This is a genomic window from Thermus aquaticus (genome assembly GCF_001280255.1).
Lineage (GTDB): Bacteria > Deinococcota > Deinococci > Deinococcales > Thermaceae > Thermus > Thermus aquaticus.
Genome location: NZ_LHCI01000106.1, coordinates 954,599 through 1,009,313, shown reverse-complemented (window position 1 = coordinate 1,009,313; position 54,715 = coordinate 954,599). Strand labels below are relative to the sequence as shown.

Annotated in this window: 53 protein-coding genes, 2 tRNA genes and 2 pseudogenes (1 of these 57 only partly in view); 40 read left to right on the top strand and 17 right to left on the bottom strand. The window is 68.2% G+C overall.

Annotated features, from left to right (window positions below; translation table 11 throughout):
• On the bottom strand, positions 1-171 hold the 5' portion of the coding sequence (locus tag BVI061214_RS06560; protein ID WP_053767730.1) for an MFS transporter. 1,026 nt of this gene lie to the left of the window's left edge; 171 of the gene's 1,197 nt are visible here — the first part of the coding sequence; it begins with the start codon at positions 169-171; the stop codon falls past the left edge of the window.
• Between the two features lie 66 nt (positions 172-237).
• On the opposite strand from BVI061214_RS06560, the gene BVI061214_RS06555 reads away from it, so the two are divergent.
• Genes BVI061214_RS06555 through BVI061214_RS06535 form a run of 5 tightly spaced genes read left to right on the top strand, consistent with a single transcriptional unit; the run spans position 238 to position 6,000 of the window.
• Positions 238-1,350, top strand: a complete 1,113-nt coding sequence (locus tag BVI061214_RS06555; protein WP_053767729.1) for a site-2 protease family protein — start codon at positions 238-240, stop codon at positions 1,348-1,350.
• Between the two features lie 32 nt (positions 1,351-1,382).
• Entirely contained in the window at positions 1,383-2,372 is a 990-nt protein-coding gene (locus tag BVI061214_RS06550; RefSeq protein ID WP_003048032.1) for a TAXI family TRAP transporter solute-binding subunit, read from the top strand.
• A 60-nt stretch (positions 2,373-2,432) separates the two neighbouring features.
• On the top strand, positions 2,433-4,577 hold the full coding sequence (locus BVI061214_RS06545; protein ID WP_053767728.1) for a TRAP transporter permease: 2,145 nt from the start codon (positions 2,433-2,435) through the stop codon (positions 4,575-4,577).
• Positions 4,578-4,602: 25 nt separating this feature from the next.
• The gene (locus BVI061214_RS06540) at positions 4,603-5,580 is read left to right on the top strand and encodes a TAXI family TRAP transporter solute-binding subunit (protein WP_053767727.1); all 978 of its coding nucleotides are present in this window, start codon (positions 4,603-4,605) and stop codon (positions 5,578-5,580) included.
• Complete coding sequence (locus BVI061214_RS06535) at positions 5,581-6,000, top strand: hypothetical protein (protein ID WP_211256780.1); 420 nt, start codon at positions 5,581-5,583, stop codon at positions 5,998-6,000.
• On the opposite strand, the pseudogene BVI061214_RS06530 reads toward BVI061214_RS06535, so the two are convergent.
• A pseudogene (locus BVI061214_RS06530) lies at positions 5,997-7,180 on the bottom strand (S1C family serine protease). The gene BVI061214_RS06535 and the pseudogene BVI061214_RS06530 sit on opposite strands and share 4 nt — an antisense overlap.
• Before the next feature lie 47 nt (positions 7,181-7,227).
• Positions 7,228-8,085, bottom strand: coding sequence for a formyltetrahydrofolate deformylase (purU, locus tag BVI061214_RS06525; RefSeq protein WP_053767726.1), 858 nt, complete (start codon positions 8,083-8,085; stop codon positions 7,228-7,230).
• A gap of 19 nt (positions 8,086-8,104) precedes the next feature.
• Between purU and rraA the strand changes: the two genes are divergently transcribed.
• Entirely contained in the window at positions 8,105-8,599 is a 495-nt protein-coding gene (gene rraA / locus BVI061214_RS06520; RefSeq protein WP_053768604.1) for a ribonuclease E activity regulator RraA, read from the top strand.
• Here rraA and mutL read toward each other — a convergent pair.
• Positions 8,508-10,106 carry a DNA mismatch repair endonuclease MutL gene (gene mutL / locus BVI061214_RS06515; RefSeq protein ID WP_053767725.1) on the bottom strand — a complete coding sequence of 533 codons (1,599 nt, stop codon included), beginning with the start codon at positions 10,104-10,106 and terminating at the stop codon, positions 8,508-8,510. The genes rraA and mutL overlap by 92 nt on opposite strands.
• Complete coding sequence (gene mutS, locus BVI061214_RS06510; protein WP_053767724.1) at positions 10,103-12,538, bottom strand: DNA mismatch repair protein MutS; 2,436 nt, start codon at positions 12,536-12,538, stop codon at positions 10,103-10,105. Before mutS ends, mutL begins: the two co-directional genes overlap by 4 nt.
• A 164-nt stretch (positions 12,539-12,702) precedes the next feature.
• Between mutS and BVI061214_RS06505 the strand changes: the two genes are divergently transcribed.
• The 4 genes from BVI061214_RS06505 (at position 12,703) to BVI061214_RS06495 (ending at position 15,145) form a co-directional block, all read left to right on the top strand.
• On the top strand, positions 12,703-13,926 hold the full coding sequence (locus BVI061214_RS06505; RefSeq protein WP_053767723.1) for a sulfite oxidase: 1,224 nt from the start codon (positions 12,703-12,705) through the stop codon (positions 13,924-13,926).
• A gap of 84 nt (positions 13,927-14,010) precedes the next feature.
• The gene (locus tag BVI061214_RS12545) at positions 14,011-14,526 is read left to right on the top strand and encodes a c-type cytochrome (protein WP_346179654.1); all 516 of its coding nucleotides are present in this window, start codon (positions 14,011-14,013) and stop codon (positions 14,524-14,526) included.
• Positions 14,526-14,705, top strand: a complete 180-nt coding sequence (locus tag BVI061214_RS14100) for a hypothetical protein (RefSeq protein ID WP_346179653.1) — start codon at positions 14,526-14,528, stop codon at positions 14,703-14,705. The genes BVI061214_RS12545 and BVI061214_RS14100 overlap by 1 nt, the downstream gene beginning before the upstream one ends.
• Positions 14,702-15,145 (top strand): MOSC domain-containing protein, encoded by a 444-nt coding sequence (locus BVI061214_RS06495; RefSeq protein WP_003048013.1) that lies wholly within the window; start codon positions 14,702-14,704, stop codon positions 15,143-15,145. Before BVI061214_RS14100 ends, BVI061214_RS06495 begins: the two co-directional genes overlap by 4 nt.
• A gap of 89 nt (positions 15,146-15,234) precedes the next feature.
• On the opposite strand, the gene BVI061214_RS06490 is transcribed toward BVI061214_RS06495, so the two are convergent.
• On the bottom strand, positions 15,235-16,884 hold the full coding sequence (locus tag BVI061214_RS06490; protein WP_053768603.1) for a bifunctional metallophosphatase/5'-nucleotidase: 1,650 nt from the start codon (positions 16,882-16,884) through the stop codon (positions 15,235-15,237).
• Between the two features lie 198 nt (positions 16,885-17,082).
• Here BVI061214_RS06490 and glnA point away from each other — a divergent pair, with 198 nt between their 5' ends.
• The 10 genes from glnA (at position 17,083) to BVI061214_RS06440 (ending at position 28,195) form a co-directional block, all read left to right on the top strand.
• Entirely contained in the window at positions 17,083-18,423 is a 1,341-nt protein-coding gene (gene glnA / locus BVI061214_RS06485; protein WP_003048009.1) for a type I glutamate--ammonia ligase, read from the top strand.
• A gap of 110 nt (positions 18,424-18,533) precedes the next feature.
• Complete coding sequence (locus tag BVI061214_RS06480; protein ID WP_053767722.1) at positions 18,534-19,706, top strand: branched-chain amino acid ABC transporter substrate-binding protein; 1,173 nt, start codon at positions 18,534-18,536, stop codon at positions 19,704-19,706.
• Between the two features lie 67 nt (positions 19,707-19,773).
• Entirely contained in the window at positions 19,774-20,742 is a 969-nt protein-coding gene (locus BVI061214_RS06475) for a branched-chain amino acid ABC transporter permease (protein WP_053767721.1), read from the top strand.
• Complete coding sequence (locus tag BVI061214_RS06470) at positions 20,739-22,070, top strand: branched-chain amino acid ABC transporter permease (protein WP_053767720.1); 1,332 nt, start codon at positions 20,739-20,741, stop codon at positions 22,068-22,070. The genes BVI061214_RS06475 and BVI061214_RS06470 overlap by 4 nt, the downstream gene beginning before the upstream one ends.
• On the top strand, positions 22,067-22,846 hold the full coding sequence (locus BVI061214_RS06465; RefSeq protein WP_053767719.1) for an ABC transporter ATP-binding protein: 780 nt from the start codon (positions 22,067-22,069) through the stop codon (positions 22,844-22,846). The genes BVI061214_RS06470 and BVI061214_RS06465 overlap by 4 nt, the downstream gene beginning before the upstream one ends.
• Entirely contained in the window at positions 22,843-23,556 is a 714-nt protein-coding gene (locus BVI061214_RS06460) for an ABC transporter ATP-binding protein (protein ID WP_053767718.1), read from the top strand. Before BVI061214_RS06465 ends, BVI061214_RS06460 begins: the two co-directional genes overlap by 4 nt.
• Before the next feature lie 62 nt (positions 23,557-23,618).
• Entirely contained in the window at positions 23,619-25,124 is a 1,506-nt protein-coding gene (locus BVI061214_RS06455; protein WP_053767717.1) for a glutathione ABC transporter substrate-binding protein, read from the top strand.
• Positions 25,125-25,178: 54 nt separating this feature from the next.
• Entirely contained in the window at positions 25,179-26,099 is a 921-nt protein-coding gene (nikB, locus tag BVI061214_RS06450; protein ID WP_003044474.1) for a nickel ABC transporter permease, read from the top strand.
• On the top strand, positions 26,092-27,111 hold the full coding sequence (locus BVI061214_RS06445; protein ID WP_053767716.1) for an ABC transporter permease: 1,020 nt from the start codon (positions 26,092-26,094) through the stop codon (positions 27,109-27,111). The genes nikB and BVI061214_RS06445 overlap by 8 nt, the downstream gene beginning before the upstream one ends.
• Positions 27,112-27,151: 40 nt before the next feature.
• Entirely contained in the window at positions 27,152-28,195 is a 1,044-nt protein-coding gene (locus BVI061214_RS06440; RefSeq protein WP_053767715.1) for a protease complex subunit PrcB family protein, read from the top strand.
• Here BVI061214_RS06440 and BVI061214_RS06435 read toward each other — a convergent pair.
• From BVI061214_RS06435 to BVI061214_RS06410, 6 genes and pseudogenes are all read right to left on the bottom strand, one after another.
• Positions 28,152-29,345, bottom strand: a complete 1,194-nt coding sequence (locus BVI061214_RS06435; protein WP_053767714.1) for a bifunctional folylpolyglutamate synthase/dihydrofolate synthase — start codon at positions 29,343-29,345, stop codon at positions 28,152-28,154. The two genes, BVI061214_RS06440 and BVI061214_RS06435, sit on opposite strands and share 44 nt — an antisense overlap.
• A gap of 3 nt (positions 29,346-29,348) precedes the next feature.
• Positions 29,349-31,148, bottom strand: coding sequence for an ABC transporter ATP-binding protein (locus BVI061214_RS06430; protein WP_053767713.1), 1,800 nt, complete (start codon positions 31,146-31,148; stop codon positions 29,349-29,351).
• Positions 31,145-32,883: pseudogene (locus BVI061214_RS06425) on the bottom strand (ABC transporter ATP-binding protein). The gene BVI061214_RS06430 and the pseudogene BVI061214_RS06425 overlap by 4 nt, the downstream one beginning before the upstream one ends.
• Before the next feature lie 334 nt (positions 32,884-33,217).
• The gene (locus tag BVI061214_RS06420) at positions 33,218-34,036 is read right to left on the bottom strand and encodes an acyl-CoA dehydratase activase-related protein (protein ID WP_053767712.1); all 819 of its coding nucleotides are present in this window, start codon (positions 34,034-34,036) and stop codon (positions 33,218-33,220) included.
• Between the two features lie 5 nt (positions 34,037-34,041).
• Positions 34,042-35,031 (bottom strand): M20/M25/M40 family metallo-hydrolase, encoded by a 990-nt coding sequence (locus BVI061214_RS06415; RefSeq protein ID WP_053767711.1) that lies wholly within the window; start codon positions 35,029-35,031, stop codon positions 34,042-34,044.
• Positions 35,031-35,684: a response regulator transcription factor gene (locus BVI061214_RS06410; protein WP_053767710.1), complete on the bottom strand. Its 654-nt coding sequence runs from the start codon at positions 35,682-35,684 to the stop codon at positions 35,031-35,033. The genes BVI061214_RS06415 and BVI061214_RS06410 overlap by 1 nt, the downstream gene beginning before the upstream one ends.
• Positions 35,685-35,726: 42 nt before the next feature.
• On the opposite strand from BVI061214_RS06410, the gene BVI061214_RS06405 reads away from it, so the two are divergent.
• A complete protein-coding gene (locus tag BVI061214_RS06405; protein WP_053767709.1) occupies positions 35,727-36,947 on the top strand; it encodes a class I SAM-dependent RNA methyltransferase in 1,221 nt (406 codons plus the stop codon).
• Here the strand turns inward: BVI061214_RS06405 and BVI061214_RS06400 are convergent.
• Complete coding sequence (locus BVI061214_RS06400) at positions 36,939-37,904, bottom strand: LysM peptidoglycan-binding domain-containing M23 family metallopeptidase (RefSeq protein WP_053767708.1); 966 nt, start codon at positions 37,902-37,904, stop codon at positions 36,939-36,941. The two genes, BVI061214_RS06405 and BVI061214_RS06400, sit on opposite strands and share 9 nt — an antisense overlap.
• 18 nt (positions 37,905-37,922) lie before the next feature.
• Here BVI061214_RS06400 and aroQ point away from each other — a divergent pair, with 18 nt between their 5' ends.
• The 13 genes from aroQ to BVI061214_RS06335 all read left to right on the top strand — a co-directional run bounded on the left by aroQ (position 37,923) and on the right by BVI061214_RS06335 (position 48,233).
• Positions 37,923-38,360, top strand: a complete 438-nt coding sequence (gene aroQ / locus BVI061214_RS06395) for a type II 3-dehydroquinate dehydratase (protein WP_003044442.1) — start codon at positions 37,923-37,925, stop codon at positions 38,358-38,360.
• A 146-nt stretch (positions 38,361-38,506) separates the two neighbouring features.
• A complete protein-coding gene (gyrA, locus tag BVI061214_RS06390) occupies positions 38,507-40,924 on the top strand; it encodes a DNA gyrase subunit A (protein ID WP_053767707.1) in 2,418 nt (805 codons plus the stop codon).
• Complete coding sequence (cutA, locus tag BVI061214_RS06385; RefSeq protein ID WP_053767706.1) at positions 40,925-41,236, top strand: divalent-cation tolerance protein CutA; 312 nt, start codon at positions 40,925-40,927, stop codon at positions 41,234-41,236.
• Positions 41,233-41,445: a hypothetical protein gene (locus BVI061214_RS06380; RefSeq protein ID WP_053767705.1), complete on the top strand. Its 213-nt coding sequence runs from the start codon at positions 41,233-41,235 to the stop codon at positions 41,443-41,445. Before cutA ends, BVI061214_RS06380 begins: the two co-directional genes overlap by 4 nt.
• The gene (locus BVI061214_RS06375; RefSeq protein WP_053767704.1) at positions 41,442-41,666 is read left to right on the top strand and encodes a hypothetical protein; all 225 of its coding nucleotides are present in this window, start codon (positions 41,442-41,444) and stop codon (positions 41,664-41,666) included. Before BVI061214_RS06380 ends, BVI061214_RS06375 begins: the two co-directional genes overlap by 4 nt.
• Before the next feature lie 74 nt (positions 41,667-41,740).
• Entirely contained in the window at positions 41,741-42,349 is a 609-nt protein-coding gene (locus tag BVI061214_RS06370) for a helix-turn-helix domain-containing protein (RefSeq protein WP_053767703.1), read from the top strand.
• 20 nt (positions 42,350-42,369) lie between these two features.
• On the top strand, positions 42,370-43,017 hold the full coding sequence (locus BVI061214_RS06365) for a DUF502 domain-containing protein (protein ID WP_003044425.1): 648 nt from the start codon (positions 42,370-42,372) through the stop codon (positions 43,015-43,017).
• Between the two features lie 11 nt (positions 43,018-43,028).
• Positions 43,029-43,388 carry a hypothetical protein gene (locus tag BVI061214_RS06360; RefSeq protein ID WP_053767702.1) on the top strand — a complete coding sequence of 120 codons (360 nt, stop codon included), beginning with the start codon at positions 43,029-43,031 and terminating at the stop codon, positions 43,386-43,388.
• Positions 43,385-44,062: a response regulator transcription factor gene (locus BVI061214_RS06355; protein ID WP_053767701.1), complete on the top strand. Its 678-nt coding sequence runs from the start codon at positions 43,385-43,387 to the stop codon at positions 44,060-44,062. The genes BVI061214_RS06360 and BVI061214_RS06355 overlap by 4 nt, the downstream gene beginning before the upstream one ends.
• Positions 44,063-45,307 carry a sensor histidine kinase gene (locus BVI061214_RS06350; protein WP_053767700.1) on the top strand — a complete coding sequence of 415 codons (1,245 nt, stop codon included), beginning with the start codon at positions 44,063-44,065 and terminating at the stop codon, positions 45,305-45,307. It begins immediately after the preceding gene.
• A gap of 278 nt (positions 45,308-45,585) precedes the next feature.
• A complete protein-coding gene (locus BVI061214_RS06345; protein ID WP_053767699.1) occupies positions 45,586-46,296 on the top strand; it encodes a (Fe-S)-binding protein in 711 nt (236 codons plus the stop codon).
• On the top strand, positions 46,286-47,686 hold the full coding sequence (locus BVI061214_RS06340) for a LutB/LldF family L-lactate oxidation iron-sulfur protein (protein ID WP_053767698.1): 1,401 nt from the start codon (positions 46,286-46,288) through the stop codon (positions 47,684-47,686). Before BVI061214_RS06345 ends, BVI061214_RS06340 begins: the two co-directional genes overlap by 11 nt.
• The gene (locus BVI061214_RS06335; RefSeq protein WP_053767697.1) at positions 47,670-48,233 is read left to right on the top strand and encodes a LutC/YkgG family protein; all 564 of its coding nucleotides are present in this window, start codon (positions 47,670-47,672) and stop codon (positions 48,231-48,233) included. The genes BVI061214_RS06340 and BVI061214_RS06335 overlap by 17 nt, the downstream gene beginning before the upstream one ends.
• Here the strand turns inward: BVI061214_RS06335 and lepB are convergent.
• The gene (gene lepB / locus BVI061214_RS06330) at positions 48,226-49,032 is read right to left on the bottom strand and encodes a signal peptidase I (protein ID WP_053767696.1); all 807 of its coding nucleotides are present in this window, start codon (positions 49,030-49,032) and stop codon (positions 48,226-48,228) included. The genes BVI061214_RS06335 and lepB overlap by 8 nt on opposite strands.
• Positions 49,029-49,781, bottom strand: a complete 753-nt coding sequence (locus tag BVI061214_RS06325) for a patatin-like phospholipase family protein (RefSeq protein WP_003044401.1) — start codon at positions 49,779-49,781, stop codon at positions 49,029-49,031. The genes lepB and BVI061214_RS06325 overlap by 4 nt, the downstream gene beginning before the upstream one ends.
• 47 nt (positions 49,782-49,828) lie before the next feature.
• Here BVI061214_RS06325 and BVI061214_RS06320 point away from each other — a divergent pair, with 47 nt between their 5' ends.
• Positions 49,829-50,602: a serine/threonine-protein kinase gene (locus BVI061214_RS06320; protein ID WP_053767695.1), complete on the top strand. Its 774-nt coding sequence runs from the start codon at positions 49,829-49,831 to the stop codon at positions 50,600-50,602.
• A gap of 98 nt (positions 50,603-50,700) precedes the next feature.
• On the opposite strand, the gene BVI061214_RS06315 is transcribed toward BVI061214_RS06320, so the two are convergent.
• Positions 50,701-51,792 (bottom strand): N-acetylmuramoyl-L-alanine amidase, encoded by a 1,092-nt coding sequence (locus tag BVI061214_RS06315; protein WP_053767694.1) that lies wholly within the window; start codon positions 51,790-51,792, stop codon positions 50,701-50,703.
• A gap of 48 nt (positions 51,793-51,840) precedes the next feature.
• On the opposite strand from BVI061214_RS06315, the gene BVI061214_RS06310 reads away from it, so the two are divergent.
• On the top strand, positions 51,841-52,257 hold the full coding sequence (locus BVI061214_RS06310) for an OsmC family protein (protein WP_053767693.1): 417 nt from the start codon (positions 51,841-51,843) through the stop codon (positions 52,255-52,257).
• On the top strand, positions 52,257-53,015 hold the full coding sequence (locus BVI061214_RS06305; RefSeq protein WP_053767692.1) for a type III pantothenate kinase: 759 nt from the start codon (positions 52,257-52,259) through the stop codon (positions 53,013-53,015). Before BVI061214_RS06310 ends, BVI061214_RS06305 begins: the two co-directional genes overlap by 1 nt.
• Here the strand turns inward: BVI061214_RS06305 and BVI061214_RS06300 are convergent.
• Positions 52,978-53,343, bottom strand: coding sequence for an SRA domain-containing endonuclease (locus tag BVI061214_RS06300; RefSeq protein WP_053767691.1), 366 nt, complete (start codon positions 53,341-53,343; stop codon positions 52,978-52,980). The two genes, BVI061214_RS06305 and BVI061214_RS06300, sit on opposite strands and share 38 nt — an antisense overlap.
• A gap of 66 nt (positions 53,344-53,409) precedes the next feature.
• Here BVI061214_RS06300 and BVI061214_RS06295 point away from each other — a divergent pair.
• The 3 genes from BVI061214_RS06295 (at position 53,410) to BVI061214_RS06285 (ending at position 54,529) form a co-directional block, all read left to right on the top strand.
• Positions 53,410-53,486 (top strand) — tRNA-Asp (locus tag BVI061214_RS06295).
• Between the two features lies 1 nt (position 53,487).
• Positions 53,488-53,563: transfer RNA gene (locus BVI061214_RS06290), tRNA-Phe, on the top strand.
• 633 nt (positions 53,564-54,196) lie between these two features.
• Positions 54,197-54,529 carry a hypothetical protein gene (locus BVI061214_RS06285; protein WP_053767690.1) on the top strand — a complete coding sequence of 111 codons (333 nt, stop codon included), beginning with the start codon at positions 54,197-54,199 and terminating at the stop codon, positions 54,527-54,529.
• Positions 54,530-54,715: the final 186 nt, after the last annotated feature.

Sequence of the window (54,715 nt, the reverse complement as noted above, 5' to 3'; positions counted from 1 at the left end):
GGGCAGGAACTGGAAGGCCACCACCAGGCCCAGCCGCTCGGCGCTTCCCGTGAGGAGGAGGACCAGCCAGCCCTGGGCGGCGGCCTGCATCCAGGTGCCCATCTGGGAGGTGAAGAGGGCGAGCCAGTAGGCCCGGTACCGGGGGTCCTTTAGGACGGCCAGGGCCAGCACCCCCCTAGCTTACGACTGACCGACCAGTCATTACCAGACCGACCCCGGGTGGACCTATACTGAGGCATGCTCCAACGCGGCCTTCCCCTCTTCCGCCTCCTGGGCATCCCCGTCCACTTGGACCTGACCTTTCTCCTGGTTCTACCCCTTCTCGCCCTCCTCATCGGCGGCAACCTGCCCCTTTACCTGGAACTCTTTGACCTGCCCCAAGACCCTGGCCTCCTCCAGGGCCCCTGGCCCTTCCTCCTGGGCCTTGTGGCCGCCCTAGGCCTCTTCCTCTCCGTGCTCCTCCACGAACTGGGCCATGCCCTGGCCGCCCAGCGCCTAGGAATCCGCACCCAGCGGATCACCCTCTGGCTCTTGGGCGGGGTGGCGCAACTGGAAAGGATCCCCAGGGAGCCCAAAAAGGAGCTCTTCATCGCCCTCGCCGGGCCCTTGGTGAGCTTCGCCCTGGCCCTCCTTTTCCGGCTTCTTCGCCAGGAGGCGGGGGCCTTGGGCTTCCTCACCCACTACCTGGCCCTGGTGAACCTGGTCCTGGGGCTTTTCAACCTCCTCCCCGCCCTGCCCCTGGACGGGGGGCGGGTCTACCGGGCCCTCCTGGCCCTGCGCCACGCCTACACCCGGGCCACGCAAAAGGCCATGGGGATGAGCCAGGCGGTGGCGGTGGCCCTGGGGCTTTTCGGGCTTATGGTCTTCAACCCCTTCCTGGTCCTCATGGCCTTCTTCGTCTACATGGCCTCCCGGGCCGAGGCCGAGGCCACCCTCCTGGCCCAGGCCCTCGAGGGCCTGAAGGTGAGGGACCTCATGAGCCCGAACCCCATCGCCATTCCCAAAGACCTCCCGGTGGAGGAGCTCCTCCGGCTCGCCCTGGCCCACCGGGTCTCCGGCTTTCCCGTGGTGGAGGAGGGGCGGGTTTTGGGGGTGGTGGGCCTCGAGGGCCTGGAGGGGGCGGACCCCAGGGCCCCCGTGGGCCGCTACGTGCAGGAGCCTTTGGCCCTCTCCCCCGAGGACTCGGCCCTGAGGGCCCTGGAGCGCATGGGGGAGCGGGGCTACGCCCGGGCCTTGGTCATGGAGGGGGATACCCTCCTGGGCGTCCTCAGCAAGACCGACCTCCTCCGGGCCTTCCAGGTGCGCCTCCTGGGGCTTACCTCCCTTGACAAGGAAGGAGGGCCAGGGTAGGGTATGGGCGCAAAAGCATGCGGGAGGTGAGCATGAAGCGAGCCCTTATCGTCCTCGGACTTCTGGCCCTGGGCCTGGCGCTGGCCCAGAAGCCCAAGGTGGTCATCGGCACCGGGAGCACCGGCGGGGTCTTCTTCTACTACGGCACCGCCTTGGCCGACATCTGGAACAAGGCGGGGGTCGTGGAGGCCCAGCCCGTCCAGACGGGTGGCTCCTACGACAACCTCCTCCTCCTCCGGGACCGCACGGACCCCAGGGCGGGCACCTACTACTGCGCCCTCACCACCACGGACTCCGCCTACGTGGCCTTCACGGGAGAGGAGCCCCGCTTCAAGGCCAAGCCCGCCAAGGACCAGCGGGTCCTCTTCTACATGTACCCCTCCTTCATCCACTTGGTGACCAGCGAGAAAAGCGGCATCAAGGTGGTCCAGGACCTGAAGGGCAAGCGGGTATCCACGGGCCAACCCGGTTCCAGCACCGAGAACCTGGCCCTCCTCTTGCTCCAGGCGGCGGGCGTGAAGCCGGAGAGCTTCGCCAAGCGGGAGCGCCTGCCCGTGGCCGAGGCGGCCAAGGCCCTTTCCGAGGGCACCCTGGACGCCTTCTTCTGGGTGGGCGGCCTGCCCACGGGCTCCATCGTGGAGCTCTCCCAGAGCCTGGCCCGCAAGGGGGACCGGATCTACCTGGTGCCCATTGACCCCAAGAGCACCACCGCCCAGGTGGCCCTTAAGCGCTTCCCCGGGCTCCTGGACACCACGGTGGTCCCCAAGAGCGTCTACAACACCCGCACCGACGTGCCCGGGCTGAACACGGGGAACGTCCTGGTCTGCCCGGAAAGCCTGCCTAAGGAGGTGGCCTACGGGATGATGAAGGCCACCTTTGAGAACCTGCAGACCCTGAGGAGCGCGGTGGCCGCCGCCAGGGACACCTCCGTAGCCAACACCGCCAAGCTCTTCGGCCGGTTCATCGTCCCCTTCCACCCCGGGGCCGAGGAGTACCTCAAAGAGGTGGGGGCCATCCGCTAAGGATTAGGCCCTCTTGAGGCCCGGGCGGAAGCCCCGGGCCCTTTTTGGAGGAGGTGCGCGATGGCGGAAGTCCACGCTTCCCTTCCCCCAAGCCCCCTGGGACGGCTCGCCCGCCTGGTCCTGATCCTGGGGTCCCTCTACAGCCTCTACCTGGTCCTCCACCCCTTTACCCCCCTGGCCAAGGCTGAGATCCCCCTTCTGGACATCGTCCAGCTACAGCGGAGCACCCACGTCCTCTTCCTCCTCCTCGGGGCTTACCTGGTGAGCTTCTTCGCCCCGCCCAGGAAGGCTACCCTGGGCTCTTGGGTCTTCCTGGCCTTCAGCCTCATCCCCCTCCATAGCTTTCTCTTCCCCAGGCCCCCCGCCATGGAACTGCCCCTCGAGGTCCGCCTCTTCGGCCTCCTGGTCTGGGCGGTGGCGGTCCTGCCGGCGGTGGTCCCCAGGCTCCAGCGCCCCACGGCCCTCCTAGGAGCCCTCCTCGCCGTCCTGCCCACCTGGTACCAGGCCCGCTACTTTGAGGAGTTGGTCTACCGGGCGGTGATCCCCGCGGCCTGGGACGCGGGGATGAGCCTCGCCCTCATCCTCCTCCTCCTGGGGGTGGTCTACCGCCTCCTGGGGCCGGTGATGCCGGTTCTGGTCCTCTTCTTTTTCAGCTACAACCTCCACGCCCAGGTCTTTCCCGGAGCCTTCCGGGGCGCCCCCCAGCCCATAGACCTCCTCCTGGGCAAGAGCTTCAACGAGACGGAGGCGGGGATCTACGGCCTCATCACCGGGGTCTCGGCCAAGTACCTGGTCTACTTCACCCTCCTCTCCGGGATGATCACCGCCTTGGGCCTGGGGCGGGTGGTGGCCAACATGGCCCTGGCCCTGGTGGGGAAAAGCCCCGCCACCCCCGGCCGGGTCACGGGGCTGGCGGGCACCTTCATGGGGATGTTCTCGGGCTCGGGGGCCGCCGACACCCAGTTCGTGGCCGCCCTGACCAAGCCCCTCTACGAGCGAGCGGGCTACGACCGCCTCACCGCCGCCGGCATCGCCGCCACCGCCGGCACCATCGCCCTCATCATGCCCCCCATCATGGGAAGCATCGCCTTCATCATGGTGGAGATCTTGGAAATCCCCTACCTCAAGGTGATGGCCATGGCCATCGGGCCCGCCCTCCTCTACCTCCTCTCCATCATGGCCTTCAACGAGTTCTACGCCCGCAAGGCGGGCCTGCCCGCGGTGGCCCCCGAGTTAGGCATGAGCCGCCGCGCCTACGCCCTCCGCTACAGCCCCATCTTCCTGCCCATCCTCCTCATCGTGGTCCTCCTCTACCTGGGCTACGAGGTGCGCACCGCCGCCAGCCTGGCCCTGTTGGGCTTCATCCTCTTGGCCTACCTGGACCCCACCCTGAGGCCCCAGGGGATCGGGCCCATCTTCCGGGGCCTCGAGGCGGGCTTCCGCTCCCTCCTGCCCATCGGCACCGCGGTGACCTCCGCCAACCTCATCTTCTCCATGATGGTCATCTCCGGCCTGCCCTCCAAGTTCAGCCAGCTTTTGCAGCAGGTCTCCGGAGAAAGCCTCCTTCTCGCCACCCTGATCACCGCCCTCTTCAGCCTGGTCCTGGGCATGGGGGTCCCCCCCACGGCCACCTACGTCCTCACCTCGGCCCTCACCGCCCCCGCCATCATCGCCCTGGCGGCCCAGAACTTCGCCGCCTACGGCCTGGACCCCAAGATGGCCCAGATCGCCGCGGTCTACGCCACCCACATGTTCCTCTTCTACTACGCCGTCCTGGCGGACGTAACCCCTCCTGTGGCCCTCTCCGCCTACGCCGCCGCCAGCGTCTTCGGCACCCACCCCCTGCCCACCGGGGTTTACGCCGCCCGGGTGGCCCTTTCCAAGTACCTGATCGGCTTCTTCTTCCTCCTCACCTACACGGGCACGGGCCTCCTCATCCTGCCGGTTCTGGAGACCCTGCCCCCCGATAAGGCCTGGCCCATCATCCTGGAGCGCTTCCTCTCCGTGGCCGTGGGCATCATCTACCTCTCCGCCTCCACCGCCGGCTACACCCGGAGGCCCCTAAGCCGCCCCGAAAGCTGGGCCCTGGGCCTCATCGCCCTCCTCCTCTTCATCCCCCAGGCCTCCCTAAACCTCCTGGGCTTCCTCCTGGGCCTGCCCTTCTTCCTCAAGAGGGGCTTGACGGGGCTTGGGCGGAGGGCATAAGTTGAGCGGGAAAGGAGGGTAAAGGATGCTGCGAGCCTTGGTGGTCTTCTTGGTCCTCTTTGGTTTCGGCCTAGCCCAAAAACCCCGGGTGGTCATCGCCACGGGGGGGGTGGGCGGGGTCTACTTCTACTACGGCACCACCCTGGCGGAGATCTGGAACAAGGCGGGGGTGGCCGAGGCCCAGGCCATCCAAACCGCCGCCTCCATAGATAACCTCCTCCTCCTGGAAAACCGCACCGGGGGCGGCACCTACTACTGCGCCACCGTCCTCCCCGACTCCGCCTACCTGGCCTACACCGGGGGGCACGAGCGCTTCAAGGAAAAGCCCGCCAGAAGCGTGCGCATCCTCTTCGCCATGTACCCCAACTTCCTGCACGTGGTCACCCGGGAAGGGGCAGGGATCCGGGTCCTCCAGGACCTGAAGGGCAAGCGGGTCTCCACCGGAGCCCCAGGCTCGGGCACGGAGGTGGAGGCCCTTTTGGTCCTCCAGGCGGCGGGGCTTTCCCCCAAGGACTTCGCCAAGCAGGAGCGCCTGGGAGCCCAGGAGAGCGCCAACGCCCTCTCCGAGGGCACCATAGACGCCTTCTTCTGGTCGGGCGGCCTGCCCACGGGGGCCATCACCGAGCTTGCCGCCTCCCTGGCCCGCAAGGGGCAGAGGCTTTACCTGGTGCCCATTGACCCCAAGAGCACCGTGGCCCAGGCCTTCCAGAGGCGCTTCCCCGGCCTGGCGGGGACGGGGGTGATCCCCAAGAGCGTCTACAACACCCGCTCCGACACCCCCACCCTCGCCTTCTGGAACCTTTTCGTCTGCCACGCAAGCCTCCCCGAGGAAGCGGCCTACGCCCTCACCAAGGCCACTTTTGAGAACCTCCCGGGCCTGCGCCAGGCGGTGGCCGCCGCCAGGGACACTACCCTGGAGAACGCTGTGCGCTTCGTAGGCGGCACCATCCCCTACCACGAGGGGGCTTTGCGCTACTTCCGCGAGGCGGGAGTCCTCAAGTAGGTGAAGGTCCTAAGGTGGGAAAGCCCTCTGGCCCGGCTCCTCGGGAGCTGGGCCTTTTGGCTTCTCCTCCTGGCCCTCTCCCTGGTGCGGGTGGTGGAGGTGGAGGGCGGAGGCCAAAGGGCCTACCGGGTCCTCCTCCCCTTTCAGGAGATCCGGGTGGAGTTCTTGAACTCCGTGACGGGGAGGCCCGTCCTCCTGGAGTTCCGCCCCCTCTTCCGCTTCCAGGGCTTCAGGGCCTACACCGACCCCGAGACCGAGGCCTACTACACGGGGGGAACCTACCCCTGGAACCAGGCCCTGGCCAAGGAGCGAAGGCGGGCGCTCCTTTACTGCTCCGAGCTGGGTCTGGCGGTCAGGGTGGGGGGGCAGTGGTTTCGGGCGGAAGGTGGGTGCCTGGGCCTCCGCCTCCTCTACCCCTAGCGGAGCACCTGGGGGACCACCCGGACGGTGAAGGGCCGACCCTGGCGCCAGACCTCGAGGCTCACCGCCTCCCCCGGCTTCTTGGCGTAGAGGACCCGCCGGAGCCCGGCGATGGAGGTAAGGGGCACGCCGTCCGCCTTGAGGAGGACGTCCCCGTCCACCCCCACCTGCAGGGTCTCCCCGGTGGGGAGCTGGATGTAGGCGAAGCGGCTGGGAGGCCGTAGCCCCGCCCGTTGGGCGGGGCTATCCCGCTCCACCTCCTGGACCATGAGGCCGGTCTCGGGAAGGCCGTACTGCCTCCTCAGGCTCTCCGGATAGACCGAGAGGGGGATCAGGGAGACCCCTAGGCGGGGGCGGCTCCGGATGATCTCCGCCGCCGTCAGGGTCTTGCCCGCCTTGAGGTCGGGCAGGTACTGCTTGACCAGGTTGATGGGCAGGGCGAAGCCCACCCCGGCGAACTGGGCCGCCCCGAACTGGCCCGTGGGGGTGAAGATGGCGGTGTTGACGCCGATCACCTCACCCCGGGAGTTGAGGAGAGGCCCGCCGGAGTTCCCGGGGTTGATGGCGGCGTCGGTCTGGATCACCCGGGGCACCAGGCCGGATTCATCCCCGATGGCCCCGGGGTTCTCCCGGATGGCGGAGACGATGCCCTGGGTCACGGTGAACTCCAGCCCAAAGGGGTTCCCCATGGCAATCGCCTTCTGCCCCACCCGGATCCGGTCGGAGTCCCCCAGGACCAAGGGGACCAGCTTCTCCCTGGGGGCGTCCACCTTGAGGAGGGCCACGTCCAGGGGCGGGGCTGCCCCCACCAGCCGAGCCCGGTACTCCTTGGGGTCGTTGTGGAACTTGACGGTGATGCGGCTCGCCCCCTCCACCACGTGGTAGTTGGTGAGGATGTGGCGCCCTGCTGGGGCGGGACCTGGAGGAAGGGAGCGAAGAACTCAAAACCCGGAGGGAGCTGGACGCTTTGCGGCCGGGTGACCACGGAGACGTAGACCACTCCGTCCCCGTAGCGCTCCACGATCTCCACGGTGTTCCGCTCGTACTCCAAAAGCCCCTGGTCCCCCGCGGGCGCCGGGGCGGGGGCCCGGCCCTGCCCGTTGGAAAGCCCCCACCAAAGCACCGCCCCCGCCAGGGCGGAGAGGGCAAGGAAGCCTACAAAGGAACGGCCAAGGTTCATGGCGCACCTCCCAAGCCCCAACCTACCCCCTGCCGGTTAGGGCGGGATTAGACGAAGACCACGGTCTTGTTGCCCTGGACCAGGATCCGGTCCTCCAGGTGCCAGCGCACCGCCCGGGCCAGCACGGTGCGCTCCAGCTCCTGGCCAAGGCGCCTGAGCTCCTCCACCGAATGGCGGTGGGAGACCCGGGCCACGTCCTGCTCAATGATGGGCCCCTGGTCCAGCTCCTCGGTCACGTAGTGGGCCGTGGCCCCAATGAGCTTCACCCCCCGCTCGTAGGCCTGGCGGTAGGGGTTGGCCCCGGCGAAGGCGGGGAGGAAGGAGTGGTGGATGTTGATGATGCGCATGGGAAAGCGGGCCACGAAGGAGGGCGAGAGGATCTGCATGTAGCGGGCCAGGACCAAAAGCTCCACCCCCGCCTCCTCCAATAGGGCCAGAATCCTCCCCTCAGCCTCCTCTTTCCGCTCCCTTTCCACGGGCACGTGATGGTAGGGGATGCCAAAGCGCTCCACCTCCTCCTGGTGGTCGGGGTGGTTGGAGACCACCAGGCGGAGGTCCATGGGAAGCTCCCCCACCCGGTAGCGCCATAGGAGCTCCAAGAGGGCGTGGGCGGGCTTGGAGACCAAAATGGCGGTTCGCTTCCTCTCCGAGGCGAAGGCCAGCCGCCAGGCCATGCCGAAGCGCTCGGCCACCACCTCCTGAAAGGCCCTCTCCAGGGCGGGGCGGGCCAGGTCCAGGTGGGAGGCGGTGAAGGCCACCCGCATGAAGAAGGTGCCCCCTTCGGGATCCGTGGAGTGTTGCTGTAAATCGGTGATGTTGGCCCCGTGGGCGTAGAGGAAGCCCGTCACGGCGGCCACGATCCCGGGCCGGTCCGGGCAGGTGATGAGAAGGCGGGCCTCTTCCATCTTTGGGTACTATACCGCCATGGAGCTTTCCACCGCAGACCTCATGGACCTCTACCCCAAGGCCCTTCTCCTCAGGCCCATCTTCCGGGACTTCGGCGGCAAGAGGCGCTTCTTTGGGCGGGTGCGCACCCTAAGGGTCTTTGAGGACAACGCCCTGGTGCGGAAGGTCCTGGAGGAGGATGGGCGGGGCCAGGTCCTGGTGGTGGACGGGGGCGGCTCTTTGCGCTCCGCCCTTCTGGGGGGCAACCTGGCCCGGCTGGCCCTGGAGCGGGACTGGAGCGGGGTGGTGGTCCACGGGGCGGTGCGGGACGCCGAGGAGCTAAAAGGCCTCCCCCTGGGGGTCAAGGCCCTGGCGGCCGTCCCCAGGAAGAGCGCCAAGGAGGGCCGGGGCCTGGTGGACGTGCCCGTGGCCTTCGCCGGGGCTAGGATCCTTCCCTCGTGGTTTCTCGTGGCGGATGAGGATGGGGTTCTTCTTTTGCCCGAGCCCCCGAGCGGCGGCCAAAGCGGCGGATGAGGTCCTCCTCCTTCAGGTGGAGGAGGACGGGGCGGCCGTGGGGGCAGACCCAGGGGGTCTCGCAAGCGAGGAGGGCGTCCAGGAGGGCCTGCCCCTCCGCCCGGGCCAGGGGGTGCCCCGCCTTGAGGGCGGGCAGGCAGGCCAGGCGGGCGAGAAGCCCCCTAAGGCTCCTCCCCTCCCCCTTAAGGGACTCCCGGAAGATCTCCGGCAGGAGGAGGGGGTAGGGGTGGAGGAAGGGCGGGGCCGAGAGGAGGCGGACCCGGCCCGGCCCAAAGGGCTCAAAGGCGAAGAGGGGGGAGGCCTCGGGAGGCTCTTCATCCAGCTCCACCAAAACGGGGTAAGGGAGGGGCTTTAAGCCCTCCTCCCTCAGGCGGGCCAGAAGTTCCTCAAAGAGGATGCGCTCGTGGGCGGCGTGCTGGTCCACGATGTAGAGGGCGTCCTCCGCCTCGGCCAGGAGGTAGCTCTCCCGGAACTGGCCCAGGTAGCGCAGGGGGGGCAGGCCGGAAGGGGTGGGGGGCCTCAGGGCCGGGAGGGGCCGGGGCTCGGGCAGGGCCCGGGCCAGGTTCTGGCCCCGGAAGGCCTCCTCCAGGGCCTCTTCCAGGAAGGCCTCGGCCTCCTTGCTCAAGGCCACCTCCTCCTTCCTGGCATCCAGGCGCAGGCGGTAGGCGCCGGGGGGGAGGCTCAGGTTCAGGACGCCCACGGGGTAGTGCCCCTCGGGCAGAAGCTCCCGGTAGGCCCGGCGCACCGCCCTCAGGACCCCCTCGGGCAGGGCCACGGGCCTGCCGTTCACCGCGAGGAAAAGGAGGTCGGGCCGGGTGCGGGACACCTGGGGGCCGGAAAGGAGGCCCTCGAGGGCGAAGGCTCCGCCCTTTTCCAAGGGGAAAAGCCTCTCGGCCAGGAGGCCGCCGAAGGCCTGGCGGGCCGCCTCCTTGAGCCCGGCCCCGGGGAAGAGGAGCCGGGCCTCCCCCTCCAGGAAAAGGACCAGGGAGAGATGGGGATGGTGGAGGAGGTAGCGCTTGAGGAGGTCCAGGACCCCCCTGGCCTCGGCCTTGGGATCCCGCCCCTCCCCGGCGAAGAGGCCCAGGACCTCCACCCGGGTCCCCGGGGGGGCGGGGGCGGGCCTCAGCTCCACCCGCTCCCCCCGGGCCAGAAGAAGCCCCCCGCCCACCTGGCCCCGGGGCCGGGAGCGGATCTTAAGCGTGGCCGCCTGCCTCAGGGCGTAAAGCGCCTGGCCGCGGAAGCCCAGGGTGGCGATCCTCTCCAGGTCCTGGAGCTTACTGGTGGCGAAGGGCTCCACGGCCAGGGGAAGCTCCTCCAGGGGAATCCCCTCCCCGTCGTCCTCCACCACGATCCTTTCAAGCCCCCCGCCCCAAAGCTCCACCCGCACCCTCCTGGCCCCGGCGTCCAGGGCGTTTTCCAGAAGCTCCCGGACGGCGTCCTTGACGGAGAGGAGGACCTCTCCCCGGGCGAGAAGCCCCCTTAGCTCGGGGGGAAGGGGGCGGATCACCCCTTCATGGTATCCAAGGGGGCCCCCAGGGCCAAGGCCTTCAGCTCCTGGAGGAGGCGGAGGGCCTCGAGGGGGGTCAGGCGGTCGGGGTCCAGGGCGAGAAGCCGCTCCAAAACCGCGTCCAAAGCCCCTTCCCGCCTGGCGGCCATGGCCTGGAGGAGGGCCCTGGCCCGGGCCACCACCTCCTTGGGCAGGCCCGCCATGGCCGCCACCTCCACGCCGTAGCTCTTGGAGGCGGGGCCGGGGAGGACCTGGTGGTAGAAGACGAGCCCCCCCGCCTCCTCCCTGGCGGCCACGTGGAGGTTTTTCAGGCGGGGAAGGCCCAGGGCGGTCAGCTCAAAGTAGTGGGTGGCGAAGAGGGTGTAGGCCCGCCTTTCGTGGAGGGCCTCGGCCACCGCCGTGGCGATGGCCACCCCGTCCAGGCTGCTGGTGCCCCGGCCCACCTCGTCCAGGAGGACCAGGCTGTTCTCGGTGGCCTCCTTGAGGATCAGGGCCACCTCCTCCATCTCCACCATGAAGGTGCTCTTCCCCCCCGCCAGGTCGTCGGAGGCCCCGATGCGGGTGTAGATGCCGTCAAAGAGGGGAAGATGGGCCTCCTCGGCGGGCACGAAGCTCCCCACCTGGGCCAGGAGGGCGATGAGGGCCGTCTGGCGCAGAAAGGTGGACTTGCCCGCCATGTTGGGCCCGGTGATCAGGACCAGCTCGTGGGCCATCTCCAGGTCGTTGGGGACGAACTCCGTCCGCCTTTCCACCACGGGGTGGCGCCCGGCGCGGATCTGGAGGCGGTCGCCGAAGCGGGGCCTCACGTAGCCGTAGCGCACGGCCACCTCGGCCAAGGCGGCGTAGACGTCCAGCTCGGCCAGAATCCTGGCCGCCTCCCTGAGGGCCTCGGCCTGCCGCTTGGCCCTTTCCCGCACCTCCAGAAAGACCTCCTCCTCCCGGCGGCGGATCAGGGCCTCGAGGCGGTAGACCTCCCGCTCCTTCTCCTTCATCTCCGGCAGGGTGTAGCGCTGCCGGTCCTTGAGGGTCTGGACGGGGCGGTACTCCTTGGGCACCCTCTCGTAGTAGGGCCGGGTCACCTCCAGGTAGTAGCCGAAGACGGCGTTGTAGCCCACCTTGAGGGTGGGGATGCCCGTCCTCTCTCTTTCCCGCTCCTCAAGCTCCAGGAAGTAGGCCACCCCCTCCCGGTGGGCCGCCCTTAGGGCGTCCAGGTCCGGGTCGTACCCTTCCCGGATGAGCCCCCCCTCGGAGACCTTGAGGGGCGGGTCCTCCACCAAAGCGGCCTCCAGCTCCTCCTTGAGGGGGGAAAGGTCGGGAAGCCCTACCTCCTCGCCCAGAAGGGCCCGGAGCTCGGGGAGGATCTGGAGGCTCCGCCTGAGGGCACCCAGGTCCTTGGGGCTCGCCCGCCCTAGCTCCAGCCTGGTGGCCAAGCGCTCCAGGTCGGCGAGGCGGTAAAGGAGCCGCCTCACCCCCTCCCGCAAGGCCCCCTCCCGCACGAAGCCCTCCACCCGGTCAAGCCGCGCCTCCAAAGGGCCCCGGTCCAGAAGGGGGTGGCGGAGCCAGCTCTGGAGGAGCCTCCTGCCAGGGGCGGTCCTGGTCTCGTCCAGCACGGAGAAAAGCGTGTCCTGGCCCCGCAGGGGCTCAAAGACCTCTAGGGCCCTCAAGGTGGCCTCGGGCAGGCGCATGAAGGCCCCGGGGTCGTAGAAGCGGAAAGGCTGGAGGCTCAAGGCCCCTCCTTGGGTCCTTTGGGCGTAGGCCAGAAGGGCCCCCCGGGCCCGCCTTAGGGCCAAGGGGCCTTCCCCTTCCGGCTCAAAGGGGGCCTCGGAGAGCATGACGGGAAAGCGCTTCCTGAACTCATCCAGAAAGGCCCCGTTCTCCAGGAGCTCCGGGGCCAGGAGGACCTCGGCGGGCCGGTGGCGGAAGAGCTCGTCGTAAAGGGCGCTTTTGCTCTTGAGCACCGTCCCCTTGAACTCCCCCGTGGACACGTCCAGAAAGGCCAGGCCCCAACCATCCCCGGTGGCGATGGCCGCCAGGTAGTTGGCCTCCCGAGGGAGGAGGCTTTCCTGGAGGAGGGTTCCCGGGGTGAGGAGCTGGGTCACCTCCCGCCTGACCAGCCCTTCCGCCTCCTCGGCGGGCTCCACCTGGTCGGCCACCGCCAGGCGGAAGCCCATCTTGAGAAGCCTCTCGGCGTAGGCCTCAAAGGCCCTTAAGGGGATCCCCGCCATGGGGGTGGTGAAGTCCTTGCTGGTCTTGTGGGTGAGGACGAGACCCAGGGCGCGGGCCAGCCTCTCGGCGTCCTCCCCGAAGCACTCGTAGAAGTCCCCCACCTGGAAGAGGAGGAGGTAGTCGGGGTACTGGTCGCGAAGCTCCACGTACTGCTGGAGGAGGGGAGGAAGGGGCCCCGGGCCCTCGCCCTTCAGCATGCCTTCCATCTTAACGCGCCTCGAGGAAGGGATACCCCTTCTGCCTTTGGCACAGAGCCCCCCCCAAGGGGAGAATGTTTCCCCCGATACCCCACCCTTTACACGCAAGGGGTATGGATTTATAGTTAGGCCAATCGGACAAAGGGACAAATGTCCCCACCGAGGAGGTAGCTATGGAGAAGCTGGATAGGCGCACCACCTTGAAGCTCATGGGTATGGGGGCGGCCCTCCTGGCCGCCGGGTCCCGGGCCTTCGCTCAGCAGACCCTCACGGCCGACCAGCTGGTGAAGGGCAAGAACCCCAAGCTCATCGTCCTCTCCCAGCGCCCGGTGGTGTTGGAAACCCCCTACGATCTCCTGGTAAGCCAGCCGGAGAGGACCCCCAAGGAGATCCTCTACATCCGCAACAACGTGGACCTCCCCGGCTACAACACGGTGGAAGGGGCCAGCCTGGACGGATGGAAGGTGGAGGTGACGGGCCTCGTGGACAAGCCCTTCACCTTTGAGGCCAAGGAGCTCCTGGCCCTGCCCCAGAGCGAGGTCACCATGGTCCTCCAGTGCTCGGGGAACGGGCGCACCCTCTACAACCCCCGTCCCTCCGGCAACCCCTGGAAGCGGGGCGGGGTGGGCAACGTCACCTTCCGGGGGGTAAAGCTCAAGACCCTCTTGGAGAGGGAGGGGGTGAAGCTTTCGGAGAAGGCCCTCTACATCACAGCCCACGCCAGCCGGCAGGGTGGGGCTCCGGAGTTCGTCAGGAGCGTGCCCATCCACGCCCTGGAGAACGCCCTCCTGGCCCTCTCCATGAACGGGGAGCCCCTGCCCGCCGTCCACGGGGGGCCCGTGCGTCTGGTCTTCCCCGGCTACTTCGGGGTCAACAACGTGAAGTGGGTGGAGAAGATTGAGTTCGCCGAGGCGGAGAACGCCACCGCGGAGCAGATGCCCCGCTACCGGGTCCCCGCCATCCCCAACACCCACCTCCCCTTCCTGCCCCAGGAGCCGGGAAGCCGCTACCCCTACAGCTTCACCAACTCCCGCCCCAACTGGCTGGTCAACGTCAACAGCTTCATCTTCGCCCCCCTCGAGGGCCAGACGGTGGAAGGCCCCTACGTGCGGGTGGAGGGCGTGGCCTTCAACGACGGTATCGTCCCCATCGTGAGCGTGGAGGTCTCCACCAACGGGGGGCGCACCTGGCAGAAGGCGGAGCTGGCCACCCAGGGGAAGACCTTCAGCTGGGTCCGCTGGCGGGCCACCCTCTACCTCCGCCCCGGTAGCCACGAGGTCATGGCCCGGGCCTGGGACGCCGCCGGGCGGAGCCAGCCCCTGGACGGCAACCTGGCCTGGAACGAGCGGGGCTACGAGTGGAACGGGGTGATGGGGGTGAAGTTCACCGTGGCCTAAAGCTCCTCTCCCCTCCCCAGGCCCCGTCCTGGGGAGGGTATTTCAGGCCACACCCCCAATACCCCTTCCAGGTAAGCTGAAACCATGAGAAAAGCCTTCTACCTCTCGGCAACCGCCCTTCTGGGCGTGCTGGGCTATCTGGCCCTGGGGCAGTACACCTTACCCGAAGGGCCAGGCAAGGACCTGGTCCTGGCCAAGTGCCAGTCCTGCCACGAGATCGGCTTTGTGGCCCGGGAAAGGCTCTCCCGGGACCGCTGGGATGGGGTCATAGAGGAAATGGAGCTCAGGGGCCTCAAGCTCACCCAGGAGGAGCGGGCGGCCATCCTGGACTACCTGGCCACCTACCTGGGCCTCACCCCGCCCCCAGAGGCGCCCCCGGCCCCCACCGCCCAGGCCCCCAAGACCGGCGCCCAGGTCTACGCCACCTGCTCGGGGTGCCACGGCCCTCAAGGGGAAGGGAACCCGCCCAACTTTCCCCCGCTTAAGGGGCACGTGGAAACCCTGCTTAAGGCCAAAGGAGGCCGGGAGTACCTGGCCCTCGCCGTCCTCTTCGGAGTGGAGGGAAGATCACCGTCTTTGGGCAGACCTACGAGGGCCTGATGCCGGGCTTCGGCTGGCTTAGCGACGAGGAGATCGCCCTGGTGCTGAACCACCTAGCCTCCTGGGGCGCCCCCCAGGACTTCAAGCCCTACACCCCGGAGGAGGTGAGGGCCCTAAGGGCCAAGGAGCTCACCCCGGAGAAGGTCCTCGAGGCCCGCCAGGCCCTGAAGCTCCCATGACGGGCCGGGTCCTCTCCCTCCACCTGGGCACGGGCTTCGGGCTTCCCAAGCCCCAGGTAGAGGCCTTGGACCTTTTGGCGGGCTTTGGGGCCCTGGGGGACCGGCACGCCGGCAAGGACCCGAACCGGGCCCTCCTGGTGGCGGGGATCGCCGCCTACGAGAAGGCGAAGAGGGCGGGCATCCACCTCCCCTTCGGGGCCCTTGGGGAAAACCTCCTCCTGGACCTGGACCCCCACGGGCTTCCCCCCGGGGCCAGGCTCCGGGTGGGGGAAGCCCTTTTGGAGCTCACCCAGGTCTGCACCGTCTGCAACAGCCTCTCCCAGTTTGACCTGAGGCTCCCCAAGCTCCTCTACGGGGGCCGGGGCCTCTACGCCCGGGTCCTGGAGAGTGGAAGGGTGCGGGTGGGGGACCCGGTCCTGGTCCTGGTGGCAGCGGAATAGGGCCCCGGGGCCCATTCTTTAAGTAGAAACTTCCCCAGGAACCTTTTGCCGGGGCCCCCCATGCTGGCTTGGACCAGCATGGGGTGATATCAGACCCCCACCAGGCTCGGCATCCGGTAGCCAAGGTAAGCGGGCTTTTCCCCCTTGGGCTCGTTCAGGACCTCAATGCGGCCCTCCACCTGGGCCTCCACCACCTTGAGCTCCTTCAGGTAGTCCATGAAGCTCTCGGCGTCGGAGAAGCCGGTGTCCACCCGGTAGCCCTGGGCCTCCTTCAGCACGGTGAAGCCGTCGCCGCCGTTGGCGATGAAGTTGTTCACCACCACCCGGTAGGTGGCCTCGAGGTCCAGAGGCGCGAAGCCCTTCTCCGTCTTCACCTCCACCCGCACCACCCGGCTCCCGGCGGGACGGGCGAGGTCAAAGGCGTAGCGGAGGCCGGAGACCTGCAGGAAGCGCCCAGCCCCCTGCTCCCACTGGGAGACCCCGTTCTCCAAGGCGGCCAGGATCTCCTTCCCCTTCAAGTCCATGACCACCAGGGTGTTGCCGAAGGGCAGGACCTCGTAGACCTTGCCCACGGTGATGGGGCCCTTGGGGATGGAGGCCCGGATGCCCCCGCCGTTTTGCAGGGCGATCTGGACCCCGGCGCCCTTGGTCTTCCACACCATCCCGTCGGCGATGAGGTTGCCCAGGTTGCTCTCCCGCTTGCGCACGATGGCCCTCTCCCCCACCAGGTCCACCTTGGCCTCGGCGATGACCTGCCCCATGAGGGCCATGACCGGCTGGGCGTAGGCCAGGAGGGCCTCCTTGGCGAAGAAGTCCTCGGGGGCGACCTCGGGGGTCATGAGGAGGGCCTCGCCCTTGTAGGCCAGAAGCTCCCCCGTGGGGGCGAAGGTGACCTCCAGAAGGCCCACCACCTTCCCCCACTCCCAGGCCTGGACCACCAGCACGTCCTTGCCCTCCGGGTTCTTGACCACGGTGGGGTAGGGACCGGCGGGGGCAAGCTCCTTGTGGGGGAAGCTCCCCAGAAGGGTGTGGGAGTGGCCCCCCACGATCACCTGGGCCCCCACCAGCCTCCGGGCCAGCTTCAGGTCCTCCCCGTAGCCCAGGTGGGAGAGGACGACGATCTTGTTAACCCCCTTGGCCAAAAGCTCGTAGACGGCCTTCTGGGCGCTCTCGTAGGGGTCCAGGAAGGCCACGGTGGGCCCGGGGTTGGCGATCTCCTTGGTGTCCGGGGTGGTGAGGCCGATGACCCCGACCCTCTCCCCGCCCACCTGCACTATGGCGTAGGGGGCGAAGAGGCCCTTGAGCCTGGGCTCGGCGCTCACGTCCACGTTGGCCGAGACCACCTTGAACCTGGCCCCCTTGAGGAAGTCCGCCAGGGGCCCCGGCCCCAGGTCAAACTCGTGGTTGCCCAGGGCCATGACCCGGTAGAGCATGCGGTGCATGAAGTAGCGGTCCGCCAGGCCCCGGTACTGGTTGAAGTAAAGGGTCCCCTGGAAGACGTCCCCCGCGTCCAGGAAGAGGAGGTTCCTACGCCCGGCCCGGAGGCGGTCAAAAAAGGCCACCCGCTGGGCCACGCCCCCCACCCTCACCTTCTTGCCGGAAAGGGTGAGCTCCATGGGCTCCAGGTGGGCGTGGGTGTCGTTGGTGTGGACCAGGGTGAGGGTGAACCCTCCCTGGGCCCGCACGAACCCGAGACCGCCAAGGGCTAGACCCGCTTTTAAAACCGTCCGCCGCTTCACCATACTGCCCTCCGGCCCCCAGTTTAAAACGCCCCCGGTCAGACCAGTGTCAGACCCCCGCATAGGCCAAACGTACCACCTAAATTTGCCGTTTGACCTCTAGACTCTTGACACATGACCACTTTTTCCGGTACACTCCGCCACAAGTCCGGGGGGAAAACGGCGAAACTCCGGACCCAAATAAAGGAGGCGGTGAGCATGGGATACACCAAGGCCGAGATTTTAAAAGCCCTGAAGGGGGAAAAGGTCAAGTTTTTGCGGCTTCAGATCACGGACATCCTGGGCGTGGTCAAGAACGTGGAGGTACCCGAGTCCCAGTTTGAGAAGGCCCTGGACGGGGAGATCATGTTTGACGGCTCCTCCATTGAGGGCTTCACCCGCATTGAGGAGTCGGACATGCTCCTCAAGCCCGACTACAACACCTTCGTCATCCTCCCGGACGGCGTGGAGGACCCCGCCCGGGGCCGGGTGGCCCGGCTCATCTGCGACGTCACCTACCCCGACGGCCGCCCCTTTGAGGGAGACCCCCGGTATGTGCTGAAGCGCCAGATTGAGCGGCTGCAGAAGCTCGGGTTTGACAACATGTACGCCGGCCCCGAACCCGAGTTCTTCCTCTTCCTCAGGACCCCCGAGGGCCTCCCCACGGTGGAGACCCACGACAAGGCGGGCTACTTTGACCTGGCTCCCATAGACAAGGGCGAGGAGGCCCGGCGGGACATGGTCAACGCCCTGGTGGCCATGGGCTTTGAGATTGAGGCCAGCCACCACGAGGTGGCCCCGGGCCAGCACGAGATTGACTTCAAGTACGCCGACGCCCTCACCACCGCCGACAACATCGCCACCTTCAAGTGGGTGGTGAAGCGCGTCGCCCTCAACCACGGCCTCCACGCCACCTTCCTGCCCAAGCCCATCCGGGGCATCAACGGCAGCGGCATGCACACCCACCTCTCCCTCTTCAAGGACGGGCAGAACGCCTTCTTTGACCCCGAGGCCGAGTACCAGCTCTCCCAGACCGCCCTTCACTTCATCGCCGGGCTTCTGGAGCACGCCGAGGGCATGGTGGCCATCACCAACCCCCTGGTGAACTCCTACAAGCGCCTCACCCCGGGGTACGAGGCCCCCACCAACATCGCCTGGTCCGCCTCCAACCGCTCCGCCATGATCCGCATCCCCGCCCGGAGGGGTGTGGGCACCCGGGCCGAGCTCCGGATGCCCGACCCCTCCTGCAACCCCTACCTGGCCCTGGCGGTCATGGCCGCCGCCGCCATAGACGGCATTGAGCGCAAGCTCCTCCCCCCGCCCCCCATCCAGCGCAACATCTACCAGATGAGCGTGCGGGAGAAGCGCAAGCACAAGATCCGGGAGCTCCCGGGCACCCTGAGGGAGGCTCTCGAGGCCCTCAAGAAGGACCCCGTGATCCGGGAAGCCCTGGGCGAGCACGTCTACACCCACTTCCTCCAGGCCAAGCAGATGGAATGGGACGACTACCGGGTCACGGTCCACCAGTGGGAGCTGGACCAGTACTTGGCCACGTACTGAGGGGCTTTGACCGGTGGGTCAGGCATAAACTTCCAGGAGGGCGTTGACAAGGCCCCACACCCCCCCTATAGAATGGGACCGCAACGCGAACGCGTGCCGAGGAGGTGCCTATGAGGAAAGTCGGGTTTCTGGTAGCAGGTGTAGCCGCCCTGGGCATGGCCCTGGGCCAGGCCAACGTCATCAAGATCGCTAGCCAGTCTCCTCTGTCGGGCCCCCAGGCGGCCCTGGGGGAGCAGATCAAGCTGGGGGCGGAGCTGGCCATAGAAGACGCCAAGGCCCGCTTCCGGGCGTTGGGCTTTGACCTCCAGCTGGTCCCCTACGACGACCAGGCCAACCCCGACGTGGGCGTGGCCAACGCCAACCGCATCATCAACGACCCCGACATCCTGGGCGTGGTGGGCCACCTGAACTCCGGCGTGGCCATCCCCGCCAGCGAGGTCTACGCCCGGGTGGGCCTGGTCATGGTCTCCCCCGCCAACACCGCTCCCCGGGTCACGGACCGCAGGCTTCCCAACGTGAACCGCATCTGCGGCCGCGACGACGTGCAGGGGCCCGTGGGCGCCGAGTACGCCGTCAACAACCTGAAGGTGAGGAACGTCTTCATCATCCACGACAAGACCACCTACGGCCAGGGCCTGGCGGAGGAGTTCAGGAAGCGCCTCGAGGCCCTGGGCGGAAGGACGGTGGCCTTCGTGGGCACCGAGGAGCAGGCCAACTTCGTGCCCATCATCAACCAGATCCGCGGGGCCCGGCCCGTCCCCGAGCTCATCTACTTCGGCGGGATTTACAGCCAGATCGGTCCCTTCGTGAAGCAGCTTAGGGAGCGGGGCGTCAAGACCCGCCTCATGGGCGGCGACGGCCTGGACGCCAGCGAGTTCGTGCGCCTGGCGGGCAAGGAGAATGCCGCCGGCACCTTCTACACCACGGTGGCCGGCCCCGTCTCCGCCTTCCCCAAGGCCAAGGCCGTGGCCCAGAAGTTCAAGCAGAAGTACGGCAAGGAGATTGAGGGCTTCGGCATCTACGCCTACGACGCCGCCAACGTCATCCTCATGGCCCTGGAGAACGCCATCAAGGCCTCTGGCGGCAGGAAGCCCACCCGGGAGCAGGTGAGCCAGGAGGTTCGCAAGGTCAAGATGGAGGGGCTCACCGGCACCATTGAGTTTGACGACAAGGGCGACAACAAGAGGGCCCGCTACTTCGTCATGCAGGTGGCCGCCACCGGCAACTGGGCCGACAACAAGCTGATCCGCATCATTGAGTTGGCGCCCCCCGGCTCCCAGTAAACCCCAAGGGCTAAACTTTAGGGGGTGGCCTTAGGGCCACCCCCTTGGCCCGGAGAAAGGAGGGACCTTGCTAGAGCAAATCCTGGTTCTCTTGCCCCAGGTGATCTTTGACGGCTTCGTCCTGGGCTTCGTTTACGCCATGGTGGCCCTGGGGTACACCATGGTCTACGGGGTTTTGGAGCTCATCAACTTCGCCCACGCCGAGGTCTTCATGATCGGGGCGGTGGTGGGGGTGGAGGTCTTCCGCTACCTGGGTCCCCATATTGGAAACGGCTTCCTCCTCCTCCTGGTGGCCCTGCTCCTGGCAGGAGCCATCTCGGGGATGACCGCCATCCTTGTGGAGCGCTTCGCCTACCGCCCCTTGAGGAAGCGGGGCACCACCAACCGCCTCGTCCCCCTGGTCACCGCCATTGGGGTCTCCTTCATCCTCCAGGACCTGGTGCGCCTCATAGAGGGCCTCTGGCACAACGAGTTCTTCCTGCGCATGCGCACGATGGAGGACCTGGAGGGCTTCTTTGACCTCTTCGGCGGGGCGATTTTCGTCCAGGCCAAGTCCCTCATCCTCATCGGGGTGTCCATCCTCATGCTCCTGGGCCTCACCTACCTGGTGAACCGCACCAAGCTGGGGGTGGCCATCCGGGCCGTGGCCCAGGACCTCCACACCGCCAGCCTCATGGGCATTGACCCCGACCGGATCATCTCCCGCACCTTCCTCATCGGGGGCTCCCTGGGCGGGGTGGCCGGGGTCCTCTTCGCTTTGCAGTACACCGTCATCACCCCCTACGTAGGCTTCCTACCCGGAGTCAAAGCCTTCACCGCCGCCGTCCTTGGGGGCATCGGCAACATCCCCGGGGCCATGCTGGGCGGCCTGGTCCTGGGGCAGCTGGAGAACTTCTTCGGCACCTACCTGCCCATCCTGACCAACGGCAACTTCGGCACCGAGTACAAGGACGTGGTGGCTTTCCTCCTCCTCGTCTTCATTCTGCTGGTGCGGCCCCAGGGCCTCCTGGGGCAGGTGGTGAGGGAGAAAGTATGACCGGCCTTGCCCTCCTCCTCAGCCTGGCCTACCTGGGGCTGGCCTTCTGGGCCCCAGGGGCCCTCAGCAACCTCTTCGGCCTCGTGGCCTTGGGAGCGGCCGCCTTCCTGCGCCTCTCCCCCCAGGCGCGCACCCTGAGCCTCGCCCTCCTCACCCTGGCCTTCACCCTGGGGCTTTGGCGCTCCGGCAACACCCTGGGCCTCATCGGCCTGGTGGGCATCCTGGTGGCCCTCACCACCCTGCCCCGCATCCCCAACTGGATCCGGGCGCTTCTGGGCCTCGCCATCCTCCTGGTCTCCGTGCCCCTGGCGGGCTTCGCCAACACGTTCATCTTTGAACTGGGGATCCAGATCGGCATCTACGCCGCCATGGCCCTGGGCCTCAACGTGGTGGTGGGCATGGCGGGGCTTCTGGACCTGGGCTACGCCGCCTTCTTCGCCGTGGGCGCCTACACCTGGGCCATCTTCGGTAGCCCCCAGGCCCAGAACTTTATGCAGGGGAACTTCCCCCTCCCCGGGGAGTACATGTACCTTTTTATGGGGATCGCCATCGTCACCACCGCCATCACCGGCCTCCTCATCGGCCTGCCCGCCGTGCGCCTTCGGGGGGACTACCTGGCCATCGTCACCCTGGGCCTGGGGGAGGTGGTGCGGATCCTGGCCAACAACCTGGACCACCCCATCAACATCACCAACGGCCCCCAGGGGATCACCCCGGTAGGGCGCCCTCCCATAGACTGGTTCCGCGACCTCACCAGCGCCCTGGGCATCCCCCTGGACCGGACCACGGACTACCAACTCTTCTTCTACCTTCTGGTCCTTCTCATGATCGGGCTCGTGGTCCTCGTCAACCTCAACCTGGCCAACTCCCGCTTCGGCCGGGCCTGGACGGCCATTCGGGAGGACGAGGTGGCCGCCCGCTCCATGGGCATCCCCCTCCTGCCCACCAAGCTCATCGCCTTCATGACCGGGGCCGCCTTCTCCGGGGCCATGGGGGTCATCTACGCCGCCCAGCGCACCTTTGTCTCCCCCGAGTCCTTCACCCTCCTCGCCTCCATCACCATCCTGGCCATGGTGATCCTGGGAGGGATGGGCTCCATCCCCGGGGCCATCCTGGGGGCGGCGGCCCTCTCCATCCTTAACCTGGACGTCCTCAAGACCTTCAGCGAGTTCGTGCGCACCAGCCTGCCCCAGATCCCGAGCCAGGTGGACCCCGCCAAGTACGAGAGGCTGGTCCTGGGGATTATCCTGGTGCTCATGATGATCTACCGGCCCACGGGCCTCATCCCGGAAAGGCGCCACCGGGCGGAGATGGAGGAGGAAGCATGAAGGCCCTCGAGGTCCAGCAGGTCACCAAGCGATTCGGCGGCCTGGTGGCGGTGAACGAGGTGAGCCTCGAGGTGAACCAGGGGGAGATCTTCTCCGTCATCGGGCCCAACGGCGCCGGCAAGACCACCTTCTTCAACCTCCTCACCGGCATCTACGCCCCCGACGGGGGCCGCATCCGCCTCTTCGGCAAGGACGTGACCGGCTTCTCCCCCGACCGCATCGCCAAGGAGGGGGTGGGGCGCACCTTCCAGAACATCCGCCTCTTCGGGGCCATGACCGTCCTGGAGAACATCCTGGTGGGCATGCACATCCACATCCGCGTGCCCTACTTCCACGCCCTCCTCCGCACGCCCCTGGCCCGGCGGGAGGAGAGGCGGGCCAAGGAGGAGGCGGAAAGGCTTTTGGACTACGTGGGCCTCCTCCACCGGAAGGACGAGCTGGCCAGAAACCTCCCCTACGGGGAGCAAAGGAGGCTGGAGATCGCCCGGGCCCTGGCCCTAAAGCCCAGGCTCCTCCTCCTGGACGAGCCGGCGGCGGGCATGAACCCCAGGGAGACCGAGGAGCTCCAGGCCTTCATCGGGCGGCTAAGGGAGGAGCTCGGCATCACCATCGTCCTCATTGAGCACGACATGCGCCTCGTGATGCGCATCTCCGACCGCATCGCCGTCTTGGACTATGGGGCCAAGATCGCCGAGGGGACCCCGGAGGAGGTGCGCAAAAACCCCCGGGTCATTGAGGCCTACCTGGGCAAGGGGGCCGCAGGAGGTGCCGCATGAGCCTCCTGGAGCTCAAGGAGGTCCACACCTACTACGGCCACATCCACGCCCTAAAGGGCATCTCCCTCCGGGTGGAGGAGGGGGAGATCGTGACCCTGATCGGCTCCAACGGGGCCGGCAAGAGCACCACCCTAAGGACCATATCCGGCCTGGTAAAGCCAAAACGGGGAGAGGTCCTCTACCAGGGCAAGCCCATCCACCGCCTCCCCGCCCACCAGATCGTGGCCCTGGGGGTGGGGCACGTGCCCGAGGGGCGGAAGATCTTCCCCCGCCTCACCGTGGAGGAGAACCTAGAGATCGGGGCCTATCTGGAAAAGGACCGCAGGGTGGTTCAGGAAAGGAAGGAGCAGGTCTTCTCCCTCTTCCCCCGCCTCTACGAGCGGCGGAACCAGAAGGGGGGCACGCTTTCCGGAGGCGAGCAGCAAATGCTGGCCATCGGCCGGGCCCTGATGCAAAACCCCCGCATCCTCCTCATGGACGAGCCCTCCATGGGCCTGGCCCCGGTCCTGGTGGACTTCATCTTTGAGACCATAAAGAAGCTCAACCGGGAGGGGAAGACCATCCTCCTGGTGGAGCAGAACGCCCGCCTGGCCCTGCAGATCGCCCATCGGGGTTACGTGCTGGCCACCGGGGAGATCACCCTAACGGGCCCCGCCCGGGAGCTTTTGGAAAACCCCGAGGTGCAGAAGGCCTATCTGGGGGAGGACTAGGGTCTTGCCCAATCGGGGGAAGCCCGGTATAGTGGCAGGCGAAAAGAAAGGAGGAGGAAAACATGCTGAGGCTTTTGGCGATCTTAGGCCTTCTGATCCTGCCCTGGGCCCTGGCCCAACGGCTGGTGGTGGCCCAGGGTACCGACCCCACCACCCTGGATGCCCCCCTGGCCACGGACTCCCCCTCGGCCACCGTGGTCACCCACATCAGCGAGACCCTCTTTGAGCTGACCCCGGAGGGCAAGATCGTCCCCCATCTGGCCGAGGGGTACAGCTTCGCCGATGGGGGCCGGACCCTCACCATAAGGCTCCGCCGAGGCATCACCTTCCACGACGGCACCCCCTTCAATGCCGAGGCGGTCAAGTTCAACCTGGAGCGCCTGGTCAGCCGGGAGCTGGCGAGCCCCTTCGCCTTCCTCCTCTCCGAGCTGGAGCGGGTGGAGGTGGTGGACAGCCACACCGTGCGCCTGCGCCTCAAGAACCCCTTCGCCCCCCTTCTGGCCCACCTGACCCACAGCTCCACCGCCATGCAAAGCCCCACGGCCATAGCGCGCCTCGGAGCCCAGTACCGGGACAACCCCGTGGGCACCGGGCCCTACCGGTTCCAGGCGTGGCAGAAGGGGCAGTTCGTGGACCTGGTGCGCAACGAGAACTACTGGGGTCCCAAACCCGCCATCCCCCAGGTGCGCTTCATCCCCGTGCCCGAGGGCACCACCCGGGTGGCCCTGGTAGAGACGGGGCAGGCCCACGTGGCCGTGCGCATCCCGCCCCAGGATATCGCCCGCCTCCAGGCCAACCGGGCGGTTCAGGTGGTGCGCACCCCGAGCCTCAGGACCATCTACATCTACTTCAACACCCAGCGCCCCCCCTTCAACGACGTGCGGGTGCGGCAGGCCCTGAACTACGCGGTGAACCGGGAGGAGATCCTCCAGTTCATCCTGGGCGGCATCGGCCGGATCTCCGACGCCCCCATCGCCCCCGGCATCTTCGGCTACACCCCCGTGGGCCGGTACGAGTACAACCCGCAAAGGGCCCAGGAACTCCTGCGCCAGGCGGGGGTGAGCACCCCCTTGCGGGTTACGCTCCACTGCCCCACAGGCCGGTACTTCCAGGACATCCAGGTGTGCGAGGCCATCCAAGGCCAGCTCCGCCGCGTTGGCGTGGAGGCCAGCATCCAGACCATGGAGTGGGGGGCCTACCTCCAGGAAACCCAGCGCCCCCTCAAGGAAAACCGCATCCAGATGGCCATGCTGGGCTGGGGCACGGTGACCGGGGATGCGGACTACGGCCTCTACCCCCTCTTCCACTCTAGCCAGTGGGCCCCGGGCTTCAACCGGGCCTTCTACAAGAACCCGGAGGTGGACAAGCTCCTGGCCCAGGCCCGCATCTCCACCCTGCCCCAGGGCCGCCTAAGCCTCTACAAGGAGGCCATGACCCGCATCTGGCAGGATGCCCCTTGGATCTTCCTCCACTCCGAGGTGCAGGTCACGGCCATCAGGCAGGAGGTCCAGGGCTTCCTCGTCCACCCCACGGAGCGCTACCTGGCCTATCGGGCCAGCTTCCGCTAAGGCCCTTCCCCCCGCGGGCAGCGGGAAACCGCCCCGCGGGGCCCTTTCCTGCCCATGACCGCCTACCTCCTCCGGCGAATCCTCATCGCCCTGCCCACCCTCCTCGGCGTGGTGGTCCTGGTCTTCCTCATGGTGCGCCTGGCCCCGGGGGACCCCGCCGTCCTCCTGGCCGGGGAGTTCGCCACCCCGGAGACCCTCGAGGCCATCCGGGCCCGCTACGGCCTGGACCGGAGCCTGCCCGAGCAGTTCCTCATCTACCTGGAAGCCCTCCTCCGGGGCGACCTGGGGGAGTCGGCCCGAAGCCGAAGGCCCGTCCTGGAGGAGCTCAAGACCTACTTCCCCAACACCCTGGAGCTGGCCTCGGCCGCCATTTTGGTGGCCGTGCTCACCGGGATTCCCCTGGGCGTCCTGGCCGCCCTGCGCCCGGGGAGCGGCCTGGACCTTTCGGTGATGGTGCTCGCCCTCCTCGGGGTCTCCATGCCCGTCTTCTGGTTTGGCCTTCTCGCCATCCTCATCTTCTCCGTGGGGCTGGGCTGGTTTCCCGTGGCGGGCAAAGGGACCCTGGCCCACCTGGTCCTCCCCGCCATCACCCTGGGGATCAACGCCACCGCCCTTCTCGCCCGCATGACCCGGGGCACCCTCCTGGAAGTCCTCTCCCAGGACTATATCCGCACCGCCCGGGCCAAGGGGCTCGCCGAGCGGGTGGTCATCTTCAAGCACGCCCTAAGAAACGCCCTGATCCCCGTGGTCACCGTGGTGGGCCTGGAGTTCGGCACCCTCCTCTCGGGAGCAGTGATCACCGAGACCATCTTCGCCTGGCCGGGGCTGGGGCAGCTCCTCGTGGGCTCCATCCTGGCCCGAGACTACCCGGTGGTCCAGGGAGCCGTCCTGCTGGTGGCCATCTCTTTTGTCCTCATCAACCTCCTGGTGGACCTCCTTTACGCCGCCATCGATCCGCGGGTGCGCTATGACTAGACCCTGGCGCCGCTTCCTCCGCAACCGCCTGGCCCAAGCGGGCCTTCTCCTCCTTTTCCTCTATCTCCTCGGGGCCCTCTTTGCCCCCTTCCTGGCCCCCTACAGCCCCTACAGCCAGGACCTGCGCTCCACCTACATCCCCCCCTTGGCGGGCCTCTCCCTGAGGGGACCAGAAGGGGAGTGGGGGCTTTGGGTGAGCCCCGCCTTCCGCCACCCCCTCGAGGGGGTCCAGGTGCGCTGGGAGGAGAAGTACCCCGTGCGGTTTTTCGTCCGGGGGGAGGCCTGGTCCTGGCTCGGGGTGAAGGGGGATCTCCACCTCTTCGGGGTAGAAGGCCCCGTGCGCCTCTACCTCCTGGGCACGGACGAGCAGGGGCGGGACCTCTTCTCCCGCATCCTTTACGGGATTCCCATCTCCCTCAGCATCGGCCTGGTGGCCGTGGGCATCGGCCTCCTCCTGGGCACCCCCCTGGGGGCCCTCCCCGCCTACCTGGGGGGGAGGTGGGACCTCCTGGCTCAGAGGCTGGTGGACATCCTCCTGGCCTTCCCGGGCATCCTCCTGGCCATCGTCCTGGTGGCCATCCTGGGCCCGGGGCTTTTGAACGGGATGATCGCCGTGGGCATCGCCGCCGTCCCCATCTACGCCCGCCTGGTGCGGGGGGTGGTCCTGAGCCTCAAGAGCCTGGACTACGTGGAGGCGGCCCGGGCCCTGGGGGCCTCTCACGCCCGCATCCTCCTCAGACACATCCTCCCCAACGCCCTCACCCCCCTCCTCATCCAGACCAGCCTGCAGATGGCCATCGCCATCCTCTTCGCCGCGGGGCTGGGCTTTCTCGGCCTAGGGGCCAGGCCCCCGGAGCCGGAGTGGGGGCTCATGCTGGCCCGGGGACGGGAGTACCTGGCGGTGGCCCCCCACGTGGCCACCTTCCCCGGCCTGGCCATCGTGGGCCTGGTCCTGGCCTTCAACCTCCTGGGCGATGCCCTAAGGGACGCCCTAGACCCCCGCTCAAGATAGGCTAAAGGGCGGGTCCCGGGGCAGGGGGTATCATGGAACCATGAGGAAAGCCTTCCTTCTCCTTCTCCCCCTCCTCGCCGCCTGCGAGGTCCTGGAGGGCACGGGCTACCGGGTGGCCGAGGCCCAGCTCCTCTTCCCCGAGGCCACCGAGCGCTGGACCTATTTCTACGGGGAGCCCCGGGAGGTGCGCCTGGGAGGCCGGGTCCTGAAGCTGGAAAAGGCCTCGGGCCAGAGCCTCTGGGCCGTCCCCGGGGCCCTTTGGGTGGACGGGAACCCCCTCCTAAGGGAGGTGGGCCCCGCCCTTAGGCCCCAGGCGGAGGCCGTGCGGGGGGTCTCCGGGAGCCTCCTCGAGGTCCGGACCCAGGTCCCCTTGCGCTCCAGCTGGCTCTACGACGGGGCGGGCTGGGTCCGCCTCACGGGAAGCCTCAAGGAGGGAGAGAAGCGCACCCTGGTCCAGCCCATGGACTACACCACCCCGGACCTCTACGCCTTCACGGGCGCCGAGACCCAGGTCCTCCTGCGGGAGGTCCTGGCCCGGAGGGGCGGGCGGCAGGTGGTGGTCTTTGAGCTTTCCGAGCCCGTCCTGAAGCCCCTCTCCCTGGACCCTTCCCCGGACGCCTACCGGTCAGGGGCCCTTCTGGTCCAGTATGGGCTTAACGTGGAGCTGGTGACCCCGCCCACCCCGCCCTACCGCATCCTGGACCGAGGGGCCAACGCCGCCTACCAGGAGAGCGAGCCCCGGGCCTTCCTGGCCAACACCCCCACCCGCCTGGCCGAGGTCTGGAACCTGGTGGTGGCAAACCGCCTCCCCCGCCCCCCCGCTCCCAGCGTGGACTTCCGCACCCGGAGCGTGGCCGCCTTCTTCTGGGGCCTAAAGCCCACAGGGGGGTACGGGATTGAGGTGCTGGGGGTCACCTACCTGGGGGACACCGCCCGGGTGGTCCTGAACCTCATCTCCCCCAGGCCCGGGGCCATCGTCACCCAGGCCCTCACCAGCCCCTACGTCCTCCTGGAGCTGAATCGGGTGAAGCGGGTGGTCTTCACGGATCCGGCGGGGAGGACCCTGGCCGAGGCCCGGGAGTGAGCCCCTTAAGAAGGGCCCCCACCAGGTAGAGGGAACCCGTGGCCAGCACGGGAAGCCCGTCCTCCTTGGCCCTTTCCACGGCGTGGAGGAGGGCCTCCCAGGGCTCGGGGAAGAAGGGCTCCCCAAGCTCCCTCCCCAAGGCCCCCTCCCCCGCCAGGGTATAGCGGACGCTTCTGGCCTTAGGGAGGAGGTGGGCCAGGACCCCTTTCACGTCCTTGCGGGGGAAGGCCCCGAAGACCAGGTGGTAGGCGGAAAACTCCCAGGCGAGGGCGGAAGCGGCGGGGGGGTTGTGGGCCCCATCCAGGTAGATCTCCACCCCCTTAAGGAGGAAGCGCTCCAGCCGCCCCGGGTTTTGGGCGGTGGCGATCCCCTTAGCGATGACCTCTTCGGCAAAGCCCAGAAGGCGGAGGGCGGCCGCCGCCAGCCTGGCGTTCCCCTCCTGGAAGCGCCCCCTCAAGGCGGGGGCGGCGGGGAGGGCGAAGAGGGGGTCCTGGGGGTCCTGGGGGTCCAGGAGGTAGAGGGGGGCTCCCCGGGCCCGGGCCACCTCCCGGATGACCCTTAGGCCCACCCCCTCCGCCCCGGTGACCACGGGCACCCCCTCGCGGATGGCCCCCGCCTTGTCCCGGGCCACGGCCTCGAGGGTCCCCCCAAGGGCCTCCAGGTGGTCCTCCCCCACGTTGGTGATCACGGTGAGGGCCACCCGGGAAAGGGCGCCCGTGGCGTCCTTCTCCCCCCCTACCCCGGCCTCCACCGCCGCCAGGGCCACCCCCGCCACCTTAAAGTGCTGGAAGGCCAAGGCGGTGGCCAGGTCAAAGAAGCCGGGAGGCTCCTCCCAGGCCTCCTCCTTGGCCCACTCCACGAAGGCCACCACCTCCCTCTCGGGGATCTGGCCCAGGTGGGTGCGGATCCTCTCCCGGAAGTCCAGGAGGTGGGGGCTGGTGTAGGCCCCGTAGGGGAGGCCCCGGGCGCGGAAGGCGGCCTCCAGGTAGGCCACCACGCTCCCCTTGCCGTTGGTGCCCAGGACGTGGACGGCGGGGAAAGCCTCCTCGGGGTTCCCCAAACGGGCGAGAAGGGCCCGCGCCCGCTCCGTGCCCCTCGGGCCTTGCCGCCTCCTCCCGTAAAGCCAGTCCAGAGCCTCTTTGTAGGTCATGGCCTAGTCCGCGTACTGCAGGCGGTAAAGGGTGGCGTAGTACCCCCCCTTGGCCAGCAGGGCCTCGTGGGTCCCCTCCTCCAAAAGCCTCCCCTTGCGGAAGACCAGGATCCGGTCCACCCGGCGGATGGTGGAAAGGCGGTGGGCGATGAGGATGGAGGTCCGCCCCTCCATGGCCCTGTAGAGGGCCTCCTGGAGCCGCTTCTCCGTCTCCGAGTCCACGTTGGCCGTGGCCTCGTCCAGGATGAGGAGGATGTCGGGGCTCATGAGGAGGGCCCGCACCAGGGCCAAAAGCTGCTTCTCCCCGGTGGAAAGCCCCGCCCCCCTTTCCCCCAGGAGGGTGTGGTAGCCCTGGGGCAGGCGGAGGATGGCCTCGTGGACCCCCAGGAACCGGGCCACCTCCACCACCTTCTCCTCGGGGATGGAGGGGTCAAAGAGGCGCAGGTTGTCCAGAACCGTGCCGGAGAAGAGGAAGGGGTCCTGGAGGACGATGCCCACGTGCCGCCTCAGCTCCTCCTGGCGGTAGTCCCGCACGTCCACCCCGTCTATGAGGACCTGGCCCCTCTGGGGGTCGTAAAAGCGGGCGATGAGGCTCACCACGCTGGTCTTCCCCGCCCCGGTAGCCCCCACCAGGGCCACCTTCTCCCCCGGGCGGATGTGGAAGGAGACCCCCTTCAGCACCCAGTCCCCTTCCTTGGGCTCCACCCCCTTGGGGGTGTAGGCCAGCCACACGTCCCGGAACGCCACCTCGCCCCGGAAGCGGGTGATGGGCTTGGGGTTCTCGGGGTCTTTCAGCTCTTCCTCGGTGTCCAGGATGCCGAAGATGCGCTCGGCGCTGGCCATGGCCCCCTGGAAGAGGTTGAACTTGTCGGAGAGGTCCTGCAGGGGCTGGAAGAGCTGGCGGGTGTAGTCCACGAAGGCCACCAGAAGGCCCAGGGTCACCGCCCCCCGCCCCCCCCCCCCCCCGCCGTAGTAGAGGAGGCCCGCCACCGCCAAGTCCCCCAGAAAGCCCACCACGGGGAAGAAGAGGGCGAACCAACGCACGATCTCCACCCAGGCCTTCAGGAGGTCCCGGCTCAGGCGGTCAAACTTCTCCTCCCTTTCCCTCTCCTTGACGAAAAGCTGGATGGTCTCCACCCCGGAGAGGTTCTCCTGCAAGGCGGCGTTGACCCGGGCGAGCCTCAGGCGCATCTCCCGGTAGGCGGTGCGCATGCCCTTTCGCACCCAGGCGGTGACCCAGAGGAGGATGGGGACCACCAGGAGGACCACCAGGGTCAGCTTGGGGCTTAAGACCAGCATGAAGGCCAGAAGCCCCAGGATGGTGAAGAGGTCGGCGATGACCCCCACCAGCCCCCCGGTGATGAACTGGTTGATGGCGTCCACGTCGGAGGTGATGCGGGTCATGAGGCGGCCCACGGGGTTTTTGTCGTAGAAGCTGGGGTGGAGGCGCATGAACTTGGCGAAGAGGGCGCTTCTTAGGTCAAAGAGGACCCTCTGGCCCACCCACTGGATCAGGTAGGTCTCCCCGTAGGTGGCGGCGAAGTTCACCCCCCGCACCAAAAGAAACCCCAGGCTCACCAAGAGAAGGAGGGCGAAGCGCTCGGCGAGGGGCTTCTCCTCCTTGGGCACCAGGGCCCCGTCAATGGCCCACTTGAAGAAGAGGGGGGTGGCGGCGGCGGTCAGGGTGACCAGGAGGAGGAAAAGGAGGGCCAGGGCCACCTGGAGGCGGTAGGGCCTGACGTAGGCCAGGATGCGGGCGAAGAGGACCCGGTCAAAGGCCTTGCTGTAGGCGTCCTCGTTCACTCCTCCACCTCCTTCTCCATGCGCTGGATGCGGTCCAGCTCGGCGTAGAGGCCCCCGGCCTCGAGGAGGCTCTCGTGGGTCCCTTCCTCGGCGATCCTGCCCCCGTCCAGGACGATAATCCAGTCGGCGTGGCGCAGGGTGGCCGTGCGGTGGGAGATGAGGAAGGTGGTCTGGCGGCCGAGGACCGTCTTCAGGCCCTCGAGGATCCTGGCCTCGGTCTCGGTGTCCACGGCGCTTAGGGCGTCGTCCAGGATCAGGATCCTGGGCGCCTGGCCAGGGCCCGGGCCAGGGCCACCCGCTGCCGCTGCCCGCCGGAGAGGGTGATGCCCCTCTCGCCCAAGACCGTCTCGTAGCCCTTGGGGAAGGAGAGGATCTCCTCGTGGATGCCGGCAAGCCTGGCCGCCCACTCCACCTTCTCCCTATCCGGCTTCTCCAGGCCGAAGGCGATGTTTTCCAGGATGGTCTCGCTGAAGAGGAAGGGCTCCTGGGGGGCCATGCCCACGGCCTGGCGCAGGACCTCGAGGGGGATCCGCTTCACGGGGTAGCCCCCCACGTGGACCTCGCCCTCCGTGGGGTCCAGGAGCCTGGGCACCAAAGCGGCCAGGAGGCTCTTCCCCGCTCCGGTGCGCCCGGTGATCCCCAGGGTCATCCCCTCGGGGACGGTGAGGGTGATGTCCTTGAGGACCCAGCGCTCCCCAAGCCTCAGGCCCACCCCAAGGAAGCGCACCTCGCCGGAGAGGTCCTTAAGGGCTAGGGGGAGGGGGTCTTGGTCCTTGATCCTGGGCTCCTCGTCCAGGATCTCCAAAAGGCGCTTCAGGCTGGTGAGGCCCCGCTGGTACATGGCCATCACCCAGCCCAGGCCCAGGATGGGCCAGGTGAGCTGGGCCAGGTAGGCGTTGAACTGGACCAGCTGGCCCACGGTGAGCTCCCCCCGCACCACCATCCCGCCCCCGGCCCAGAGCACGGTGAGGAAGGCGAAGCCCATGAGGAAGCCCAAGAGGGCCTGCATGGGCCCCTCTACCCGGGCCAGGGCCAGGCTCCGCTCCACGTAGGCCCGGTTCAGCTCCTGGAAGCGGGTGAGCATCCGGCCCTCGAGGGCGTACCCCTTCACCACCCGGATGCCGCTGAAGGCCTCCTGGGCCAGGGTGCTGATGCGGTCAAAGGCCTCCTGGGCCTCCCGGTAGCGGCGGTCAATGAGCCTCAGGATGTAGGCCATGAAGAGGCCGATGGCGGGCAGGATCAAGGTGAGGTAGAAGGCCAGGCGGGGATGGACGGCGTACATGGAGAAGAAGGCCAGGAGCACCAAAAAGGAGAGGCGGCTTCCCATCATGATCCCCGGGCCCACCATCTCCCGCACGGCGGAGAGGTCGGTGTTGAGGCGGTTCATCAGGTCCCCCACCCGAACCCGCCCGTAGAAGCCCCGGTCCAGGCGGAGGAGGTGGTGGAAGAGGTCCTTGCGGAGGTCGTACTCCACCCGGCGGCTCGCCACCACGGCCAGGCGCCGCATGAAGTAGGAAAGGAGGGCCGAAGCCCCGCCGGAAAGCAGAAGAAAGAGGGCGTACTGCCCGTAAGGCCTCCCTTCCCCCACGGCGTCCACCGCGAGCCTTAAGAAGTAGGGGCTCAAGACAAAGAAGGCGATGGAGAGGAGGCCCGCCCCCACCGCCAGGAGGTAGCGGCCCCGGTAGGGGGCCAGGTAGGGGAGGAGGCGGGCCAGGAGGGCTGACCGACCGGTCATGGTCCCCAGTCTACCCCAGAAAGCCCCTTTCCCTGTGGCCCAACGCCCATAGCCTTTTCCCCACGGGATACGCCTCTTTGGGGCCCCTGCCACGGCGGTGCTTGCGTGCCCGCGCTTTGGCTTCGCCCCATGGGGCGCCCAAGCCGGGGCTAAAGGCTTTTTGGGGCCCCCACCGCGGCTTTCGCCGCGGTGCCCTTGTTTCCTGTTTCCTTCGGCCTACCATGCCTGGTAACTTCCCCAGGAACCTTTTGCCGGGGCCCCCATGCTGGCGCAAGCCAGCATGGGGTGGTATTAGAGGCTGTCGTAAAAGGGTGGTATCCTTGAAGGGTGCCTCTTAGACGATGTTACCCCAGCGACCTAACCGCCACTCCTCCCCCAGGGTGAGGAGGCGGTGGGGCTTGGAAAGCCTCCTGGTGGCCCGCTTCAGGAGCCCGGGGATAGGCGGGCAGGCGTAGGAGACCACCAGGATCAGGCCCTTCACCCGCCCCAGGCGGTGGAGGTAGTGGACCATGCCGAGGAGCTCCCGGTCCGTGGGCAGGTCCATGGGAAGGAGCCTGTCCCCCTCCTCCCGGAGGCGCTCCGGGGGCAGGTCGGGGAAGTAGGGGAGGAGGTCCACCTGGGCTAAAGCCTCCTCCACCCGCTTGCGGAAGCCTTCGTCCTCCAGAAGGTAGGGCTGGGCCGCCACGCCCACGCTCCCCGGAGGGGTCTTTAGGGGAGGAGGGGGCTTGAGGAGGCTTTTGGTCTGGTCCAGGGCCCGGCCCACCCGCATGGGGTTTTGCGTCAGGATCTGCCCCACCTCCCCCGCCCGGCCCAGGACCCTCTCGGAAAGCTCCGCCGGCACCTTCAAGGTGGGGGGAAGCCCCGGGTAGTAGCGGCGGAGGGTGGCCTCCAGGTCCAGAAGCCAGGGGCACTGCCCCCCGCCCTTGGAGGACTCCACCCCGCCCTGGAGGTCGGGGAGGAGGAGGTAGTCCACCCCCTTGGCCTTCAGGGCCTCCACCTGGGCCAAGAGGGCCTGGACCGGGAGACAGTAGGGCTTATGGAGATCCGAAGGGGCGCCCGCCCGGACCACCTCCACCCCCAGGGCCTTCAGGTAGGCCTCCCAGAAGCCCAGGTACCGCCGGGAAAGAAAGCCCTCTATGAGCCCCACGCGCATACGCCCTATCCTACGCCAAGGGCCTTGAGGAAGGCCAGGAGGGCCTTGCGCCCCTCCAGGAGGCTTCTGGGCAGGACCCACTCCTCCTCGGTGTGGGCCCCGCCTCCCCGGTAGACCCCAAGGGCCAAGGCGGGGATCCCCCGCTCCACCGCCGCGCTGGCATCGGTGGAGCCCGCCTGGAAGGCCGCCCTTTCCCCAATGGCCTTAAGGGCCTCCGCCGCCGCCCGCCTCAGGGCCTCGGTGGCCGTGGAGCCGGCGGGCCGGCGGCCCAGGACCTCGAGGGCCACCTCCACCCGGTTCCGCCTGGCCGCCTCCTGGAAGAGGTCCCTGGCCTCCTGGAACAGGGCCAAGAGCTTCTCCTCCTCCAGGGCCCGGATCTCCAGGAGGGCCGAGGCCTCCTTGGGGATGGCGTTCACCGCCTCGCCCCCCTTCAGGGCGCTGGCGTTGAGGCTCACCTCCTTCTCCTCCCCAAAGCGGGCCCGCAGGGCGGTGAGGGCCTCCGCCAGGGCGAAGACCGGGTTGGGACTCCCCCGGTCCCCCCAGGCGTGCCCCCCACGGCCCAAGAAGCGGACGGCGAAGCGCACCGAGCCCAGGGCCCGGTCCACGACCCCGGGGATATAGCCGTCCACGGCCACCACCACCTTGGGCCCCAGGCCCGCCACCAAGGCCCTCGCCCCCCTCAGGTTCCCCAGGCCCTCCTCCCCCACGGTGAAGCCCCGCACCACCCCGGGGATCTCCGGCAGGGAGAGGAGGACGGCCACCCCGGCCGAGTTGTCCCCCACCCCGGGGCCGTAAAGCCTCTCCCCCACGGCCCTTAGGGGGCGCGGGGGGAGGACGGTGTCCAGGTGGGCCAAAAGGAGGACCTCCCCTTCCCCGGCGAAGACGTTGCCGAGCCCGTCCCGCCTGGCCCCAGGGAGGCGCTCGGCCACGAAGGCCCCCCGGGCCTCCTCCCCCTTAAGGGGCGCCAGCTCCAGGAGGAGGCCGACCGGGTCCACTACGCTTCCGGCCCGGGCTCGGCCAGCCCCTCCCGGATGGCGTAGAGGGCGGCCTGGGTGCGGTTATTGAGGTGGAGCTTCTGGAAGATCTCGGAGAGGCGGTTCCGCACCGTCTTTTCCGAGAGCTGGAGCTCGGCGGCGATCTCCAGGTTGGTGTACCCCTGGGCCACCAGCTTGAGGATCTGGATCTCCCGCTCGGAGAGCTCCGCGTGGAGGGGAAGGCTCTGCTCCTTGCGGGTGCGGAAGTCCTGGATGATGCGCCCCGCCAGCTCGGCATCCAGAAGCACCTCCCCGGCGTGGACCCGGCGGATGGCCTCAATGAGCTCCTTGGCGTCGGTGTCCTTGAGGAGGTACCCCCTGGCCCCCGCCTTCACCGCCTCAAAGACGTAGGCATCCTGGCGGTACATGGTGAGGATGATGACACGGGCCCCGGGCCACTCCTGGAGGATGGCCTTGGTGGCCTGCACCCCGTCCAGGCCCGGCATCTGGATGTCCATGAGGATCACGTCGGGCTTGGCCTCGAGGGCGTGCCGCAACGCCTCCCAGCCGTCCTTGGCCTCCCCCACCACACGGAAGTCCCCCTCCGCCTCCAGGAGGCTCTTTAGCCCTTGGCGGAAGAGGGCGTGGTCGTCTGCCAGCAGAATGCGGATCACCCCTTCATCTTAGCGCCCTCGGCCTTCGGGTAAGGTGAAGGGGTGAGGGTGGTTGTGGAGAAGCTGGTCCCGGGCGGCTACGGCCTGGCCCGCACGGCGGAAGGGGCGGTCCTGGTCCGAGGAGGGCTTCCCGGCGAGGAGGTGGAGGGGAGGCCCGCGCGCCGCAAGGGGGCCCTCTTCCTGGAGGAGGTGCGCCTCCTGAAGCCCCGCCCCGACCGCTACCCCCACCCCCTCCCCCCCTCCGCCGACCTCCCCCTGGTCTACGAGGCCCAGCTCCCCCTCAAGGAGGGCCTGGTGGCGGAGGCCCTGGAGCGCATCGCCAAGCTCTCCTTCCCCCTAAGCCCCATCCGGCCTTCCCCCAGGGCCCTGGGCTACCGCACCGCCGCCCAGTACGCCCGCCACCCCCTAGGGGGGCTCGCCTACCGCCTGCCGGAAAGCCAGGCCCTCGTCCGGGTGGAGGAGGACCCCCTCTTGGCCGAGCCCTTGGCCTGGGCTTTCGCCCTTCTCAAGGCCTGGCCCCTCCCGGTGGAGGAGATCGCCCTGAGGGGAAGCCTCCTGGAGGGGAAGGTCCTCCTGGGCCTCATCGGGGGCTCGCCCGAGGCCCTAAAGAGGCCCGCCAAGGCCCTGGTCCAGGAGGGCTTCGCCGGGGTGGTCTGGGCCGAGCCTTCCCCCAAGGGGCGCTTCCGGGGTCGGGTCCGCCCCCTTCAGGGGGAGACCACGCTCCTCGAGGCCTTCGGCCCCATCACGGCCACGGTGAGCCTGGAGAGCTTCGCCCAGGTGAACCCCCTGGCGGCGGGGCGCCTTCTGGAGGAGGCCCGGGACCTGGTCCAGGGGGGCGAGAGGGCGCTGGAGCTTTACGCTGGCTCGGGCCTCCTCTCCCTCCTCCTGGCCCCCAGGTTCCAGGAGGTGGTGGCGGTGGAGATCAGCAAGGAGGCGGTGCGGCGGGGGGAGCGGGACAAGGCCCGGCTTGGGGTGGAAAACGTCCGCTTCCACCGGGAGGACGCCCGGGAGGCCCGGCGCTTCGGCCGGTTTGACCTGGTGGTCCTGGACCCGCCCCGGGCAGGGCTTTCGGAGGAGGTGCGGGCCTACCTCCTCCAAAGCCGCCCCAAGGAGGTCCTCTACATCGCCTGCGACCCCGCCACCTGGGCCCGGGACGTGGGGGAGCTGGTGAGGGGAGGGTATGAACTCGCCTTCGCCCGGCCCTACGACTTCTTCCCCTTCACCCACCACGTGGAGGTCCTCTCCCTCTTACGCCTAGGGTAGGGGCAGGCCGGCGAAGAAGGGGGCCGGGTCCACGGGCACCCCAAAGAGGCGCACCTCCAGGTGCAGGTGGGGCCCGGTGGAAAGCCCCGTGCTCCCCAGAAGGCCGATGCCCCTCCCCGCCTGGACCTCCTCCCCCACCCGCACCCTTCTTTCGGCGAGGTGCCAGTACCCGGTGCAAAGCCCAGGCCCGTGGGCCAGGATCACCGCCTCCCCCCGCACCCTAAGCCTCTCGGAGAGGACCACCCGGCCTTTGGCCACGGCCCGCACCGGGGTCTTAAGGGGCGCGGCGAAGTCCAGGCCCTCGTGGTAGGAGGTGAAGAGGGTGCCGTACTGCCTCCGGGTGCCGAAGGCGCTGGTGATGCGCCCCTCCAGGGGCTTCACGAAAGGCCCCTGAAGGCGTAAAGGGCCCTCCTTGGGGCAGGCGGCCACCACCTTCTCCCGCTCCGCCTTGAGGCCCGGGTCCTTGAGGAGGGCCTCGAGGTCCTGGGAGAGGGCAAGGACCTCCTTGGCGTACCCGCCCGGGGCCACCTGGAGGGTGAGGTTCACCTCCGCCCCGTCCAGAAGAAGCCTAAGGGGGTAGGCCCCGGGCTCCACCAGGGCCCCCACCGGAACCAGGCCCCAAAGCCTCTCCCCCTCGCGGAAGAGGGGGTAGCGCCCCTCCAGGAAGAAGGCCTCGCCCCCGCCATACCCCTCCACCCTGAGGCCGAAGGCCCGCCCCTGGACGGGGTGGGTGTACCAGAGCCGCCCCTTGGGCAGGCTCATCTCGGCCACCGGGCGCACCCGGAGGACCTGCCCGGCCCGGATGCGGCTTGGGTCCTTCAGGCCGTTCAGGCGGGCCAGCTCCTCCACCGTGGTGCCGTAACGCTTGGCGATGGCGAAGAGGGTCTCTCCGGGGGCCACCACGTGGGTCTGGGCCAGGGCAAAGGAGAGGAGAAGGACCAGGGCGAAAAGGCGCATGGGTTTATGCTAAGGCCAATGGTCCTGATCCTGAACGGCCCCAACCTGAACCTCCTGGGAAGGCGGGAGCCCGAGCTTTACGGAAGGACCACCCTGGAGGAGCTGGAGGCCCTCTGCGAGGCCTGGGGGGCGGAGCTGGGCCTGGGCGTGGTCTTCCGCCAGAGCAACTACGAGGGCCAGCTCATAGACTGGGTCCAGCAGGCCCACGAGGAGGGCTTTTTGGCCATCGTCCTGAACCCCGGGGCCCTCACCCACTACTCCTACGCCCTCTTGGACGCCATCAAGGCCCAGCCCCTTCCCGTGGTGGAGGTCCACCTCACCAACCTCCACGCCCGGGAGCCCTTCCGCCAGCACTCGGTGACCGCCGCCGCCTGCCGGGGCATCGTCTCCGGCTTCGGCCCCCTCTCCTATAAGCTGGCCCTGGCCTACCTGGCCGAGGTCCTGGAGGTGGGGTAGAAACGTCTTCCCCGGAAGCCATCCCCTCCGGGCGTATCCCGGGGTAGCCACTATTTGGGATTAAACCAAACCGGGAGGCCATGGCCCCTGGCCCACCCCGATGAGGTATACTGAAAGGTGGCGTCTAAACGCCATCCAGGAGCGCTATGGCCCAGGTTCTGCCTGTAGAAATCACCGAGGAGCTCAAGCAAAGCTTCATCAACTACGCCATGTCCGTCATCGTGGACCGGGCCCTGCCCGACGTTCGCGACGGGCTCAAGCCGGTCCAGAGGCGCATCCTCTTCGCCGCCTACCAGGAGGGGGTCCTCCCGGGGCGCAAGCACGTGAAGAGCGCCAAGATCGTGGGCGAGGTCATGGGCAAGTACCACCCCCACGGGGACGCCGCCATCTACGACGCCCTGGCCCGCCTGGCCCAGCCCTGGAACCTCCGCTACCCCCTCATTGACGGCCAGGGCAACTTCGGCTCCATAGACGGGGACCCCCCGGCGGCCCAGCGCTACACCGAGGCCAGGCTGTCGCCCATCGGGGCGGAGATGCTCCAGGACATGGACAAGGAGACGGTGGACTTCCGCCCCAACTACGATGGCTCCCTTAAGGAGCCCGAGGTCCTGCCCGCCGCCATCCCCAACCTTCTGGTGAACGGCTCAAGCGGCATCGCCGTGGGCATGGCCACCAGCCTCCCGCCCCACAACCTCGCCGAGGTGGTGGACGCCCTGGTGGCCATGATTGACAATCCCGGGATCACCCTCGAGGAGGTCATGGCCCACCTGCCGGGCCCCGACTTCCCCACAGGGGGCAGGCTCTCGCGAAAGGGCATCAAGGAGGCCTACGCCACGGGCCGGGGAAGCCTCAAGGTCCGGGCCAAGGTCCGGGTGGAGGAGAAGGGCTCTAGGCCCATGCTGGTGGTCACCGAGATTCCCTACCAGGTCAACAAGGCGGGCCTCATCGCCCAGATCGCCGCCCTGGTCAAGGCCAAGAAGATTGAGGACATCGTGGCCCTCCGGGACGAGTCCGACCGCCAGGGCCTCCGCATCGCCATTGAGCTCAAGCGGGGGGCCAACCCCCAGGTGGTCCTCAACCAGCTCTACAAGCACACCGCCCTCCAGTCCTCCTTCACCGTGAACCTCCTGGCCATCGTGGAGGGCGAGCCCCGGGTCCTCTCCCTCCTAGACCTCATGCGCCACTACCTGGACCACCGCAAGGAGGTGGTCCGGCGCCGGAGCCTCTTTGACCTCAAGAAGGCCGAGGAGAGGGCCCACATCCTGGAGGGCCTCCTCATCGCCCTGGACCACATTGACGAGGTCATCGCCCTGATCCGGGCCTCCGAGGACGCCCCCGCCGCCAGGCGGGGCCTCATGGAGCGCTTCGGCCTCTCCGAGGCCCAGGCCCAGGCCATCCTGGACATGCGCCTCCAGCGCCTGGTGGCCCTGGAGCGGGAGAAGCTTTTGGAAGAATACCGGGGGCTCATGGAGGAGATCGCCCGCCTCAAGGCCATCCTGGAGGACGAAGGCCGCCTCTGGGGCGAGGTCAAGCGGGAGCTCCTCAGAGTCAAGGAAAAGTACGGGGACGCAAGGCGCACCCTCCTCACCGAGTTTGAGGAGAGCTTCAACCCCGAGGACCTCATTGAGGACGAGCCCATGGTCATCACCCTCACCGCCCAGGGCTTCCTGAAGCGCCTTCCCCTGGAGGCCTATAGGGCCCAGGGGCGGGGCGGCAAGGGCCTCATGGCGGGCAAGACCAAGGAGGAGGACGAGGCCACCCACGTCTTCGTGGCCGACGCCCACGATGACCTCCTCGTCTTCAGCAACCGGGGCCGGGTCTACCGCCTCAAGGTCTACGACCTGCCGGAGATGGGCCGCCAGGCCCGGGGAGTCCACGTGAAGACCCTCCTGCCCCTCGCCGAGGAGGAGGAGGTGGCGGCTCTTTTGGCCGTGCGGGGCCTCGAGGGGGAGGGCTACCTGGTCTTCGCCACCGAGCGGGGCCTGGTCAAGCGCACCGCCCTCAAGGAGTACGCCAACCTGGGAGCGGGCGGCCTCATCGCCATCCGGCTTCTGGAGGGGGACCGCCTGGTGGGCGTGGCCCTCTCCGACCCCGAGGACGAGGCCATCCTGGCCACGGCCGAGGGCCAGGCCATCCGCTTCCCCCTGGAGGAGGTGCGGGCCACGGGCCGGGACACCCAAGGCGTGGTGGGCATTCGCTTTAAGAAGCCCCAGGACCGGGTGGTCTCCCTGGTCACGGTGAAACCCGGGGAGATGGTGGACCTCCTTTCGGTGAGCACCCGGGGCTACGGCAAGCGCACCCCCCTCAGCGAGTACCCCCCGCAGGGCCGGGGAGGGATGGGGGTCATCACCTACGCCGTCTCCGCCAGGGTGGGCCGCCTGGCCGCCCTCCTCAAGGTGCGGGGCACGGAGGACCTTCTGGTCCTCTCCAAAAAGGGCCTCACCCTCCGCACCCCTGTGGCCGAGATCCGCCAGTACTCCCGGGCCACGGCGGGGGTCAAGGTCATGAACCTTCCCGAGGAGGACGAGATCGCCAGCGCCTTCGTGGTGGAGGAGGAGAAGTAGATGGAAGAGGTGGTCCTGATCACCGCCCCCAACCAGGAGGTGGCCAAGACCATCGCCCGGGCCCTGGTGGAGGAGCGCCTGGCGGCCTGCGTGAACCTGGTCCCCGGCCTCACCTCCGTCTACCGCTGGCAGGGGGAGGTGGTGGAGGACCAGGAGGTGCTCCTCATCGTCAAGACCACCACCTTCGCCTTCCCCAGGCTTAAAGAGCGGGTCCTCGCCCTCCACCCCTACACCATGCCCGAGATCATCGCCCTCCCCATCGCCGAGGGGCACGGGGCCTATCTCTCCTGGCTCCGGGAGAACGTGGGATGACCGAGGACATGCTGGACTTCCTCCGGGCCCTCCACCGGGCGGGGGCCAGGTTTCTCCTGGAATCCCCCTCCTTTGACGGGGCCTTCGCCCGCAGGCTCACCCACCGGGTGGAAGGGGTGGAGGTCTTTGTGGTGCATCCGGAGGACTTCAAGGCCCTGAAGCGGGCCTTCGGCCGGCCCGTGGACCTGAGGGACCTGGAGGAACTATGAGGGCGATTAAACCGGTGGCCCGGAGGTTCTCCCTGGAAGAGAGGCCGGACGACCTTTCCGAGTGGCGGGCTCTCCCCGTGGAGGAAAGGCTAAAGGCGGTGTGGGAGATGGCCCTCTTCTGGGCTAGGCTGGAGCTGGAAGAGGCCAGGAAGCGGGGCGAGGCCCCGGAGATCGCCCTGGACCGCCTACTCCCCGTGGCCCGGAAGCGCCCCCTTCGGTAGCCCGGGCTTCATTTTTTCAACCTCTCCGTTTACAAAATCCCTGGGGCGTGCTAGCCTGGGGACAGGAGGCAGCCATGACCCAGGCCCGCGAAACGGTGAGCTTCAAGCCCGGCGAGGTCATCCTCTACCCCGGCCGCCCCGGTCCCCGGGACCGGGCCTACAGGGTGCTTTCAGGCCTGGTCCGCCTCGAGGCCGTGGACGAGGAGGGCAACGCCCTGACCCTGCGCCTGGTGCCCCCGGGAGGCTACTTCGGGGAGGAGGCCCTTTTCGGCCTGGAGCGGGGCTACTTCGCCGAGGCGGTGACGGGGGTGGTCCTGGAGGCCCTGCCCAAGGAGCCCTCCCCCGAGGAGATGCGGGCCTTGGCCCAGCACCTGGCGGAGGCCCTGGCCCGCGCCTACCGCCGCATTGAGAGCCTGGCCACCCAGCGCCTCAAGAACCGCATGGCGGCGGCCATTCTGGAGCTGGCCGCCACGCCGCTAGCCCGGGAGGAGGAAGGGGTCATCGTCCTCCACGCCACCCACGACGAGCTGGCCGCCGCCGTGGGCAGCGTGCGGGAGACGGTCACCAAGGTGATCGGGGAGCTCGCCCGGGAGGGGTACATCCGCTCCGGCTACGGCAAGATCGTCCTCAAGGACCCGGAGGGCCTGAAGACCCTGGCCCAAAGCAAAGGCGACGGCCGCTAGAGGCTGGTAGACTGGGGCTCATGCGGCTCCGGCAACGCCTCCTCACCGGCCTGGTCACCCTTCTCCCCCTCCTGGTCACCCTCTACTTCCTGGGCTGGGTCTACGCCTACTCCGGCAGCTACATCCAGGCCTTCCTGCGCTTTTTGGGCCTCGAGGTGCCCCAGGCCTATAGGCCCGCCCTCCCCTTCGTGGGCCTCCTTCTGGCGGCGGCCCTCATCTACCTGGTGGGGGCGCTGGCGGAGCACTACCTGGGCAGGCGCCTCATCGTCTCCCTAGAGCGCTCCCTCCTCCTCCTACCCATCGTGCGGGACATCTACAAGGCGGTCCAGCAGATCGCCCACACCCTCTTCGGCCAAAAAGAGGTCAAGTTCAGCCGGGCGGCGGTCATTGAGTACCCCAGGCGGGGCCTTTACACCCTCTGCTTCGTGGTCCAGCCGGTGGAAGGCCGCCTTCCCCCTCTGCCCGAGGGGTACACCGCCGTTTTGGTCCCCACGAGCCCCGTCCCCGCCAGCGGCGTGGTGATCCTGGTGCCCTCCGAGGAGGTCATCCCCCTGGAGATCAGCGTGGAGGACGCCCTTAAGTACGTGGTCTCCGCCGGCTTCCTCCTGCCCGAAAAACCTTCAAAGGCCTTTAGCGCCCTCCAACAAAACCCCACGCCCCCCGCCTAGAATGGGGATAGATGCGGCGGCTTCTTCCCCTCTTCCTGCTTCTTTCCCTGGCCCTGGCGGCCCTCCCTCCGCTCCTGGGGCCCGCCCTGCCCCCGGGGACGGAGCTCAGGCTCCTCTCCCAGGACCTCCGCACCCTCCACGGGGCCTGGCGGGTGGAGGGGAAGACCCTGAAGCCCCTCTCCCCGCCCCTTCCCCCCAAGCCCGGGCAGGAGGTCCAGCTCCTCCTCTTCCTGCCCGGCGAAAAGCCCCGGGCCTTCCCCGCCCTGGCGGACCGGGGGGATGTGCTCCTTCTGGAAAAGGAGCGGGTGAGCCTCCTAAAACTCCTCAAGGAGGTCTACGGCCTCACCCCTCCGGAAAGGCTCTGGCCATGAAGCGCATCCTCCTCATAGAGGACGACCCCGAGGTGGCGAGGCTTCTGGAGCTGGAACTGAAGGAAGCGGGCTTCGCCGTGGAATGGGCCAAAAGCGGCGTGGAGGGCCTCATCCGCCACCGGGAGAAGCGGCCCGACCTGGTGGTCCTGGACCTGGGCCTCCCCGACCTGGACGGCGGCGAGGTGGCCCGGAGGATCCGCGCCACCGACGATACCCCCATCCTGGTCCTCACCGCCCAGGACGCCGTGGAGCGCAAGGTCTCCCTCCTCTCCGAAGGGGCCGACGACTACCTGGTCAAGCCCTTCCACCCCGCCGAGCTTCTGGCCCGCATCCAGGTCCAGCTTCGGCACCGGGAGGGGAGCGAGGTCCTCTCGGTGGGGGAGCTTACCCTTTACCCCAAGCGGCGGCAGGTCTTCTTCCGGGAGCAGGAGGTGCGGCTTTCCCCCAAGGAGTTTGACCTTCTGGCCCTCCTCATGAGCCGCCCCGGGCGGGTCTTCTCCCGCCAGGAGATAGAGGAGAAGGTCTGGGGCCGCCCCCTGGGCCGGGACTCCAACGTCCTGGACGTCCACGTGGCCAACCTGCGGGCCAAGCTCCGCGAGGCCGGGGCCTACGGGTATCTGCGCACGGTGCGGGGCCTGGGCTACGCCCTCCGCCCCCGGGGCGAAGGGGAGTAGGTGCTTTCCTTCCGGGCCAGGCTCTTCCTCGCCTTCAGCCTCCTCTGGCTCCTCTTTCTGGTGGGGGCCTTGTACCTGGCGGGCCGGGGGGTAGAGGGCGCCCTCCGGGGCCACCTGGAGGCCACCCTCCTCCAGGACGCCAGGCAGGCGGCGGAGGCCTACCAGAGGGGCCAGGCGGGAAGCCTTCTCACCACCGGCGGGGTCTACCTCCACCTCTACACCCAGGACGGCGAGCCCCTGGTCCTCTCCCGGGAAGACCATCGCCTCCCCAAAGAGGCCCTGAAGGGCGCGGGGGATGGGGTCCGGTGGGCCAAAGGCTTCGCCTGGACGGCGGTCCCCACCCCTTTGGGCCTTTTGGTCCTCACCGCCGAGGCCGAGCCCATAGAAAGGGCCCTTCTGGCCCTGCGCCGGGCCCTTCTGGAAGCCTTCTTCCTCCTCTTCCCCTTAGGGACCCTCCTGGTCTACCTGACCGCCCGCCTGGCCACCAGGCCCCTGGAAGGGGCGGCCCGGGAGATCGCCCTCCGCAGCCCCGAGCGCCTCACCCCCATCGCCCTGGCCCTGCCCAAGGACGAGCTGGGCCGCATGGTGGAGGCGGTGAACGCCCTCCTTTTGGCCCTCAAGGAGGCCAAGGAGCGGGAACGCACCTTTTTGGCCGAGGTGGGCCACGAGCTCCGCACCCCCCTCACCGTCCTCCTGGGCCACCTGGACCGGCTGGAGCGGAACCCCTTGGACCTCGAGGGCCTCAAGACCGCCCGGGCCACGGCCGAGCGGATGCGCCGCCTGGTGGAGGACCTCCTGGACCTGGCCCGGGGCGAGGTGGGCCTCTCCCTGAACCCCCACATCCTGGACCTGAAGGCCCTGGCCGAGGAGGCCGCCCGGGAGCAGGGGGTGGCCTGCGAGGGGGAGACGGCCGAGGTCCTGGGAGACCCGGACCGCCTGCTGCAGATGCTCCGCAACCTCATCGCCAACGCCGTCCGGGCCGCCGGAAAGGAGAAGGTCCGGGTGCGGGTGAAGAAAAGCCCTCCCTTCGGCCTGGTGGAGGTGGAGGACGAGGGGCCGGGCATCCCGGAAGACCTCCTCCCCCACGTCTTTGAGCGCTTCCGCAAGGGCCCTGGCGGGGGCACCGGCTTAGGCCTCGCCGTGGCCCAGGCCATCGCCCGGGCCCACGGGGGGCAGATAGAGGTGGAAAGCACCCCGGGAAGGACCCTTTTCCGGGTGCGGCTTCCTCTTCTAGAGGAAGACTAACCCACCCAGGCGTTCCCTAAAGGGCCTTCTCCGGTGTCTCTCCCAGGCCGGAATCCAGCCAAGGGTCGGAGAGAAAGGCCTCGTCCTGGGCCAACCCCTGTGGCTCGCCCACACCTGCCCCGCCCCTCACCCCGTCTGCCTCACCCCGGGGGCCCTGGCCGAGGCCCAGGGCACGGGGGACCAGCTCACCCACACGGGCCCCTTCCGGGTGGACCTAAGGAGGGGCCAGGCCTCGCCATGGGCCTTCCCCTCGGGGTGGAAGCCATAGAATGGGGGGAATGCGGGTAGCCCTCTTCATCACCTGCCTAGCGGACCAGTTCTACGCCGAGGCCGGGGTGGCGGCGGTGCGCCTCCTAAGGGCCCTGGGGGTGGAGGTGGACTTCCCCGAGGGGCAGACCTGTTGCGGCCAGCCCGCCTTCAACGCCGGGCACTGGGAGGAGGCCAGGGCCCTGGCCAGGCGCACCCTGCGGGTCTTCCAGGAGGCGGAGTACGTGGTCCTGCCCTCGGGAAGCTGCGCCAGCATGCTGAGGAACCACTACCCCGAGCTCCTGCCCGGGAGCCGGGAGGCCCTGGCCTTTTCGGAAAGGGTCTATGAACTTTCCCAGTTCCTGGTGCGGGTCCTGGGGGTGGAGAGGCTGGGGGAGGGCCTGAAGGGGGTAAGGGTAGCCTACCACCACGGCTGCCACGCCCTAAGGGAGCTCGGGGTGCGGGAGGAACCCCTCACCCTCCTCACGAACGCCGGGGCCGAGGTCCTCCCCTGGGAGGCCGCCGAGGAGTGCTGCGGCTTCGGGGGGCTTTTCAGCGTCAAGCTCCCCGAGGTCTCCTTAGCTATGGCGGACCGGAAGCTCTCCACCCTGCCCGCGGCCCAGGTCCTCACCTCCACCGACGCCGGCTGCCTTCTCCACCTCTCGGGCCGGATGGCCAAAAGTGGCGTGAACCTGAGGGTGGCCCCCCTGGCCACCCTCCTCTGGGAGGCGTATGCGGGCTAAGGCCAGGTTCTACCCCAAGGAGGCGGCGAGGCTTCTCAAGGAGAGGCCCGGGGTGCGGGAAGCGGTCACCGGGGCCACGCTGCACTTTGAGCGGAACCGCCTCCGGGCCTATGCCGAGGTGCCCATAGAGGAGTGGCGGGAGCGGGCCAAGGCGATCAAGGACCACGTCTTAAGCCACCTGGACCGCTACCTGGAGGAGGCGGAAAGGCGCCTTTTAGAAAAGGGGGCGCGGGTCCACTGGGCGGAAGGGCCGGAGGAGGCCCATCAGGTGCTCCTGGAGATCGTAAGGAGGCGAGGGGTCCGGCGGGCGGTTAAGGCCAAGAGCATGCTGACGGAGGAGCTCGGGGTGAACCCCTTCCTGGAGTCCTTGGGGGTGGAGGTCTTTGAGACCGACTTAGGAGAGTACCTGATCCAGCTCCTAAAGGAGCCCCCGAGCCACATCGTGGGCCCCGCCATCCACCTCTCCCTCGAGGAGATCCGGAGGCTCTTCCACGAGCGCTTCGGCACCCCCCTGGAGGCGAGCCCCGAGGCGCTGGCGGGCGTGGCCCGGAAGGTCCTGAGGGAGGCCTTCCTCACCGCCGACCTGGGCATCAGCGGGGCCAACTTCCTGGTGGCGGAGACGGGCACCCTGGCCCTCATGGAAAACGAGGGGAACATCCGGCTCTCCACCAGCCTCCCCAGGGTCCACGTGGCCTTCGTGGGGCTGGAGAAGCTCCTCCCCCGCCTTTCTGACCTCGCCCTCTTCCTTCCCCTCACCGCCCGGGCGGCCACGGGGCAGAGGCTTTCCACCTATGTCTCCCTCCTAGGGGGCCCGGCGAAGGAAGGGGAGGAGGGCCCCGAGGAGGTCCACGTGGTTCTGGTGGACCACGGCCGCACCGCCCTCCTGGCCGATCCCGAGGCCTGGGAGACCCTGAGGTGCCTCCGGTGCGGGGCCTGCCTCAACGCCTGCCCCGTCTACCGCCAGACCGGGGGGCACCCCTACGGCTACGTCTACTCGGGGCCCATCGGGGCGGTCCTGGACCCGGGCCTCCTCTCCCTGGAGGAGGCCTACCCCCTCCCCTACGCCTCCACCCTGTGCGGGGCCTGCCTCGAGGCCTGCCCGGTCAAGATCCCCATCCCCAGGCTCCTCCTCACCTGGCGGCACCGGGCCGTAGCCGAGGGCCTCACCCCCGGCTGGGAGAAGACAGCCATGGCGGCCTTCCGCAAGGTCATGGAAAGCCCCGCCCTCTACCGCCTCTTCTCCAAGGCCCTGAGGGGGCTTCCCCTCCCCCAGGACCTCCTCCCCCTCCTAAGGGCCTGGACGGAAGGCCGCGGGGCCTTAAGGCCAAGCCCCAAGCCCTTCCACGAACTCTGGCGGGAAATGGAGGAAGACCGTGGACGCCAGAACTAGGATCCTCTCCCGGGTGAAGCGGGCCCTGAAGGATCGCCCCAAGGCGGAGCTCCCGGGCCCTCCCCACCCTGCGCCTCTTCCCGACCCCCTGGAGCTTTTCCTCAGGCGGCTTGAGGAAAACGGCGGGGAAGGCCGCCTCATGCGGCGGGAGGAGGTGAGAAGCTTCCTGGAAGCCCTGGCCCAGGGCTTCTCCGGGGCCGCCTTGGGCAGGACCCTGCCCCTGGACCTCCGGCCCCCCCTCCCCGAGCTTCCCCCGGAGGAGGCCCCTCTGGGCGTATCCTACGCCCTCTTCGCCGTGGCGGAGACGGGGAGCGTGGCCCTCTCCTCCGAGGAGGGACGGAAGGTCCACCTCCTCCCCCCCACCCACCTGGTCTTCGTGGAGGCGGAGAGGGTCTACGGGACCTTGGCGGAAGCCCTGGCCTCCCTGGAGGCCCTCCCCACCGCCCTAGGCCTCCACTCCGGCCCCTCCAAGAGCGCCGACATCGGCCAGGTGATGGTGAAGGGGGTCCACGGACCGGGGAGGCTTTTGGTGGCCGTCCTCACCTGAGCCTGTAGACCGCCGGGGGCTCAAGCCGCCTCAGGTTCAGGCGGAGGCCCCTTTCGTCCCGCACGAAGACGGGCCACCAGACGAAGCTGGCCCGCCCGGCGATGGCCTCCACGGGCACGGGCCCGAAGGTGCGGGAGTCCTCGGAGCCCCCTAAGGTGCGGTTATCCCCCATGACGAAGTAGTACCCCTTCTTGAGGCGGATCCGCCCCACCTCACAAGCCTCCTCCAGCCGGCTCCGGGCCAGGACCCCTTCCGAAGGGGGCAGGAGCATCTCCTTGAGGGGCTTAAGGTAGGCGGGGAGAAGGTCCACGGGGAAGTCCCCCTGCTGGGTGATGATGCGGGTCATGCGCCCGTCCTTGTAGCAAACCCCGGGGAAGGAGTCGGGCCAGGGGGAGAGGTGGTCGGTGATGTGGGTCTCCAGAAGGGGCACACCGTTCACGTGGACCACCCCCCGCTCCACGTACACCTCGTCCCCGGGCACGGCCACGATGCGCTTGATGAAGAAGGCCCTGAAGGAAAAGCCCAGCACGGGAAAGCGGGCGGTGGCGTAAGGGGTGCCCTCGGGGGGCTTGAGGATGGCGATCTCCCCCCGACGCCACTCCTTGAGGCCGAAGCGCACCAGCCAGGTCTCCCACTTGGGCACCAGGACCCGCTCGCCGTTCCTTAGGGTGGGAAACATGCTCTGCCCCACCACCCCCACGGTGGTGAAGACGAAGGTGGTGACCAGAAAGGCCACCAGCAGGGCCTCCCCCACCTGCCGAAACCACTCCTTGAAAAGATACTCCCAGAACGCCTTCATACCCCTCCCACCTTGTCCAAAACCTTCCTTGCGGCCTCCCTTCCGGCCTCCACGATCTCCTCCAGGCGCCGGAAGTCCTCTATACCCACCCCCTGGAGGGCCGGGCGCACGTAGACCTCGGGGGCGTAAAGGGCGAGGCGCACCGAGGTCAGGTGGAGCTGCATGAGGTCCACCGCCCGCCGGGCCAGGGCGAGGAGGTTTTTGGGAACCTCCGCCACCGCCCGCTCCGGGGTCACGTCCACGGCGTAGACCTCCAAAGCCCCCAGGAGCCTGGCCCCGTCCACGGGCAGGTTGTCCAGAACTCCCCCGTCAAAGAGGAGCCTGCCCTCCCGCTCCACCGGGGCCAGGAGGCCCGGGTAGGCGGCGGAGGCCAGGACGGCGCTGGGAAGCTCCCCCTGGGTGAGGAAGACGAGCCTACCCGTGGCCACGTCCACCGCCGTCACCACCAGGGGCCGCTTCAGGTCCTCAAACCGGGGGGGCAGGTGCTCTGCCAGGAAGTCCTTGAGCTTCCTGCGGGAGAAGAGGCCCTCCCTGGGGGAGAGGCCCAGCAGGGCCAGCCAAGGGGTCTTCCGGGCCATCTCCAGCATCTCCCCTGGGGTCCGCCCGGCGGCGAAGAGGGCCCCCACGATGGCCCCCATGCTGGTGCCCGCCACCACCTGGAAGTCCAGCCCCGCCTCCAGGAAGACCTCCAGAACCCCGATGTGGGCCAGCCCCCTGGCCCCGCCTCCGGAAAGCGCCAAGCCCCGCACGGGAAAATCCTACCGGCTTTCAGGTGAAAGGCGTGAGGAAGGGTATAGTGGGGGCGGTGAGCCTGGCGGGGAAGACCCTTCTAGGGCGCTACCGGGTGGTGCGCCCCCTGGGCCAGGGAGCCCTGGCCACGGTCTACCTGGCCTTTGACCCCTTCGGCACCCCCTACGCCCTCAAGCTCTTCCCCAAAGGGGCCGAGGCCCGGCGGAACCGGGAGTTCTGGGTGGGTAAGCGCCTGGACCACCCCAACCTGAACCCCGTCCTGGAGAAGCTGGACCTGGAGGAAGGCCCGGCCCTCCTCCTGGCCTACGCCCCGGGGGAGGAGATGGAGCGGTGGATGGGGCGGAGGCCGGGGAAGCCCCGGGCCCTTCAGGTCTTCCGCCAGCTCCTTCTGGCCCTGGCCCACATGCACGCCAAAGGCCTGGTCCACCGGGACGTGAAGCCGGAAAACATCATCGTGGCGGGCACCGACGAGGCCCGCCTGGTGGACTTTGACCTCTCCGGCCCGGTGGCCGAGGCCTTCAAAAAGCCCCTGAGGGTGGGCACCCTCCCCTACCTGGCCCCGGAGCAGGTCCTGGGGCAAAGCCCCGGCCCCGAGGCCGACGTGTACGCCGCCGGGGTCATCCTCTACTGGATCCTCTCCGGGGAACATCCCTTTGTGGGAGCCCCGGAAGAGGTCCTCCTGGGCCACCTGAAGGCGCCCGTCCCCCCCCTTCCCGGGCTTGGGGAGAGGGAGCGGGCCTACTTGGAGCGCCTCCTGGCCAAGCGCCCGAAAGAGCGGTTCAAGGACGCCGGGGAAGCCCTGGAGGCTTTCCCCTTCTAAGTACCCCACCGCCGCTTTCGCCGCGGTGGGGGCCCCAGAAAAGCCCTCTCACAGCCCCGACCTGAGCATCCCATGCTGCGAAACCAAAGTACGGGCACTTAGCGGGCGAAGGCCCCGTTCCCCAGGAAGGTGAGGATGCCGGCGAGGAGCCCCTGGGCCACCTTCTCCCGGTAGTCGGGGTCCGCCAGGTTCCGCCCCTCCACCGGGTGGTCCCCGAAGCCGATCTCCACCAAGACGGCGGGCACCTTGGCGTAGCGGAGGACGAAGAAGTCGCCGGGAAAGCTCCCCCTGTAGGGGCTCCCCGTGGCCTGGGAAAGGTGCCGCCCCAGGGTCTCTGCCAGGCGCTGGCTGAAGCGCTGGTTGGCCTGGGCCACGATGTCGTAAAGGATCCGCTCGGCGGCGGTCTTGGCCTCCTCGGTGAGGCGCTTGCCCACCTCCCCCCCGCCGTTTTCCCGGATCACCTGGGCCAAAACCCTGGGGTCCTGGGCCCGGCCGAAGTAGAAGACCTCCACCCCTCGTGCGGTGCGGGTGGGGGAGGCGTTCACGTGGATGGAGATGAAGAGGTTCACCCGGGAGCTGTCGGCCATGCTGGCCCGCATGGAGAGGTCCGTGCGCTTGTCCGGGGAGAGGTGCGTGTCCTTTTCCCGGGTCAGGCGGACCTCTATCCCCTCCCGCAAGAGGAGGCGCCTGAGGCGGAGGGCCACGTCCAGGACCGCCTCCTTCTCCACCACGTACCCCACCATCCCCGGGTCAATCCCCCCGTGGCCGGGGTCCAGGAGGACCACGGGCCTGGGAGGCTTGGGGGCCTGGGCCTTGGGGGGGTCCGGGGCCTGGGGCTTGAGGGGGGTCTCCCCCTTCTTCAGGGCGATGTCCAGCACCAGGCGCTCGGGGTCCCGGTAGCGGCTCGCCTTCACCTCCACCGGCCCCCTGGTGCGCACCAGGACCCTCACCTCCCCCTTGCCCGGCACCACCTGGACCGAGGCCACCTCGGGGGAGTTCACCACCAGGTCCGCCGCCGGGGCAGAAAGGCCCGGAAAGATGAGGGTGAGAAGGTTTTCCCTCTCCTCCATTCGGTAGGCCACCTGGGGGGAGGGCAGGTCAAAGACCAGGCGGGTGAAGCCCTCGTGCACGCCCACCCTCGGGAAAGCCAGGGCCCAGCTCCATATCCAGGCCAAGAACAACCAGCGCATCTACGCCCATTCTAGCGGGCACGGTGAGAGCCTGGTAAAATCCGGCCCATGACGAAGAGGGTCGTGGTCTACAACCTGGTGGGGCACCGCTTCCTGGGGGTGAACGAGCAGGGGGACAAGGTCATGATTGACGGGGACCAGCCCGCCACCGGGCCCCGCCCCATGGAGCTCCTCCTCATGGCCCTGGGGGCCTGCACCGCCTACGACGTGGTGGACATCATGAAGAAGAAGAAGCAGCCCCTGGCCCGCTACCGGGTGGAGGTGGAGGGGGTGCGGGCGGAGACCCACCCCAGGCGCTACACCCAGATCACCGTGACCCACATCGCCTCCGGACCGGGGGTGACCCTCGAGGCCCTGGAGCGGGCCGTCCACCTCTCCCACACCAAGTACTGCTCCGTCTCCGCCAACCTCAACGCCGAGATCACCACCCGGGTGATCCTGGAGCCCTGGGAGGAAGAGGCCTGATGCTCCTGGCGGTGGACATCGGCAACACCTCCACGGCCCTGGGCCTTTTTGAGGGGGAGAGGCTCGTCGCCCACTTCCGCATCCACACCGACCGAATGCGGATGGAAAGCGAGTATAGGGTCCTCTTAAAGAACCTCTTCGCCCTGGAGGGCCTCCCCCCGCCCAAAGCCGCCCTCCTTTCCAGCGTGGTGCCCCCGGTGGAGCGGGAGATGGCGCGGGCCATAGAGGGGCTTTTCGGGGTCAAGGCCCGCCTGGTGGACGCCGAGGCCACGGGGCTTGAGGTGGCCATAGACAACCCCAAGGAGGCCGGGGCGGACCGCCTGGTCAACGCCGTGGGGGCCCTGGGCTACCCGAGCCCCACGGGCCGCTACATCGTGGTGGACTTTGGCACGGCCACCACCTTTGACCTGGTGGAGGCCCCAAACCGCTACCTGGGCGGAGCCATCACCATCGGCCCCCAGACGGCGGCGGACGCCCTGGCCCAGCGGACGGCCAAGCTTCCCCGCATTGACCTGGTCCCGCCCCAGAGGGCGGTGGGCAAGAACACCCTCGAGGCCCTCCGCTCGGGCCTGGTTCTGGGCTACGCCGCCCTGGTGGAGGGCATGGTGCGCCGTTTCAAGGAGGAGGCGGGAGAAGCCCTGGTCATCGCCACCGGGGGCTTTGCCGAGACCCTAAGGCCCATCTGCCCCTCCTTTGACCTGGTGGACGAGGACCTGACCCTCAAGGGCCTCCTTCGCATCCACATGGCCCAAGGGTGAACCAGTAGACGTAGCGCCCCTCCTCCTCCAAAAGGGCGTACCGCCACCCCTCCACCCGGTAGCACCCCAGGTCCCGCCAGCGCCCCGGGGCCTCCCGCAGGAAGACCCTTAGAGGGGTCCCTTCCCGGTGGGCCAGGAGGAGGCGGAGGTTCCCCCCAAGGGGCTCCTGGTGACCCCGCAGGCCTTCCCCCATGTAGAGGATTCGCCCGTCCGGCAGAAAGACGTTGCGATAGCCGGACTCCCCCCGGTCCACCAGGAGGCTCTGCCTCCCGATCCCCTTCCGGGTGCGGTGGTAGGCGAAGACCTCGCTCCAGCTCAAGCTTGACACTGGCCCCTCCCCCCGGCTATCATCCTAGATGCCCGGTCGGACGCCCCCGACCCGGCGACAACCCAAGGCCCCGTGGTGTAGTTGGTTAACACACCCGCCTGTCACGTGGGAGATCGCGGGTTCGAGTCCCGTCGGGGCCGCCACGCCGAGGTAGCTCAGTTGGTAGAGCATGCGACTGAAAATCGCAGTGTCGGCGGTTCGATTCCGCCCCTCGGCACCACAGTACCCGCCCCTCTGGGCGGGTTACGTTTTGTTACAATAGCCCCGAAGGGGGTGGGAAGCTGAGGCAACCTTCGCTGTTCCGGGGTGGTATTTGAGGCAGCCATTCTTTAGGCATTGCGGTGGGCATTTTTTCGGTATTGCCGGTGTATTCCAGGGGCGCATTAAAGCTGGATGTTTTTGGGCCCGCGTGGGGCGCTTAACCCCCACGGGCTCGCGTATTTTTTAGGCCATTCCCCCCTCAAAACCCCGAGGCTTCCCCCCGTTGGTCTAGCCCCGCTACCCAGCCGGCACCAGGTGTGCTAAGCTGGGTAGCGTAAGTCTGACCAAATCCAAACTATTGTGACCCTATAGGCATTTTTTGCCGTGCTGATACCTATTCTTCCCCTCTTGACAGTATTGACCCGACCCCCTAAAGTGAAAGACAAGCAAACGGGGCCGACCCCCCGGAAGCGGAGGAAAAGGAGGGATAAAGATGAAGAAGCCGATCGCTCGCGTGTTGGTGCTTCTCGGCAGCTTGATCGCGCTCGGACTTGCGGCTGGGGCTTCTGCGCACTGGGACTAAAGAGGTGTGGCCAGTTCGCTGGCCACCTTTTTCTTTATTCACCCCCAGTTATGGTAAGCTTGGGTCGGAATGACCCGGCAACCCTTCAGGATAGACTGGCCACCTAGAAACCTTTTTCTGCTGATAGCGAGTACCTTTGGGGCTTTTCTTGCCTTAGAGGGTTTTCTGCTTAGGGTATTCGGCGACCTTCCCTTAACCCTGACCCCGTGGGAAGTCCTCTTCTGGACTGCTCTCCTGGTCTGGAGCATCCGTGTAGAGGTTCGCCTCCCGCTGAGCGCCAGCATGAGCCAGCTCTTCCTCTTTGCCTTGGCCTTGGTCGTGCTCACCAGGACTTTACCCACATCTCCGTTTCGTGGTAAATCTCCCCTTGCGGGCGCAGCCCGTATCTGGTACCGGGGGTGATCCATGGACATGCTCAAGGTGGCCGAGGCCAGGCTCCAGGAGTTCACGGGCCGTTTTGCGAGCGTTTTCCCCCGATAAGCGCCTCCACCGACGGTTTGAAGAGGTGGTGCGGGGCGCCTTGGCCGCAGGCTCAGCCCGGGTGAGCGAGATGGTGGCCTCGCTCCCTTCTCCCCTCCAGAACCGCTT

What these genes read in the sequence shown, in the direction of transcription:
- BVI061214_RS06555 (WP_053767729.1), top strand. Translation starts at nt 238, where the DNA reads ATGCTCCAACGCGGCCTTCCCCTCTTCCGCCTCCTGGGCATCCCCGTC.
- BVI061214_RS06550 (WP_003048032.1), top strand. Translation starts at nt 1,383, where the DNA reads ATGAAGCGAGCCCTTATCGTCCTCGGACTTCTGGCCCTGGGCCTGGCG.
- BVI061214_RS06545 (WP_053767728.1), top strand. Translation starts at nt 2,433, where the DNA reads ATGGCGGAAGTCCACGCTTCCCTTCCCCCAAGCCCCCTGGGACGGCTC.
- BVI061214_RS06540 (WP_053767727.1), top strand. Translation starts at nt 4,603, where the DNA reads ATGCTGCGAGCCTTGGTGGTCTTCTTGGTCCTCTTTGGTTTCGGCCTA.
- purU (WP_053767726.1), bottom strand. Translation starts at nt 8,085, where the DNA reads ATGGAAGAGGCCCGCCTTCTCATCACCTGCCCGGACCGGCCCGGGATC.
- rraA (WP_053768604.1), top strand. Translation starts at nt 8,105, where the DNA reads ATGGAGCTTTCCACCGCAGACCTCATGGACCTCTACCCCAAGGCCCTT.
- mutS (WP_053767724.1), bottom strand. Translation starts at nt 12,538, where the DNA reads ATGGAAGGCATGCTGAAGGGCGAGGGCCCGGGGCCCCTTCCTCCCCTC.
- BVI061214_RS06505 (WP_053767723.1), top strand. Translation starts at nt 12,703, where the DNA reads ATGGAGAAGCTGGATAGGCGCACCACCTTGAAGCTCATGGGTATGGGG.
- BVI061214_RS12545 (WP_346179654.1), top strand. Translation starts at nt 14,011, where the DNA reads ATGAGAAAAGCCTTCTACCTCTCGGCAACCGCCCTTCTGGGCGTGCTG.
- BVI061214_RS14100 (WP_346179653.1), top strand. Translation starts at nt 14,526, where the DNA reads ATGCCGGGCTTCGGCTGGCTTAGCGACGAGGAGATCGCCCTGGTGCTG.
- BVI061214_RS06495 (WP_003048013.1), top strand. Translation starts at nt 14,702, where the DNA reads ATGACGGGCCGGGTCCTCTCCCTCCACCTGGGCACGGGCTTCGGGCTT.
- glnA (WP_003048009.1), top strand. Translation starts at nt 17,083, where the DNA reads ATGGGATACACCAAGGCCGAGATTTTAAAAGCCCTGAAGGGGGAAAAG.
- BVI061214_RS06480 (WP_053767722.1), top strand. Translation starts at nt 18,534, where the DNA reads ATGAGGAAAGTCGGGTTTCTGGTAGCAGGTGTAGCCGCCCTGGGCATG.
- BVI061214_RS06470 (WP_053767720.1), top strand. Translation starts at nt 20,739, where the DNA reads ATGACCGGCCTTGCCCTCCTCCTCAGCCTGGCCTACCTGGGGCTGGCC.
- BVI061214_RS06465 (WP_053767719.1), top strand. Translation starts at nt 22,067, where the DNA reads ATGAAGGCCCTCGAGGTCCAGCAGGTCACCAAGCGATTCGGCGGCCTG.
- BVI061214_RS06460 (WP_053767718.1), top strand. Translation starts at nt 22,843, where the DNA reads ATGAGCCTCCTGGAGCTCAAGGAGGTCCACACCTACTACGGCCACATC.
- BVI061214_RS06455 (WP_053767717.1), top strand. Translation starts at nt 23,619, where the DNA reads ATGCTGAGGCTTTTGGCGATCTTAGGCCTTCTGATCCTGCCCTGGGCC.
- nikB (WP_003044474.1), top strand. Translation starts at nt 25,179, where the DNA reads ATGACCGCCTACCTCCTCCGGCGAATCCTCATCGCCCTGCCCACCCTC.
- BVI061214_RS06445 (WP_053767716.1), top strand. Translation starts at nt 26,092, where the DNA reads ATGACTAGACCCTGGCGCCGCTTCCTCCGCAACCGCCTGGCCCAAGCG.
- BVI061214_RS06440 (WP_053767715.1), top strand. Translation starts at nt 27,152, where the DNA reads ATGAGGAAAGCCTTCCTTCTCCTTCTCCCCCTCCTCGCCGCCTGCGAG.
- BVI061214_RS06435 (WP_053767714.1), bottom strand. Translation starts at nt 29,345, where the DNA reads ATGACCTACAAAGAGGCTCTGGACTGGCTTTACGGGAGGAGGCGGCAA.
- BVI061214_RS06420 (WP_053767712.1), bottom strand. Translation starts at nt 34,036, where the DNA reads ATGCGCGTGGGGCTCATAGAGGGCTTTCTTTCCCGGCGGTACCTGGGC.
- BVI061214_RS06400 (WP_053767708.1), bottom strand. Translation starts at nt 37,904, where the DNA reads ATGCGCCTTTTCGCCCTGGTCCTTCTCCTCTCCTTTGCCCTGGCCCAG.
- aroQ (WP_003044442.1), top strand. Translation starts at nt 37,923, where the DNA reads ATGGTCCTGATCCTGAACGGCCCCAACCTGAACCTCCTGGGAAGGCGG.
- gyrA (WP_053767707.1), top strand. Translation starts at nt 38,507, where the DNA reads ATGGCCCAGGTTCTGCCTGTAGAAATCACCGAGGAGCTCAAGCAAAGC.
- cutA (WP_053767706.1), top strand. Translation starts at nt 40,925, where the DNA reads ATGGAAGAGGTGGTCCTGATCACCGCCCCCAACCAGGAGGTGGCCAAG.
- BVI061214_RS06380 (WP_053767705.1), top strand. Translation starts at nt 41,233, where the DNA reads ATGACCGAGGACATGCTGGACTTCCTCCGGGCCCTCCACCGGGCGGGG.
- BVI061214_RS06375 (WP_053767704.1), top strand. Translation starts at nt 41,442, where the DNA reads ATGAGGGCGATTAAACCGGTGGCCCGGAGGTTCTCCCTGGAAGAGAGG.
- BVI061214_RS06370 (WP_053767703.1), top strand. Translation starts at nt 41,741, where the DNA reads ATGACCCAGGCCCGCGAAACGGTGAGCTTCAAGCCCGGCGAGGTCATC.
- BVI061214_RS06365 (WP_003044425.1), top strand. Translation starts at nt 42,370, where the DNA reads ATGCGGCTCCGGCAACGCCTCCTCACCGGCCTGGTCACCCTTCTCCCC.
- BVI061214_RS06360 (WP_053767702.1), top strand. Translation starts at nt 43,029, where the DNA reads ATGCGGCGGCTTCTTCCCCTCTTCCTGCTTCTTTCCCTGGCCCTGGCG.
- BVI061214_RS06355 (WP_053767701.1), top strand. Translation starts at nt 43,385, where the DNA reads ATGAAGCGCATCCTCCTCATAGAGGACGACCCCGAGGTGGCGAGGCTT.
- BVI061214_RS06345 (WP_053767699.1), top strand. Translation starts at nt 45,586, where the DNA reads ATGCGGGTAGCCCTCTTCATCACCTGCCTAGCGGACCAGTTCTACGCC.
- BVI061214_RS06340 (WP_053767698.1), top strand. Translation starts at nt 46,286, where the DNA reads ATGCGGGCTAAGGCCAGGTTCTACCCCAAGGAGGCGGCGAGGCTTCTC.
- lepB (WP_053767696.1), bottom strand. Translation starts at nt 49,032, where the DNA reads ATGAAGGCGTTCTGGGAGTATCTTTTCAAGGAGTGGTTTCGGCAGGTG.
- BVI061214_RS06315 (WP_053767694.1), bottom strand. Translation starts at nt 51,792, where the DNA reads ATGCGCTGGTTGTTCTTGGCCTGGATATGGAGCTGGGCCCTGGCTTTC.
- BVI061214_RS06310 (WP_053767693.1), top strand. Translation starts at nt 51,841, where the DNA reads ATGACGAAGAGGGTCGTGGTCTACAACCTGGTGGGGCACCGCTTCCTG.
- BVI061214_RS06305 (WP_053767692.1), top strand. Translation starts at nt 52,257, where the DNA reads ATGCTCCTGGCGGTGGACATCGGCAACACCTCCACGGCCCTGGGCCTT.
- BVI061214_RS06285 (WP_053767690.1), top strand. Translation starts at nt 54,197, where the DNA reads ATGACCCGGCAACCCTTCAGGATAGACTGGCCACCTAGAAACCTTTTT.